Annotated in this window: 40 protein-coding genes, 1 tRNA gene and 1 pseudogene (1 of these 42 running past the window's edge); 25 read left to right on the top strand and 17 right to left on the bottom strand. The window is 62.8% G+C overall.

Annotated features, from left to right (window positions below):
- The 4 genes and pseudogenes from ABWI03_RS21790 to ABWI03_RS21775 form a co-directional block, all read right to left on the bottom strand.
- Positions 1-185: pseudogene (locus ABWI03_RS21790) on the bottom strand (MspA family porin); the annotation flags it as partial.
- A 693-nt stretch (positions 186-878) separates the two neighbouring features.
- Positions 879-968 (bottom strand) — tRNA-Ser (locus ABWI03_RS21785).
- 50 nt (positions 969-1,018) lie between these two features.
- Positions 1,019-1,444, bottom strand: coding sequence for a MarR family winged helix-turn-helix transcriptional regulator (locus tag ABWI03_RS21780; protein ID WP_020968140.1), 426 nt, complete (start codon positions 1,442-1,444; stop codon positions 1,019-1,021).
- 128 nt (positions 1,445-1,572) lie between these two features.
- Positions 1,573-2,811 (bottom strand): alpha-hydroxy-acid oxidizing protein, encoded by a 1,239-nt coding sequence (locus tag ABWI03_RS21775; protein ID WP_298776638.1) that lies wholly within the window; start codon positions 2,809-2,811, stop codon positions 1,573-1,575.
- Here ABWI03_RS21775 and ABWI03_RS21770 point away from each other — a divergent pair.
- Positions 2,810-3,799 (top strand): NAD(P)H-quinone oxidoreductase, encoded by a 990-nt coding sequence (locus ABWI03_RS21770; RefSeq protein WP_298776640.1) that lies wholly within the window; start codon positions 2,810-2,812, stop codon positions 3,797-3,799. The two genes, ABWI03_RS21775 and ABWI03_RS21770, sit on opposite strands and share 2 nt — an antisense overlap.
- Before the next feature lie 15 nt (positions 3,800-3,814).
- Here the strand turns inward: ABWI03_RS21770 and ABWI03_RS21765 are convergent, their stop codons facing one another.
- A complete protein-coding gene (locus ABWI03_RS21765; RefSeq protein ID WP_124566822.1) occupies positions 3,815-5,017 on the bottom strand; it encodes a cysteine desulfurase-like protein in 1,203 nt (400 codons plus the stop codon).
- A 132-nt stretch (positions 5,018-5,149) separates the two neighbouring features.
- On the opposite strand from ABWI03_RS21765, the gene ABWI03_RS21760 reads away from it, so the two are divergent.
- The 6 genes from ABWI03_RS21760 (at position 5,150) to ABWI03_RS21735 (ending at position 10,508) form a co-directional block, all read left to right on the top strand.
- Positions 5,150-5,719 (top strand): bacterial proteasome activator family protein, encoded by a 570-nt coding sequence (locus ABWI03_RS21760; protein ID WP_095969514.1) that lies wholly within the window; start codon positions 5,150-5,152, stop codon positions 5,717-5,719.
- 64 nt (positions 5,720-5,783) lie between these two features.
- Positions 5,784-6,656, top strand: coding sequence for a galactan export ABC transporter permease subunit Wzm/RfbD (gene wzm, locus ABWI03_RS21755; protein ID WP_296553182.1), 873 nt, complete (start codon positions 5,784-5,786; stop codon positions 6,654-6,656).
- 10 nt (positions 6,657-6,666) lie between these two features.
- Positions 6,667-7,473 (top strand): galactan export ABC transporter ATP-binding subunit Wzt/RfbE, encoded by an 807-nt coding sequence (gene wzt / locus ABWI03_RS21750; RefSeq protein WP_296553180.1) that lies wholly within the window; start codon positions 6,667-6,669, stop codon positions 7,471-7,473.
- Positions 7,470-8,366, top strand: a complete 897-nt coding sequence (gene glfT1 / locus ABWI03_RS21745) for a galactofuranosyltransferase GlfT1 (RefSeq protein WP_021342493.1) — start codon at positions 7,470-7,472, stop codon at positions 8,364-8,366. Before wzt ends, glfT1 begins: the two co-directional genes overlap by 4 nt.
- A gap of 197 nt (positions 8,367-8,563) precedes the next feature.
- Positions 8,564-9,634: a ribosome small subunit-dependent GTPase A gene (gene rsgA, locus ABWI03_RS21740; protein ID WP_298776647.1), complete on the top strand. Its 1,071-nt coding sequence runs from the start codon at positions 8,564-8,566 to the stop codon at positions 9,632-9,634.
- 46 nt (positions 9,635-9,680) lie between these two features.
- Positions 9,681-10,508: a TylF/MycF/NovP-related O-methyltransferase gene (locus ABWI03_RS21735; protein ID WP_296553174.1), complete on the top strand. Its 828-nt coding sequence runs from the start codon at positions 9,681-9,683 to the stop codon at positions 10,506-10,508.
- 3 nt (positions 10,509-10,511) lie between these two features.
- On the opposite strand, the gene ABWI03_RS21730 is transcribed toward ABWI03_RS21735, so the two are convergent.
- Complete coding sequence (locus tag ABWI03_RS21730) at positions 10,512-12,365, bottom strand: glycosyltransferase (RefSeq protein ID WP_298776650.1); 1,854 nt, start codon at positions 12,363-12,365, stop codon at positions 10,512-10,514.
- Between the two features lie 136 nt (positions 12,366-12,501).
- On the opposite strand from ABWI03_RS21730, the gene ABWI03_RS21725 reads away from it, so the two are divergent.
- Positions 12,502-14,721 (top strand): hypothetical protein, encoded by a 2,220-nt coding sequence (locus ABWI03_RS21725; RefSeq protein ID WP_298776653.1) that lies wholly within the window; start codon positions 12,502-12,504, stop codon positions 14,719-14,721.
- On the opposite strand, the gene ABWI03_RS21720 is transcribed toward ABWI03_RS21725, so the two are convergent.
- Positions 14,676-15,356, bottom strand: coding sequence for a class I SAM-dependent methyltransferase (locus ABWI03_RS21720; protein ID WP_296553169.1), 681 nt, complete (start codon positions 15,354-15,356; stop codon positions 14,676-14,678). The genes ABWI03_RS21725 and ABWI03_RS21720 overlap by 46 nt on opposite strands.
- 108 nt (positions 15,357-15,464) lie before the next feature.
- Here ABWI03_RS21720 and ABWI03_RS21715 point away from each other — a divergent pair, with 108 nt between their 5' ends.
- A complete protein-coding gene (locus ABWI03_RS21715) occupies positions 15,465-16,493 on the top strand; it encodes a glycosyltransferase (RefSeq protein ID WP_296553167.1) in 1,029 nt (342 codons plus the stop codon).
- A 2-nt stretch (positions 16,494-16,495) separates the two neighbouring features.
- Entirely contained in the window at positions 16,496-17,422 is a 927-nt protein-coding gene (locus ABWI03_RS21710) for an NAD-dependent epimerase/dehydratase family protein (protein WP_296553165.1), read from the top strand.
- Here the strand turns inward: ABWI03_RS21710 and rfbB are convergent.
- Positions 17,419-18,426, bottom strand: coding sequence for a dTDP-glucose 4,6-dehydratase (rfbB, locus tag ABWI03_RS21705; protein WP_296553163.1), 1,008 nt, complete (start codon positions 18,424-18,426; stop codon positions 17,419-17,421). The genes ABWI03_RS21710 and rfbB overlap by 4 nt on opposite strands.
- Positions 18,427-18,533: 107 nt before the next feature.
- Between rfbB and rfbA the strand changes: the two genes are divergently transcribed.
- From rfbA to ABWI03_RS21675, 6 genes are all read left to right on the top strand, one after another.
- A complete protein-coding gene (gene rfbA, locus ABWI03_RS21700) occupies positions 18,534-19,409 on the top strand; it encodes a glucose-1-phosphate thymidylyltransferase RfbA (RefSeq protein WP_020905793.1) in 876 nt (291 codons plus the stop codon).
- A gap of 1 nt (position 19,410) precedes the next feature.
- On the top strand, positions 19,411-20,022 hold the full coding sequence (locus ABWI03_RS21695) for a dTDP-4-dehydrorhamnose 3,5-epimerase family protein (protein WP_296553159.1): 612 nt from the start codon (positions 19,411-19,413) through the stop codon (positions 20,020-20,022).
- Positions 20,022-20,492 carry a GtrA family protein gene (locus ABWI03_RS21690; RefSeq protein WP_296553157.1) on the top strand — a complete coding sequence of 157 codons (471 nt, stop codon included), beginning with the start codon at positions 20,022-20,024 and terminating at the stop codon, positions 20,490-20,492. Before ABWI03_RS21695 ends, ABWI03_RS21690 begins: the two co-directional genes overlap by 1 nt.
- Entirely contained in the window at positions 20,489-21,319 is an 831-nt protein-coding gene (locus ABWI03_RS21685; RefSeq protein ID WP_296553156.1) for a glycosyltransferase family 2 protein, read from the top strand. The genes ABWI03_RS21690 and ABWI03_RS21685 overlap by 4 nt, the downstream gene beginning before the upstream one ends.
- Positions 21,320-21,388: 69 nt before the next feature.
- Positions 21,389-22,480: a S1C family serine protease gene (locus ABWI03_RS21680; protein ID WP_095969684.1), complete on the top strand. Its 1,092-nt coding sequence runs from the start codon at positions 21,389-21,391 to the stop codon at positions 22,478-22,480.
- Between the two features lie 34 nt (positions 22,481-22,514).
- The gene (locus tag ABWI03_RS21675) at positions 22,515-23,375 is read left to right on the top strand and encodes an ATP-grasp domain-containing protein (RefSeq protein WP_298776659.1); all 861 of its coding nucleotides are present in this window, start codon (positions 22,515-22,517) and stop codon (positions 23,373-23,375) included.
- Here ABWI03_RS21675 and ABWI03_RS21670 read toward each other — a convergent pair.
- From ABWI03_RS21670 to ABWI03_RS21655, 4 genes are read right to left on the bottom strand one after another with little or no spacing between them, the layout of a single operon-like run.
- Positions 23,364-24,911: an AMP-binding protein gene (locus tag ABWI03_RS21670; protein ID WP_298776662.1), complete on the bottom strand. Its 1,548-nt coding sequence runs from the start codon at positions 24,909-24,911 to the stop codon at positions 23,364-23,366. The two genes, ABWI03_RS21675 and ABWI03_RS21670, sit on opposite strands and share 12 nt — an antisense overlap.
- Positions 24,908-26,146, bottom strand: a complete 1,239-nt coding sequence (locus ABWI03_RS21665; protein ID WP_296553150.1) for a thiolase family protein — start codon at positions 26,144-26,146, stop codon at positions 24,908-24,910. The genes ABWI03_RS21670 and ABWI03_RS21665 overlap by 4 nt, the downstream gene beginning before the upstream one ends.
- Positions 26,143-27,075, bottom strand: a complete 933-nt coding sequence (locus tag ABWI03_RS21660; RefSeq protein WP_298776664.1) for a fumarylacetoacetate hydrolase family protein — start codon at positions 27,073-27,075, stop codon at positions 26,143-26,145. The genes ABWI03_RS21665 and ABWI03_RS21660 overlap by 4 nt, the downstream gene beginning before the upstream one ends.
- 53 nt (positions 27,076-27,128) lie before the next feature.
- The gene (locus ABWI03_RS21655) at positions 27,129-27,920 is read right to left on the bottom strand and encodes a cyclase family protein (protein WP_298776666.1); all 792 of its coding nucleotides are present in this window, start codon (positions 27,918-27,920) and stop codon (positions 27,129-27,131) included.
- A gap of 211 nt (positions 27,921-28,131) precedes the next feature.
- Here ABWI03_RS21655 and ABWI03_RS21650 point away from each other — a divergent pair, with 211 nt between their 5' ends.
- The gene (locus tag ABWI03_RS21650; RefSeq protein WP_124566830.1) at positions 28,132-28,758 is read left to right on the top strand and encodes a TetR/AcrR family transcriptional regulator; all 627 of its coding nucleotides are present in this window, start codon (positions 28,132-28,134) and stop codon (positions 28,756-28,758) included.
- Between the two features lie 13 nt (positions 28,759-28,771).
- Here ABWI03_RS21650 and ABWI03_RS21645 read toward each other — a convergent pair whose 3' ends face one another.
- Genes ABWI03_RS21645 through ABWI03_RS21635 form a run of 3 tightly spaced genes read right to left on the bottom strand, consistent with a single transcriptional unit; the run spans position 28,772 to position 31,232 of the window.
- A complete protein-coding gene (locus ABWI03_RS21645) occupies positions 28,772-29,755 on the bottom strand; it encodes an alpha/beta hydrolase (RefSeq protein WP_296553141.1) in 984 nt (327 codons plus the stop codon).
- A gap of 19 nt (positions 29,756-29,774) precedes the next feature.
- On the bottom strand, positions 29,775-30,701 hold the full coding sequence (locus tag ABWI03_RS21640; RefSeq protein WP_296553139.1) for a PIN domain-containing protein: 927 nt from the start codon (positions 30,699-30,701) through the stop codon (positions 29,775-29,777).
- Between the two features lie 54 nt (positions 30,702-30,755).
- Positions 30,756-31,232, bottom strand: coding sequence for a GtrA family protein (locus tag ABWI03_RS21635; RefSeq protein WP_200317428.1), 477 nt, complete (start codon positions 31,230-31,232; stop codon positions 30,756-30,758).
- Positions 31,233-31,295: 63 nt separating this feature from the next.
- Here ABWI03_RS21635 and dprE1 point away from each other — a divergent pair, with 63 nt between their 5' ends.
- The 5 genes from dprE1 to ABWI03_RS21610 all read left to right on the top strand — a co-directional run bounded on the left by dprE1 (position 31,296) and on the right by ABWI03_RS21610 (position 36,845).
- The gene (dprE1, locus tag ABWI03_RS21630) at positions 31,296-32,729 is read left to right on the top strand and encodes a decaprenylphosphoryl-beta-D-ribose oxidase (RefSeq protein ID WP_124566833.1); all 1,434 of its coding nucleotides are present in this window, start codon (positions 31,296-31,298) and stop codon (positions 32,727-32,729) included.
- Positions 32,726-33,487, top strand: coding sequence for a decaprenylphospho-beta-D-erythro-pentofuranosid-2-ulose 2-reductase (dprE2, locus tag ABWI03_RS21625; RefSeq protein ID WP_019746424.1), 762 nt, complete (start codon positions 32,726-32,728; stop codon positions 33,485-33,487). Before dprE1 ends, dprE2 begins: the two co-directional genes overlap by 4 nt.
- Positions 33,488-33,577: 90 nt before the next feature.
- On the top strand, positions 33,578-35,431 hold the full coding sequence (locus ABWI03_RS21620; RefSeq protein ID WP_353798871.1) for a galactan 5-O-arabinofuranosyltransferase: 1,854 nt from the start codon (positions 33,578-33,580) through the stop codon (positions 35,429-35,431).
- A 73-nt stretch (positions 35,432-35,504) separates the two neighbouring features.
- Entirely contained in the window at positions 35,505-36,113 is a 609-nt protein-coding gene (locus tag ABWI03_RS21615; protein ID WP_124566834.1) for a TetR family transcriptional regulator, read from the top strand.
- 99 nt (positions 36,114-36,212) lie between these two features.
- A complete protein-coding gene (locus ABWI03_RS21610; RefSeq protein WP_206029639.1) occupies positions 36,213-36,845 on the top strand; it encodes a hypothetical protein in 633 nt (210 codons plus the stop codon).
- Positions 36,846-36,867: 22 nt separating this feature from the next.
- On the opposite strand, the gene ABWI03_RS21605 is transcribed toward ABWI03_RS21610, so the two are convergent.
- Positions 36,868-37,539, bottom strand: a complete 672-nt coding sequence (locus tag ABWI03_RS21605) for an MspA family porin (RefSeq protein ID WP_020968119.1) — start codon at positions 37,537-37,539, stop codon at positions 36,868-36,870.
- Between the two features lie 335 nt (positions 37,540-37,874).
- On the opposite strand from ABWI03_RS21605, the gene ABWI03_RS21600 reads away from it, so the two are divergent.
- Positions 37,875-39,707, top strand: a complete 1,833-nt coding sequence (locus ABWI03_RS21600; RefSeq protein WP_019746419.1) for a glycosyl transferase — start codon at positions 37,875-37,877, stop codon at positions 39,705-39,707.
- Between the two features lie 16 nt (positions 39,708-39,723).
- On the opposite strand, the gene map is transcribed toward ABWI03_RS21600, so the two are convergent.
- On the bottom strand, positions 39,724-40,488 hold the full coding sequence (gene map, locus ABWI03_RS21595) for a type I methionyl aminopeptidase (RefSeq protein ID WP_095969680.1): 765 nt from the start codon (positions 40,486-40,488) through the stop codon (positions 39,724-39,726).
- A gap of 49 nt (positions 40,489-40,537) precedes the next feature.
- On the opposite strand from map, the gene ABWI03_RS21590 reads away from it, so the two are divergent.
- Both ABWI03_RS21590 and ABWI03_RS21585 read left to right on the top strand, forming a co-directional pair.
- Positions 40,538-40,807 carry a helix-turn-helix domain-containing protein gene (locus ABWI03_RS21590; protein WP_298776681.1) on the top strand — a complete coding sequence of 90 codons (270 nt, stop codon included), beginning with the start codon at positions 40,538-40,540 and terminating at the stop codon, positions 40,805-40,807.
- An 82-nt stretch (positions 40,808-40,889) separates the two neighbouring features.
- Positions 40,890-43,437, top strand: the 5' portion of a protein-coding gene (locus tag ABWI03_RS21585; RefSeq protein ID WP_298776791.1) for an arabinosyltransferase domain-containing protein. It continues 728 nt past the right edge of the window; only the first 2,548 of its 3,276 coding nucleotides appear in the window; the start codon lies at positions 40,890-40,892; the stop codon falls past the right edge of the window.

The raw sequence follows: 43,437 nt of genomic DNA, 5'->3' as shown, positions 1-43,437 counted from the left end.
AGATCCAACGACCAGCCGTCATCGGTGACCGTACTCGCGAATTTGTCCGCCAACGCCGTCGGCGTTGCCGATGCGCTCCCTGCGAAGACCACACCCGACGACAGCGCGGCAACCGCACACGCCGCGAGCCCTACCGCGGCCCTCGATCGACGATGGGATACGCCGTTTTGCGATTCGATCGACATGAACTGCTCCTCCACGTGACACAGCAACCAGAGCGGTAGCCGACAACTAACTGAATTAGTTACCGGACGGTACCAATCGTCCTGTTTGCCCGCCAGCGCGCCATCTCCCCCATCTTGGATTTAGGGTGAACTTCCGGTAACAGATACATATCGACATGGCTCAGAGCAGGGAATGGGACTTAGGTCCCAATGTGGCGAACGACACCAAACTTGGACCATCCGCCCATTGGTGACAGTCGAGCAAATGTGCAAACAAGGCACGATCCGGAGCATTTCAGCAGATTGAATGCACCGTGGTCTCTGGCGATATGGCCACGCAAACTTATTGAACGGTCAACAGTTAATTGGTGGCGCGCAGCTCATTCGGACACCAAGCGCAAGGAGGCCGCGTAAACCACGAGCCCATCTAGCCAAGGAGGGAATCGAATTGACCACCAGCCGCACGATGCGATCACCTGGAACTCTCGTCGCCGAGCGCCGCAATGGCTGATCGTTCACCACAGCACAACGAGAACCGGCAGATTGCCGCAACATCGGACGTAGCACCGAAGTGGCGAAGCCATTGCTTCACCCGGCGACCCCAGGGCGGCAAAGATTGCTACACATCCGACTCCTCGACGCTCCTGCGCTTCGTAGGGCACGAAAAAACCCAGCCCACGCTTTCGCGCGGGCTGGGTTTGAACAACGAACATTTGGCGGAAGCGGAGGGATTTGAACCCCCGGTGGGTTTAACGCCACGCTCGCTTTCAAGGCGAGTGCATTCGGCCGCTCTGCCACGCTTCCGTGGGCGATCCTATCGGGTGTTCCCGCGGACCGCGAAAACGGCTCCAGAGTCAGCGCTCGCCGATGGCTTTGTCGACCTTCTCGAAGACGTCTGCCAGCACGTCCAGTTCCTGGGGAGTCAGCAGATCGACCAGATTGTTCCGAACCCCGGCCACGTGAGTAGGTGCCGCCTCGGCGAGGCGACGCCTACCCTCTTCCGTGATCCGCGCGAGCACGCCGCGACCATCTTCGACGCAAGTGTCGCGCACGACGATGCCCTGAGATTCCATCCGCCTGATCTGGTGCGTCAGGCGGCTCCGCGAAGACAGCACGCCGTCTGCCAGGTCACTCATCCGCAACGACCCGTCAGCTGACTCCGAGAGCATGACCAAAATGCGGTAATCGGCCAACGACAGGTCGTGTGAATCCTGCAGTTCGCGGTTGAGAACCTCCATGAGGCGCTGATTACCGTCCATGTAACCGCGCCATGCACGCATCTCGCATGGCGTCAGCCACGGTGTCTCACCGTGCGCCGCCTGCGATGTCTCCTCGGTTGTCGCTTCAGCTGTCACAGGTTCCAAGTTTAGACCTGTGTCCGCCCGTCACAGTAAGACTCACCCTAAAGTCACGAATTGGACATGAGGATCGAGGAATCGATTTCGGCGACCGATGCCAGCCCCGCCAGCCCCATGGTGAGATCCAGGTCTGCCAGGAAACTGCGCAATGCATGACGCACTCCGTCCGCTCCGGCCAATCCCAACCCGTACACCCACGGCCGCCCGTACAGCACTGCATCGGCACCCAAGGCCAGAGCCTTGATTACGTCTGCGCCACAACGAATTCCGGAGTCCATCAGGATGTCCACCTCATGCCCCACCGCATCAGCGACGGGACCGAGAGCGTCGAGTGCCGAAATCGACCCGTCGACCTGACGCCCACCATGGTTGCTCACGACAATGCCGTTGGCGCCGGCCGCAACGGCCTCACGTGCGTCGTCGGGATGGACAATTCCCTTCACCGCGATCGGAAGTGTCGTCCACTGGCGAAGTTTCGCGATATCCGCGATCCGCACCGCGTGATTGCCGAACAACGACACCCACGTCAGAACCGCGATCTGCAGGGCTTCTGCACACTCCTCGGGAGGTGTGGCCAGTTTTGCGCGGAACACCGGATCCGACAGATAGTTGGCAATACCCTTCGCCTGCAGGAACGGGAGGTGACCGAGTTCGAGATCCCTTGGACGCCAACCCATACCGGGAGTGTCGGCAGTCAGGACGATTGCCTTCGCGCCCGCCGTCTCGGCCCGACGGACAAACGACTCGGCAAGCTCGTCGTCGGCCGGCCAGTACAGCTGGTACCACCAGTTATCGCCCGAGGCCGCCGCTACGTCTTCGATGGTCGAAGACGCCGCCGTCGAGAGAATCGATCCGATCCCCAACTCGGCAGTGACCGAACCGACCGCAACCTCGGCGTCGTCGTGGACCAAGCCGAGCACGCCCACCGGAGCCGTCAGGATCGGTGCAGCCAACCGCGTCCCCAACACCTCGACGCTCAGATCGCGCGCGTCGGGCGCCGCAGTCCCCCGCAACATCCGCGGCACGATCGCATGCTTGTCGAACGCCCGCAGATTCGACACCGCGGTCCGTTCGGTCGACGCGCTACCGGCGATGTACCCGAAAGCCTCCGGTGAGAGTTGCTCGCGCGCGGCATCTTCCAAGCCCGCCGCAGTCATCGGCAAAGCCGGCTTCGCGCCGCTCAGTCCCGTCAGATAGATCTCGTTCTGCATGTTCCCGAAGTAAGTCACGTCCGCGACGGTAGCGGCAAAACACGCGTCAGCGGGGAGATTCGCTAGCGTCGTATCCATGTACGCCATAACGATCGATCAGCCCGGCGGTCCCGAGGTCATGAAATGGGCGCAGCAGCCCGATCCCGAACTGCCTCGCGGGCACGTACTCGTCGAGGTCGCCGCGACGGCGGTCAACCGCGCCGACCTGCTCCAACGCCAAGGCTTCTACCCGCCGCCGCCCGGCGCGAGTGACATCCTCGGCCTCGAATGCTCGGGCGTGATCGTCGAACTCGGCGAAGACGTCACCGGTTGGTCCGTCGGCGACGAAGTCTGCGCATTGCTGGCCGGCGGCGGTTACGCCGAGAAGGTTGCGGTCCCGGCAACACAACTTCTCCCCGTTCCCGCGGGCGTCGATCTCCGAGTCGCAGCGTCACTGCCGGAAGTTGCGTGCACGGTGTGGTCCAACGTCGTGATGCGGGGCGGCCTACGACGCGGACAGGTCCTCCTCGTCCATGGCGGTGGCGGCGGAATCGGCACCCACGCCATCCAGGTTGGCAAAGCCCTCGGCGCCCGCGTCGCAGTTACCGCGGGTTCGGAGGAAAAATTGAACCGCTGCCGCGAATTGGGCGCGGATATTCTCATCAACTATCGCGACAGCGACTTCGTAGCATCACTCGCCGAAGCCACCGACAACCACGGTGCGGACGTAGTTCTGGACAACATGGGAGCGTCGTACCTCGGGCGCAACGTCGACGCACTCGCCATGGACGGCCACGTCGTGATCATCGGAATGCAGGGTGGCCGCAAGGGCGAAGTCGATATCGCCAAGCTGATGGGAAAGCGCGGAAACATCACGTCGACGGGACTGCGCGGGCGTCCGCTCACCGGACCCGGCGGTAAAGCGGACATCGTCGCCGACGTCCGTGCGAAGTTGTGGCCGTTGATCGCCGACGGATCGGTTCAACCGATCGTGTCGACCGAACTTCCGATCGCCGAGGCACCATTAGCCCATCAATTGCTGGATTCGCCGGAAACCGTAGGCAAGGTCATCCTCACCGTCAAGTGAGCCGAGCGGGGTCGATCAGCCCAGGGCGCCGAGTTCGGCGACCAGCTGATTGATCTCGTACCGAGTCGTGTACGGCGCGAGGCCGACGGTGACGGCACCGCCTTCGTCGTTGACACCGAGTGCGTCGAGCAGCCTGGAACCACCGTGCGTGCCGCTGACCGTCGCGATGCGCTTGTCGGCCAGGTGCGCCGCGACCTTGTCTGCCGCCATCCCCTCGAGCGTGAAGCTGAGCGTCGGCACCCGCGTGGGTGCGCCGCCGATCACCATCACGTTGGGCAGGGCTGCGAGAGAACGCATGAGGTGATCGAACAGACCGTCCTGGTAGTCCTGCAGCGAGCTGATCGAGGTTTCGAGGCGCTCACGCCTGGTTCCCGTTGCCGATTCGTCCAAGCCCGCGAGGAAATCGATCGACGACGTGAGACCGGACAGCAGCGCGAACTGATGACCGCCCACCTCGAGTCGCTCGGCGCCACGTGCATACGGATTGAGCGACACGGCCGGAATTCGGTCGAGCAGTCCGGGATCACGGAAGACGAGCGCGCCCACCTGCGGACCGCCCCACGACGGTGCACTGACGGCAACGATGTCCGCTCCGAGATCAGCCATGTTCACATGCGCATATGGCGCTGCTCCGACGGCGTCGACCACCATCAGCCCACCGAATTCGTGCAGACGATCAGCTGCGGCACGGACGTTCGGAGCCGAACCGACGATCGGCGACGCGGCCGTCAGGGCCACCAAGCGAGTAGTCGAGGTGATGAGATCGTTGAACTGCCAACTCGGGAGCTCGCACGTTTCGATTTCGACTTCGGCCCATCGCACCTGAGCGCCGTAACGACTGGCCACACGGAGCCAGGGCGCGACGTTCGCCTCTTCGTCGAGGCGCGAGAGCACCAGACCGGTTCCGAGGCCCAACCGCGAACTCAGCGACTCGGCGAGCCAAGCCAACAACACCGCTCGGTCTGATCCGAGAACGACTCCCGCAGGATCTCCGCCGACCAGATCGGCGACAGCGGTGCGCGCACTCTCGAGAATGGCAGCACTACGACGGTTCGAGACGTGGCGACCGGAGGAAGAAGATGCAGAGGCACGGAACGCGGTGGAGACCGTCCGCGAGACGGCGTCCGGGATCTGCATTCCGGCCTGCGGATCGAGGTGGATCCAGCCGTCACCGAGTGAGGGAATCAACCCCCGTACGCGGGCAACGTCGTAAGCCATGCTCGACACTCTAGGTGCAGACGCCCGCTTAGTCGAAGGCAGTCACCCAATTACCCGCCAGTACAGTTATTCGATAGCTAACTTTTTGGGGGTTAAGCGGCGTTTGTCGCCCACACACGACAAGATGGAAGCATGACGAACCCCGACAAAGAGCAGGTACTCGTTATCGGACCAGACGGTCGACCCGTCGCGATGCCGACTGCCGAGGCAGAAGCCGCCACCTCCGGCACCACCGAAGGCGCGGAAACAGAAGCCGAGTCCGTCGCCGAGATGGTCGAGCAGCCGGCCAAGGTCATGCGAATCGGCACGATGATCAAACAACTCTTGGAAGAAGTGCGCGCCGCACCGCTCGACGACGCCAGCCGTAAGCGCCTCAAGGACATCCACACGTCGTCCATCCGAGAACTGGAACAGGGCCTGGCACCCGAACTCCGTGAAGAACTCGAGCGACTGAGCCTCCCGTTCACCGACGACTCCATTCCCTCCGACGCCGAACTGCGCATCGCGCAGGCCCAACTCGTCGGCTGGCTCGAAGGACTTTTCCACGGAATTCAGACCGCACTGTTCGCCCAGCAGATGGCAGCACGCGCTCAGCTCGAACAAATGCGTCAAGGCGCGCTGCCTCCCGGCATGAGCATCGGGGCTCCGCATTCGCCTGCGCATCCGGACCAACAGAGCCCGGGAACCGGCCAGTATCTGTAACCCGGACCACCACGAAGTCCGCGGGAAATCCGGCGCCGACGCCAGGCCGGTAGGCTCGACCTCCGTGTCAGCATCCGCAATCGAATCCGAGACGCCGGACGCACCTGCGCCCGTGTCCGACTCCCAGACGTTCCGTCGTGCGTTCAAAGACCTTCGCGACGGTCTGAATCAGCGTGAGTTGTGGCTCAGCCTCGGCTGGCAGGACATCAAACAGCGCTACCGCCGGTCGGTGATCGGACCGTTCTGGATCACGATCGCCACCGGCGTTCAGGCCACCGCCATCGGCATTCTGTACGCGGCCCTGCTGGACATGCCACTCCAGGAGTTCCTGCCGTACGTGACGGTGGGCCTGATCGTCTGGAACCTCATCAATGCCTCGATCATCGAGGGCTCCGAAGTCTTCGTCGCCAACGAAGGCCTGATCAAACAGCTGCCGTCGGCCTTGAGCGTGCACATCTATCGACTGGTGTGGCGGCAGATGTTGTTCTTCGCGCACAACCTCCTGATCTACGTGATCATGGTGGTGGCGTTCGGGGTCTGGCGGAACCTGAGTTGGGCGTCGTTGGCTGCGATCCCGGCGCTGGGACTGATCGTGCTCAACGCACTGTGGGTCTCGATCGTGTTCGGAATCTTCGCCACTCGATACCGTGACATCGCACCGATTCTGTCTTCGCTGACGCTGCTGCTTTTCGTGCTGACACCGATCATGTGGACAACACAAAGCCTCGAGGCTCAGGGCGGCGCAGTCCGAGATCGTGCAAAGATCGCCGAGCTCAATCCGCTGTTCCACTACCTGGACATCGTCCGCGCACCGATGATCGGGCAGCCACAAGAGCTTTACCACTGGTACATCGTCATCACGATCACGGTGGTCGGCTGGGTCGTCGCATTGCTGGCGCTTCGCAAATACCGGGCCCGCGTGCCCTACTGGGTTTAGGGACATCGCAATGACCGAACATGTGAACATCTCAACGCACAACGCCTGCGTCGATTTCCCGATCTTCGACGCGAAGTCCCGGTCGATGAAGAAGGCATTCCTCGGCAAAGCAGGTGGCGCCATCGGCCGTAACAGTTCTGACGTCGTGGTCGTGGAAGCTCTGAAAGACATCACGATGACGCTCAAAGAGGGCGACCGTGTAGGGCTGGTCGGCCACAACGGCGCCGGAAAGTCCACCCTGCTGCGCTTGCTCTCCGGGATCTACGAACCCACCCGAGGATCCGCCAGCATTCGCGGACGTGTCGCACCTGTTTTCGACCTCGGCGTCGGCATGGATCCCGAGATCTCCGGCTACGAGAACATCATCATCCGCGGCCTGTTCCTCGGTCAGACCCGCAAGCAGATGCTCGCGAAGATGGAAGAAATCGCCGACTTCACAGAACTCGGTGACTATCTCGACATGCCGTTGCGCACGTACTCCACCGGCATGCGCGTTCGCATCGCTATGGGCGTGGTCACCAGTATCGATCCCGAGATCCTGCTACTCGACGAAGGCATCGGTGCCGTCGACGCCGAATTCATGAAGAAGGCCAGAGTTCGGCTGCAAAAACTGGTCGAGCGGTCAGGCATCCTGGTGTTCGCCAGCCACTCCAACGAATTCCTCGCCCAGCTGTGCAACAGCGCGATGTGGATCGACCACGGACAGATCCGCATGCAAGGCGACATCGAAGACGTCGTGCGCGCTTACGAAGGTGACGATGCCGCCGAACACGTCCGCCACGTCATCAAGGAAATGGAACGGGAGAACACCCCGTGAGCGCACCCGAGAAAATCATCGGGGTGGTTGTCACGCACAAGCGCCGTGAACTGCTGGCCGAATCCTTGAAGGTCCTCAGCACTCAGTCGCGGCCGCTCGATCATCTGGTTGTCGTCGACAATGCCGACGAAGCCGATGTGAAACAGCTCGTCGACAACGCTCCACTGCCGACCAGTTACATCGGTTCTCAGCACAACCTCGGCGGTGCCGGAGGATTTGCTCTGGGCATTCTCTACGCACTTTCGCTCGGTGCCGACCGCGTCTGGCTCGCCGACGACGACGGCCGCCCGGAGGGACCCGAAGTCCTGGAAACACTGCTCGACTGTGCAATTCGGAACGACCTGGCCGAGGTCTCCCCCGTCGTCTGCGACATCGACAACCCTGACCGCCTCGCGTTCCCACTGCGCCGCGGCACGTCGTGGCGCCGGTTGCGTTCCGAGCTCGGCGACGAGGATCTCCTGCCAGGCATCGCGTCTCTCTTCAACGGCGCACTGTTCACAGCCGACGCGATCGATGCCGTCGGAGTTCCGGATCTACGCCTGTTCGTCCGCGGCGACGAGGTCGAGGTACACCGTCGCCTCGTCCGCTCCGGCCTGAAGTTCGGTACCTGCCTGCAAACTGCTTACGTCCACCCCAACGGCGCGGACGAGTTCAAGCCGATCCTCGGCGGTCGCATGCACACGCAGTACCCCGACAACGACACGAAGCGCTACTTCACGTACCGCAACCGTGGATACATCCTCTCCCAGCCGGGAATGCGGAAACTGCTTCCGCAGGAATGGGTTCGGTTCGGCTGGTACTTCCTGATCACCCGTCGCGATCCGGCAGGACTGCGCGAGTGGATGCGACTGCGCAAACTCGGCCGGGAAGAGAAGTTCGCACGCCCGAGTTGAGTCAGTCGTCCTGAGTTGAATCAGTTGGCCGATCTCTTTTAAATCAGTTGCACAGTCGCGACCGCGACTGAGACGATTCTGATCCGACGCATGGTGCGTCCCGAGATGTACGAGGAGTGAGTATTGATGACTGTCGTGTTCCGCAGTTTCAGCGCCGTCAACATTCACACTTCTTCGTACTCGAGGACACAATCACCATGTCGGAAAACAACACGCGCCTGACCGAATACGGTTGGAACGCAACACTCTCGAACACATTCACTACCCTCGCCCCACCGGACTCCGCACCCGGGCGCGTTCTTCGTGTCGACCGCGGCCGGTGCGACGTGGCCGTCGCCGGAGGCACAGTTCGCGCGCTCAGCGGCGGCGATCCGCTCTGCACGGGTGACTGGGTGACCGTCGCTGAGATACCGGACTCCCGCGAACCCGAGATGCACACGGTCACTTCGATACTCCCCCGAACGAGCAGCATCGTCCGCTCCTCGTCATCCGGAAAATCAGAAGGCCAGATTCTGGCTGCGAACGTAGACACAGTCGTCATCGCCACGGCTTCGGACGGCGACGTAGACCTCGGCCGCATCGAGCGGCTACTCGCACTCACCTGGGAGAGCGGCGCAACACCTATCGTCGCACTCACCAAATCCGATGCAGCTCACTATATCTCCGACACTCTCACCCAAGTCTGCGCCATCGCGCCCGGCGCAACAGTGCTGGCCGTCAGTGCCGAGACCAACGAAGGAATGGATGTACTCGATGCAGTTCTGGACGGCACCGTGGCGATACTCGGTCCATCCGGCGCCGGTAAGTCGACGCTCGCGAACGCACTCCTCGCGGACACCACAGGTGCCGATCGACTCGAGACCGGCCGCGTTAGAACCGGCGACGGAAAGGGACGCCACACCACCGTCACACGAGAACTGATCCCCTTCTCCGGCGGCCGGACGTTGATCGACACACCTGGCCTGCGAGGGGTTGGCATGTGGAACGCGGCGGAGGGAATCGACAAGACGTTCCCCGAGATCGAGGAGCTGATTGCAGAGTGCCGGTTCTCCGACTGTGCACACAACTCCGAGCCGGGATGCGCGGTCCTGAGCGCACTCGGGCGCGGTGATATCGACGAGCGGAGACTCGCGAGCTACCGGAAACTACAGCGAGAGAATGCGTGGAACGCCGCGCGAAGCGATGCTCGTCTGCAGGCAGAGAGGACGCGAGAGATCAAGGTGATCTCCCGACAGCTCAAGAGTCACTACCGCGGTCGGGACCGGTAGCGTAGAAAGCCTGGCAGCATGGGAGTGATCCCGACGAGAGGTTGCCATGTTCGAGCAGTTCCGTTCCAGCGCCAGGACCAAGCTTCAGCGTGCGGTATCCGAGGTGGTCGAGGCCGCCGACCGGCACAACGCAGACCGCACGCAACAGATCCTCGACGCGCTGGCTCTCTCACGTGACGAACTGGCCGAGGCCCGCGGTGACATCGCGGGCCTCCGGTCCAGGATCGACGAGCTGGAATTTCGTCAGCGTCGGGATCTGGCCTACGCCGTGGACCTGGAAGCGACGGCGTCGACGGCCGAGTTCATCCTCGAGCACCTTCGAGTCGCGGAGACATTCGGCCACCCGCACGACACGCTGCGCCATGCACTGGGCTTGATCGAAATCCCCGGCATGGCACTCGAATTCGGCGTTGCCAGCGGAACCACACTCAGGATCGTCGCGGAAGCATTCACCGAACGTGAAGGGACCGTCGCAGGTTTCGACGTCTTCTCCGGCCTTCCGGAAACGTGGCGCACCGGGTTCCCGGTGGGCGAGTTCGCTCAGGAATCCGTCCCCGAAGTGCCTGGAGCGCAATTGGTTCCGGGCCTATTCGAGGACACTTTGCCCTCGTTCCTGAACGACGAATCCGGCCCCGTTGCCTTCTTGCACCTCGACGCGGATCTCTACTCGTCCACCAAGACGGTGCTCGACCTCCTCGGCGACCGACTGGTACCCGGGTCGATCGTCGTCTTCGACGAGTTCTTCAACTATCCCGGGTGGCAGCAGCACGAGTACCGGGCGTGGACGGAGTTCGTCACACGCACCGGCATCTCGTTCGAATACCTCGGGTACACCGTCGACAACGAGCAGGTCGTCGTCAAGATAGTGCGCTGAGGCTCACTTCTCGTACAGTCGAGCCCAGTTCTCCCGGCTCGTGAGTTCCGGCATCGCAGCACGGTACTTCGCCGACACGGCAGGGGCTTCCTTCTGGAATCGACGCAGTAGCTTCACCGTTCGGATCACGAGAGCGCGCGCCGTTGCCTTGTTTCGCTGCCGGATACGTACCCCCGATTGCGAAGCATCCGTGACGACAACATGGTCGAACCGCGAGATATGCCACCAATGCGCGTCTTCGCGCGGAATATTGATCAGTCCGCCTCGGGTGCGCCCCAACCACTGGTCCACCGCACGCTTGACCAGGATCACTCGCATCAGGCTCGGTTCGCCGCCGGCGCGCTCGGTGTGGAGTTCGTTCGAGGGAACCGGCGCCGTGGCAGCGTCGTGTTTGATCGTCTCCGCATATTGCGCTCGACCGGCGCGGATACTTGCCATCGCCTCGATGCCACCGTCCCGCAACGCCTCCGGGCCATCGAGGTAGTCCTCGATGCCCTTCAGCGTCGTGAAGGCCAGGCCGTATTGCATTCCGACGAGGAATTCGGAGATCTGGCGGAAAAACTGACGTGAGAGCCCCTTGGTGTCGAGGTCGCTGTGCAAAGAGCCGACGACGAGCGAGTTGCGCGTACTGAAGTAGCGCGCCCAGTCGTCGAAGTCCTTCCAGTAGAAGTCGGCATGCCACACAGCAGCGTTGGGCAACGTGACGGTGACGAATCCTGCTTTCCGAGCTCGGATTCCGTACTCCACGTCATCCCATTGAAAGAAGATCGGGACAGGCAAACCGATGGCTTCGACGACCTCGGCTGGGATCAGGCATGTCCACCAGGCGTTATATCCCGCATCGACTCGACGCTCTTGTCGTTTCTTGAGCATGCTCGTGTTGATGAGGGCCTTGGGCACTCGCTGCCCGTGATGGAGAGTCTTCAGATCTACGTCTTCGGCACCGACATTGAGGAAATCGGGATTGAGCAGATACATCATCTGTGCACCCACCAGCGTCGGCTCCACCGTCATATTCGCAAAAGCGTTGAGGCGCAACACTGTCTCTGGTTCACAGAGAATATCGTCGTCCATCAGGATGACGTCGGCGAGATCTGTTCCGTTAGATGTGGCCTCGAACAATCCACGCGAAAAACCACCAGCTCCACCGAGATTCGGCTGCTGCAGGTATTTCAGCTTATCACCCAGCTTGTCTGCCGCCTCGGTGAAGCGCGCCCGATCCTTCACCAGGTCGTTGCCCTGATCGACGACATATACCGAGCTGAGGAGGTCACGCACCGTGGCGTCGGAAGCAAGTGCAGCAACGGTCTCGGCGCAATCGTCGGCCCGGTTGAAGGTGCAGATCGCCACCGAGACCGGGCGAACCGTCTCCGGAGCCGCCACGGTCCATTCCAAGTGGTCGATCGTCATCGGAGCGTCGAGAGAATCCACCTCGATCCAGAGGGCGCCACCGTCGACGAACTTGTCCAACGGTGACGTCAACGTGACCTCCGAGGACCCCGATCCGTCGCGGGTTTCGAGAATGCGGCGATGCCCGGCGATATCCGAAGCAACCATCCGGACGCGGAATCGGCCCTCGCTCTCGATTCGCAGCGATGCCTCGACCTCGGTAACAGTCGTCCACCGCTGCCAGTAGCTGGCGGCGAAACGCCCGAAGTAGGTGTTGGTGCTGATCCGCGCGCCCTTGTCGAGAGCAACTCGGTGCCGGGTCCGCTCACCGGAGCCCTTCCGGAACTCGACGTACAGGTCGTCGTTGACTATCGGCGACATCCCGACGAACACGCCGCGCTGGACCACCAAACGGTGAGCCTTGACCTGCCCGTTCTCCGGCACCCCCACCTTTACCTGCTCGGGCATATGACTCCTACCGTGAATCCTGAAAAAGCTGTACCTGTCACTCGCAGGGTATCCGAGGTGGAATTACCCCCGAAACTCGAAAACACAGCCTCGGCTACTGTCTCTGGTGCATCCACCCGTGCGACCTGGAGATCCCTTGACACTCGAACTACCCGCTCCCACCCGTCGGGAACGCTGGAGCTGGGGCGCTGTGATCCCAGCAGTCGTGTGCCTCGCATTCTTCGCGATCGTCACGGTGGACCCTCGCTACTTCTATGTCGACGACACCGAATCCGGTGCGGTGGGCAACTGGGTTCAGCTGGGTCATCTGATGCGAGAGGGCCAATTCCCTTCGCTGGTCCTGGATCAGTGGATGGCCGGAAACTATCCGGTCGAAGGCCAGGGTGGGCTGTGGAACCCGGTCCAGATCTTCATCAACTACATCGCACCGTCCGTCGACAATCTTGCATTGCTGGCCACGCTGGTGAAGTTGGCATTCGCGATCATCCTCGGATGGGGCGTCTATCGAGTCTGCCTTGAATACGGCGCGCGCCCCTACTGGGCGGCCGTCGCCGGAAGCGCAGTGCCCTTTGCCGGGTTCACCCTGTACTTCGAGTACCCGTCGTGGGTTACGTCGGTGATCGGAATGGCGTGGGTAGTGCAGGCATGGGCCAGCGGAATTCGCTACGCCCGCGGCCGGTCGGGGCCGGTACCCGTGTTCGTCTTCCTCTATCTCGCGATCAGCGTCGGATACGTCCATGCGGCGTTGATGGCCGGAGTGACCGTCGGGGCAGTGATGGTGGGCGAATACATCCGCAGTCCGCAATGGCGGACGACGGTGAAGCTCGGGATTGTCGGAATCTCGGCGGCCGCCTGCGGCGCGATCACCTTTCTTCCCGGTCTGCTCTCCTCGGCCGTCACCTGGCGCACCGGCGAAGAAGGCACATTCAACGACAACTTCCTGACCGCTCCGTGGTCGGAAACACTCACGGCGAGCATTCCTTCGTCGGTCTCGAGCATCGAGTCCTGGACAGGTGAGACCACCTACGCACCGATCACCTACATCGCTTGGTTCGCGATACCGGCACTGGCATTCATCGGCTGGAGGAAAGCACAAGGGTCACTGCGAGATTTGGTAACCCCGCTGCTTCTGCTGGCGTTCATTCTGCTGTTCACCGCAGGTCCCAGCGACATCGGCCAGATTCGGTGGCCGGCGCGACTACTTCCCTTCGTCGCGGTGTTCTCCCTGGTACTACTCGGTGTGCTGCTGAGCCGATTCGGGACTTTGGACAAACTGCGATCACGCGTCATCGCTGCATCGTTGATCGTGTTCGTCTTGATGATCCGCGCCAGTTCTTCGGGTCCGCAGTACTTCATCCGACATCTCACATGGGCTGTCGTGATCATCGCCGTCGGAGCACTTGCCATCTATCTCGGTCGTAGATACGGCGCCCCGGCGATCGCAGGTCTACTGATTCTCACCATCGCTCCGGTGACTCTGTATCAAGTGATCGCGTATCCCCAGGCGCTGAACAAGTGGTATCTGCCGACCAGCCAATCCGAAGCCAAGGCGAACTTTCCGGATTTCCCGGGCACGACCCTCCAGCTCGGCAATCGTGCGCTGATCCGAATCGACGCCGAAACGACAGAACTCCCGTGGACTTCGCAGGTATACGGAAACTACGCGAAGGTCCTCGATCTCGACTACGTGAACGCGTACACCCCGGTCGGCCACGCCGACTTCGCATCACTGCTGTGCATGGGATTCGACGGTTCGACGTGCGACGACGCCTACCGAAACGTGTTCAGGCCGGATGAATACACCGGGCGAACCAGCGCAGACCTGATGCTGCTCGACCGCGTCGTCCTTCAACGGAAGCAGTACCCGGGCGCGGACAACGAGCCCGCCCCGCCCGGGTGGCACTGGGCAGAAGTGCCGGAGGTCGCCCAAGACCAGATTTACATCCTCGAACGCGACGCCGGCCCGATCTCCGGTCAACCGGGCCGTGTGTCGGCAACCGTCAATGCCGACGCGCAGTCCGAGTACATGAGCGTCAAGAACGAGCGTGTACGAGTCAGCTCACCGGGCGGTGGCAGCGTGGTCTTCGCACGGTTGGCATGGCCGGGCTACACCGCGACCCTCGACGGCGAACCCATCCCAACCAAGGGCCTCGGCGGAACGTACCTCTACGTCGATCTACCGCCTGGCACCGACAACGCCGAACTGGTGATCAACTTCCGTTCCCCAGGACAGCGGATCGGCTATGTCGGTATGGGCTTCGGGATCGTTCTCCTTGCCGGCCTCTCCGTGATCTACTACCGCGACAGGCGTCAGAGCCGGGACGGAACCTCTGCGATCACCACAGACTCGTTGTAGATGAACGGCTTCCCCATCCACCGCGGAAACGGGAACGACAGCGAGCGCCTGACAACAAGGCCGTTGTCTGCACAGATCTTTTCGAGGTCGACGCCGTCGAGGAAGACGGTGTGCGTGGGATCGCTGGCGAAGCCACGTTCCTGGGGGCAGATCAACATGACCGTCGCGCCCGGTTCCAGGTATGGAAGGTACTCGGCGACGATGCCGGAAGCTTCGCCCGCCGGCAGGTGCTCGAGGAGATGCGCCATCAGCATTCCGTCGAAGGTTCGCTGATCGCTTTCGGAATGAAATTCCGCCGACGAGTACGCCTCGAAACCGAGCGATCGACAGAACTCCACCGAATGGTCGTTGTGGTCCACCCCGACACTGCCAGGGGGAAGATTTCGCAGATTTCGGCCGATCCCGCAGCCGACGTCGAGCACCTTCCGTCCGCCGAGGAAACGTCCGATATTCCACTGATACGGCGCTTGCACGTTCAGAACGCGCTTCCATCGAGCGCCTTGTAGCTCACGCAACCGGGCCGTGTACTCGGTGTCGGTGGTATCACCGCTACCCATATCGGCTCTCCCCGGAACGCCGGTGTTCTCACGATTGTTCTCGCGTCGATCGTTGGTGTGATCTTCGAACTCGGCCACTGAAGACTCACTTTCGTCGAGTGATCCGGATCATAACTTCACGATTCGCCGACATGTACGCCCCCACGCCGAGATGCCGACCCACGGCGACGTATACACTCCCCGCCTGTGAAGACCGATGGCACACCCGAGTCGGTGCAACCGCACCGAATTTCCGTCGTCGTGCCGGTTTACCAGGGCGAACGTACTCTCAACGCACTCATCGACGAGATACTCCCCCTGACGAAAACCCAGATCACTCCCGGCGGGCGGCCGTTGGTCGTCGAAGAAGTCCTTCTCGTCTTCGACCACGGTCCGGACGGATCTGCTGCCGTCATCCGTGAACTGGCGAGACGACACGACTTCATCCGACCCATTTGGCTCTCACGCAACTTCGGCCAACACCCGGCAACACTGGCGGGAATGGCGTCGAGTGGAGGCGAATGGGTCGTCACCATGGATGAAGACGGCCAGCACGACCCGGCTGACATCGGTGGACTCCTCGACACTGCACTCGACCAACAGGCCACCCTCGTCTACGCGCAGCCCGTGAACGCGGCACCCCACGGAGCCCTTCGCAACGCAGCGTCGAAGTCGTCGAAATGGCTGACCACGAAAATTCTCTCGTCCGAGAACTCGGTGAAGTATCAAAGCTTCCGACTCGTCCTAGGAGAGGTCGGACGGTCGGTCGCCGCCTACGCCGGATCAGAGGCGTACCTCGATGTGGCCCTCGGATGGATCGCTGGCGAGGTCACCACCAGCCCGGTTCAATTGCGGGAGGAACGCGGACGCGCATCTGGATATCACCTCAGAAGCTTGCTGTCGCATTTCTGGCGAATGGTTCTCTCCAGCGGCACCAAGGGCCTGCGAATGGTCAGCTTGATCGGCTTCCTGTTCGCTGTCGGCGGTCTCGTCATCGTCCTCTACGTGTTGGCGTCGTACGTGTTCTTCGATGCCGGCGTCGAGGTACGTGGATGGGCGTCGACGATGATCGTAATGCTGTTCGGTTTCGGGGCGGTGCTCTTCTCGTTGGGTGTGATCGCCGAATACATCGGTGTCGCGGTCAAGACGGCAATGGGAAAGCCGCCGTACCTCATCGTCAGCGACCCCGCGTCAGGCCCGTTGGGGCGTCGGAACGCCACCGAGCCACCCGCATAACAATGAATGTCCCCACGTGGGTAGTCGGCAGCGGCGGCCTCCTCGGCAGCTCCGTGGCCCGCGAACTCGAGCGCCGTGGGGCCGACATCCGCACCAGCCGCGTCCCGTGGGGCGAACCCACTCTGGCCAGAGAAATCCTGTTCGCCGATGCCAGGAAACTGGTTACTGACGCCGCCGGCGGCCCGTGGCGAATGGCGTGGTGCGCCGGTGCAGGTGTGAACGGTACGAGCAGTGACGAATTCGCTCGCGAGAACCAACTCATGAAGGACGTTCTCGACGAGCTGGGGACGGCGGACGCAGGCGTCGGGACCGTCTTCCACGCTTCGTCTGCCGGCGGCGTCTACGCCGGAGCTCCCGGAGCACCGCACACCGAAACAAGCGCGACCAATCCACTGGCCGACTACGGGCGAGCAAAGCTCGATGCCGAATCGATTGTTCGCGAATTCGGCTCCGGAAGCGGAACCCGCACTGTCATAGGAAGATTCGCAAATCTCTACGGCCCGGGTCAGAATCTGGCGAAACCCCAAGGCCTGATTTCGCACCTCTGCCGAGGCTATCTGCTGTCGATGCCCATTTCGATCTACGTTCCCATGGACACGCTTCGGGACTACGTCTACGTCTCCGACGCGGCCGAAATGGTGGTCGACAGCTTCACCCGAGCGGAAGCGTCGCAGGAACCGACGGTCACCAAGATCTACGCGTCCGGACGCAGCGTCACCATCGGGGCGATCCTCGGCGCGTGCCACACCGTCTTCAGAAAACGCCCCAACGTTGTGCTCGCCAGTTCTCCACTCGCTTCGGCGCAAGCCCGAGACCTACGGCTACGATCGATCGTGTGGACTGATCTGGACCAGCGCACACATCGCCCGTTGCCTGCCGGGATAGCGTCGACCCTCGACTCCATCCGCCGCAATCTGGCTGCACGCTAGGAAGTGGTCTTCTCGCCGGCTGCCACGTATGCCTGCTCGGTCGCGTCCTTCTGCGGACGCCACCACTGTTCGTTGTCGCGGTACCAGTCGATTGTCGCTTCCAGACCACTACGGAAGTCCTCGTAGCGTGGTGACCAGCCCAGTTCTTCGCGCAGCAGACTCGAGTCGATCGCGTACCTCACGTCGTGCCCCGGGCGGTCGGTGACAAAATCGAACTCGTCGGCGCCACGGCCCAATATCTGCAGAATCGACTCCATGACAGTTCGGTTGTTCACCTCACCATCAGCGCCGATCAAGTAGGTCTGACCGATCCGGCCACCGTCGATGATCGCCCAGACCGCGCTGTTGTGGTCGTCGACATGAATCCAGTCACGGACGTTCAAACCGTCGCCGTACAACTTGGGACGCAATCCGGCGAGAACATTGGTGATCTGCCGTGGGATGAACTTCTCGACATGTTGATAAGGGCCGTAATTGTTCGAGCAGTTCGACAGGGTGGCCCGGACACCGAACGAACGGGTCCACGCGCGCACCAACATGTCGCTCGATGCCTTGGTCGACGAGTAAGGGCTCGACGGGTTGTACGCGGTCGACTCCGTGAAACGGTCCGGATCGCCCAGTTCGAGGTCTCCGTACACCTCGTCGGTGGAAATATGGTGGTACCTGACGTCGTGCTTGCGCACAGCCTGCAGGAGTGTGAACGTTCCCACGATGTTGGTCTGCACGAACGGCCACGGATCAGCGAGCGAATTGTCGTTGTGCGACTCGGCGGCAAAATGAACGACGACGTCGGCGGCGCTCACCAGTTCGTCTACGAGCACTGCGTCGGTGATGTCGCCGTGAACAAACGTGATGCGGTCGGCTATCGAATCGAGCGAAGACTTGTTGCCCGCGTAGGTCAGCGCGTCGAGCACCGTGACCTCGGCATCGGGACGCTCTGCCACCGTCTGATGGACGAAATTGGCGCCGATGAAGCCTGCACCGCCAGTCACGAGAACTCTCACGTTTGCGCCTCCACGATCACCGAATCGAACCGATCTACCTACCGGCCACGCACGATACCGTGCGCCCGAGATTTGTTTCTCCAGCGAACACTGGAACACTTCGAGGCATGCGCGGAATCATTCTGGCGGGCGGCACGGGGTCGAGGTTGCACCCCATCACGCTCGGCGTGAGCAAACAGCTGGTCCCCGTCTACGACAAACCGATGATCTATTACCCGCTCAGTACTCTGATGCTGGCCGGGATTCGCGACATCATGATCATCACCACAGAAGACGACGCACCGCAGTTCCAGCGGTTGCTCGGCGACGGCTCGCAGTTCGGCGTCGACCTGACCTACCAGATCCAGCACGAGCCGAATGGTCTCGCACAAGCATTCGTACTCGGGGCCGGCCACATCGGTTCCGAATCCGCGGCCCTCGTCCTCGGCGACAACATCTTCTACGGCCCAGGTCTGGGTAGTAAGCTCACGCGCTTCGAGAACATCGACGGTGGCGCCGTATTTGCGTACTGGGTTTCGGACCCCACGGCTTACGGAGTCATCGAGTTCGACCGCGAAGGCAAAGCCGTCTCGCTCGAGGAGAAGCCGGCGAACCCGCGCTCCAACTATTCGGTGCCTGGCCTGTATTTCTACGACAACGACGTCGTCGCCATCGCCAAGGACCTCGAACCATCGGCACGCGGCGAATACGAGATCACCGACGTCAACCGTGCGTATCTCGAAGCTGGTCGCCTCCAGGTCGAAGTACTTCCTCGCGGCACCGCGTGGCTCGACACCGGAACTTTCGATTCGCTTCTCGACGCGTCGAACTACGTGCGCACGATCGAGGAGCGCCAGGGACTCAAGATCGGCGCGCCCGAAGAAGTTGCCTGGCGGCACGGATTCATCACCGACGACGAGCTACGCATTCGTGCTGAGAAGCTCCTCAAATCCGGATACGGAAAATACCTTCTCGAACTTCTCGACCGCGGCAAGGACTGGTGACATGGCAGATACTCACGTGATGAGCCAGTATCGCGAACTGAAAGTGCCAGGGGCCTGGGAATTCACACCCAAGCAGTTCGGCGACGACCGCGGAGTCTTCCTCGAATGGTTCCGCGAACCTGGATTCTCCGAGATCACCGGCCGCACGCTCGATCTTCAACAGGCAAATTGCTCGGTCTCCGCTGCCGGTGTCCTACGCGGCATCCATTTTGCCGACGTCCCTCCCGGACAGGCCAAGTACGTCACGTGCGTCAAAGGCGCGATCCTCGATATCGCCGTCGACCTCCGCGTGGGATCGCCGACCTTCGGCGAATGGGATTCGGTCCTTCTCGACGACGTCGACCGCAGAGCGATCTTTCTGTCCGAAGGGCTGGGGCACGCCTTCCTGTCCCTCGAGGACAACTCGACAGTGGTTTACCTGTGCTCGACGGGATACGCCCCCGAACGCGAGCACGAGGTCCATCCCCTCGATCCAGACATCGCGATCGACTGGCCCACAGTGGGCCGTGGCGGCGAGCCCTTGAACATCACGCTGTCCGCAAAGGACACAGCAGCACCGTCGCTTCGAGATGCCGTGTCGGCCGGGCTGCTGCCCACGTTCGGCGAAGGCTGATGGCTTCACCGGATTCGACTGCAACACCCCCCGCCGGAATGACCGGCAGGCCGGGTCCGTTGATGCGCGTCGTCAAGAATCAGGCCCTTGCGTTTCTGCTCGTCGGCGGAGTCAACACAGTTCTCGGAACTGCCTGGTTCATTGCCTGGCAGATCGCGCTCGGCGATCAGTTCGGTTACCACTTCGCGATCGTCGCCGGGTACGTCTGCAACCTGCTGTGTGCTTTTGCGATGTACCGCTACCTGGTCTTCGAAGTTCGCGGTCACTTCCTGCGTGACTTCTGGCGGTTCGTCGTCGTCAACTTCGGCGCCTTCGTGATCAACCTCGCACTGATGACCGTTGCGGTCTCGGTCCTGCACTTTCCGCCTATCCCGTCACAACTCGTCATCACTGCGGTAACCGCAACAGCAAGCTTCTTCGGTTACCGCGATTTCTCGTTCAGTCGAAACAAGAGAACAGGCAACTCATGACTCCGCGTGTTTCCGTCGTCGTCCCGGCTTACAACAATGCCGACTACATTGCCGAGACGATCGACTCGATCCTGAATCAGACCTACCAGGACTTCGAGCTGATCATCTCGGATCATTCGTCGACCGACGACACCGTCAAGGTCCTGGAACGATACGCCGACGATCCGCGAATCGAGATCCTCTCGACCGAGGCCGGAGGCGGAGCGAAGCGAAACTGGGACCGGGTCAGCGAAGCCGCGAACGGGGAGCTCCTGAAACTGGTGTGCGGTGACGACACCATCTACCCCGAGTGCCTGGCGGAACAGGTCGCGGCTTTCGACGAGCACCCCTCGGTGGTACTCGTGGCATCGCAACGCAAACTGGTCGATGCAAACGGAAAGACCATCCTCTCCGCGCGCGGACTTGCAGGGTTGAAGGGACTGGTCACCGGGCGCGACGCGGCCCGAAAAACCGTAACGGCAGGAGCGAACATCTTCGGCGAGCCCGGATGTGTCCTCATGAAGCGATCCGCCTTGAAGGCCATCGGATGGTGGGACGACACCAACCCGTACGTCATCGACGAAGCCACGTACACCGCCGTCGCACTCCAAGGCGACGTCTATGCGATCGCCAAGCCCCTCGCGTCCTTCCGTGTCAACGCCGGACAGTGGAGTGTGCGTCTGGCCAAGGATCAGGCGCGCCAGGCAGCGGCATTCCACAAAGATCTCCGGGAATCGGATCCGACTCTCGTCTCCGCAATGGACGTCCGAATCGGCGACGCACGCGCACTCGCCACCTCGTTCATGCGTCGCGGCGTCTACATGCTGTTGCGCCATCGCATGTCTTGATCGTTGCCGGTTGGGTAATCTTCACCTTTCACACTCGATGGGGTGACGACCGGCGGGACGGACGGCTGGATGACCAAACGCGCGAGCAGACGCGGCCTGTGGACGGCCGTCGTTCTCGCAGCCGGCCTCGGCGGTCTCGCGCTGGTCGCCCCGCCCCTGACTCCAGGCACGATCGAGTCCGCCCCCGTCACGGTCATCACGACCACCCCACCCGCGCCCGTTGTTCCACTCACTCCGGAGGAGCTCTCGGCCCGGGTGGTCCCCACCATCGTCACCATCACGGCGCCGGCCGGATTCACCACCACTGCCGGGACCGGGATCGTGCTCTCCCCTGACGGGGTGGTGCTCACGAATCACCACGTCATCAGCGGAGCCTCGGACGTCACCGCCGTCAGCATGTCCAACGGGTTGATCTACGACGCCGAGATCCTCGGGTACGACAGCGTCAGCGACCTTGCCGTCCTGCGCCTCGCGGGCGCCACCGATCTGCCGGTGGCAGTGGTCGGGAAGTCCGCGGAAGCCGCTCGCGGGGACGCCGTCACCGCAATCGGAAATGCCGAAGGTGGCGGCGTACCCGTCCCAGCTCCCGGCGTCATCACCAACCTCGGTGTCACCGTCAACACCCGCAACGCGTCCGACGGATCGCGAAACCAGTTGAAAGGCCTCATCGAGGTGGACGCGGACATCCGGCCGGGCGATTCCGGTGGCCCGCTGGTCAACGCCGTGGGCGAACTGATCGGCGTCAGCAGCGCGGGCAACGCCGTCACCGACCGCACCGAAACCTCTCCGGCGCCTCAGTCCTACGCGATACCGATCGACACGGCACTACCGATCGTCGATCAGGTACTCGGTGGCCGCTCCTCCGAAACCGTGCGCGTGGGGCCGACGCCCGTGCTCGGTGTCGCGGTGAAGGACCACGCAGACATGCCGGCCGGCGCCGAAGTTGTTGCCGTGAGCTTCGATTCGCCGGCCGAGCGGGTGGGGCTCACCAAAGGTGCGGTCATCACGGAGTTCGGTGGCAGCCGGATCGCGTCGTCGGCCGATCTCAATGCGGCGATGAGCTCGCACCGCCCCGGCGACACCGTCGCAGTGACGTGGGTGGATGCAACGGGGCAACCCGGGACCGGTTCCCTCGTCCTCGACGAGGGACCACCTCGCTAGTCGTGAAAGCCGCCGGCCGTGAAAGCATCGTGACATGACCACGGTTCTCCTGCTCACCTGTGACGGCGCCGCCCGCGAGGCGGATGTCGAAAGCAAACTCGTCATGGAAGCTCTCACCACCTACGGCGTTGCGTCGACAATGGCGCCGTGGTCGAGTCCGTCCCTCCACGACATCGACGCCGACCTGGTTCTGATCCGTTCGACCTGGGACTACACCCAGCGCCTCGACGAATTTCTTGCCGTTCTCGCTCAGCTGACCGCCCCGATCGCCAATCCGCTCTCGATCGTGAAGTGGAACGCCCACAAGGGATACCTGACTGAACTTGCCGCGGCCGGCGTCCCCATCGTCCCCACTGCGGTGATCACCCCCGGAAGGAGCGAAACACTCACCCTCCCTTCGTTCGAGAGTGCCGACGTCATCGTCAAGCCTGCGGTGTCAGCCGGCGCTGTCGGAGTGGGGAAGTTTGCCGCGGGGTCCGCGCAGGCCCGCACTCACCTCAGCTCGATCCTCGACGGCGGTAACGACGCATTGGTTCAGCCCTTCATCTCGGACGTCGTCGACGGTGAGCGCTCGATCATCCACCTCGGTGGGCGTTACTCCCATGCCGTCCGGAAGATCCCGGCCACCAACGATTTCCGTGTGCAGGAGTTCCACGGCGGAACCAACCACGTCCACGAACCGTCCACCGCCGAACTCGCGGTGGCCGACGCGGCGCTGGCCGCAGCCCCCTGCGGTCCCGGCGAATTGCTTTATGCGCGTGTGGACGTCGTGGGGCCGGTGGATCAACCACTACTCATGGAAGTGGAATTGATCGAGCCCGAACTCTTCCTGCCCTTCGCCCCCGGATCTGCCGACGCCCTCGCATGTGCAGTTGTCGCGTCTCTAGGTCTGTGAAGCTCCTCGGAGTGCCTTCTTGTCGACCTTCCCCAAGGCAGTGAGCGGCAACGCTTCCAGAATTGAAATCTCCTTGGGCGCCCAGATCGGGCCCTTGTGTGATCTGACGTGTGCGACGAGCTGCTCGGGCGTGACCGACCATCCCGTCTTCAGTACGACTGCCGCGGTAACCGCTTCTCCCCATTGAGGATCGGGGACACCGAATACTGCACAGGCGGCCACTGCGGGATGACGTCCGAGCGAGTCCTCGACTTCGCGCGGGTAGACGTTGAATCCACCACTGATGATTGTGTCCTTGATGCGGTCGACGATCGAGATGAGCCCAGTTTCGTCGATCCGAGCAACGTCGCCGGTGTGCAACCACCCATTCGCGAGCGCTGCAGCGGTTTGTTCAGGTTTGTTCCAATAGCCGTCCATCACGAGCGGACCTCGCACACAAAGCTCGCCGGGTACGCCCGTCGCGGTCTCGTTTCCCTGCTCGTCGAACAACACCACTTCGACACCTGGCATCGCGCGCCCACAACTCCCCAGAACTGCGGGATCGTCCGTGTGCTCACGTGTATCGAGCACCGTCAACGCATTCGGGGCTTCGGCCTGACCGTAGTGCTGGCTGAGGATCGGCCCGAACACCGCCCCTGCCTGCGCGAGCCTGGTGGGGTCGATGGGTGCAGCACCGTAAAGCATCCAGTTCAGCCCGGACAGATTCGCATCCGACAGACGTGGATGGTCGAGCAAGGCGTAGAGCATCGTAGGAACGACGAATGTAGCTGTGACTCCGTCATTTTCGATTGAATCGACAACCCTGTCCGGGTCGAACGACCGGTGCAACTCGAAGCTTGCACCTCGCAGCAGACCGGGTGCGACGAGCAGACCGGCAGCATGAGACATCGGCGTAGTGAGCAGCATGGTGGTATCAGCCGGCCACTCCCACGTGGTGCAGGCCCAGGCATTGGCGACCAAGGATCGATCCCTGAGCATGACGCCCTTCGGCTCACCGGTAGTTCCACCGGTGTAGAAGAGATACAAAGCTCGACCCTGACCGCCGAAGCCTGAACCTGTTCCCGCCGTAACTAATTCACACGCCGATTCGAGGGCTGACAGTGACATCACTCGAGTCTGCGCCGCTTCGGCGCGCGCCTGGAACTGTCCGTCGGCAACCAACAGGAGATCGGTACCACTGTCTTTCAGCACCATCCTGTCGTTCTCTTCGGTCGCGAGCGGATGGAGTGCCGTGTAGCGCACGCCCGCCAGACACGCCGCGGCCATGACCGTGAATGCTTCAGGACACGGACCCGCCAGCAGGGCTACCCCGCCTCCGTCCGGCAGAGCGAGGCTACCGAGGACACCTGCAATCCGCTCGATCTGTTCCGCGGTCTGCCGATATGTCAGCTCGGCCCGATCACCGTTCCGATCCGTGAATCGAAACGCGATGTGGTCTGGTCGGCGTCGCAGCGCCGACAGAATCAGATCCGCATATCCCGCTTGCTCGTGCAAGCCTGGCGCCATCGGTTCATCGTTCATCATGTCCGCGTTCATCGTGGCCCTCCCAAGATCGTGACCGCGGCGACGGCTTCCTCGATGCCGTAGAGACCTCCGCCGTTCTCTGCGACCGCGATTCGAGCCCCGGGAACCTGTCGCCGCGCTGCTTGTCCACGCAACTGCGTGACAAGCTCGAAGACCTGCGCCAGTCCCGTTGCCGAGACCGGATGACCACGGGATTCGAGCCCACCTGACGGATTGACCGGACGCACGCCTCCCAATGAACTCGCACCGGACGCCGACCATGCGCCGCCCTCACCGATCGGGCAGAACCCCAAATTCTCGACCTGCTGTACTTCACCGAAGGCCGTGGCGTCGTGGACCTCTGCCACATCCACATCGCCTGGCCCGACTCCGGCTTCCTCGTATGCGCTCACTGCCGCTCGGCGACCGATGTGACTCTCCACGTCATCTGCGGCCCGATCCGTGCCTGACACCAAGCTGCAACCGAGTACCCGCGCCGCCCGCCGAGAGGAATCGTGCCTTCGCGCAAAGTCTGCAGTGGTCACAACGACCGCCGCTGCACCGTCACTGACGGGCGAGCACATCGGAACGGTCAGAGGCCACGCGACTCGCCTCGCGGCAAGCACCTCGTCGACAGTGAAGGGTTTGCGAAAGTGCGACCGCGGATTGTGCACGGAATGCGCATGATTTTTGGCTGCTACGGACGCGAGTTCGAATTCGGTCGTTCCGAATCTCTCCATGTGCGCCCGAGCAAGAGAAGCGTAGATCTCCATGAACACCGAACGCTCACCCTGCGATCCGAGTTCACCCGGCACCGGAGCGGAGAGGGAAGCGAGGCCGGCGAGCGTCTCGTCGCGATGCGCAACGTCGAGCGCACCGTCGAACACCTCCAGACTTCGAGCCGGATCCGAGCACACCAGCTTGTCCACCCCGACCGCCAATGCGACCTCGGACAGACCGGCGCGAACGTGGGCGATCGCCAGCCAGAGTGCCGTTGCCCCGCCGGCGCAGGCATTTTCGACATTGACGACCGGGACTCCACCGAAACCGTAAGGCCTCAAGGCAATCTGGCCTGGGATCATGTGCTGCCGGTCGATCGCCTTCTGACTGACGGTCGCGTAGAAGACTGCACCGACGTCACCGCGGGTCAGGCCCGCGTCTTCGACGGCATCGATCGCCGCACGCCCCGCCAATTCCGAGGCCGAGGTATCGGCGTGCCGCCCGAAGGGAGTCGCGCCGACACCGAGAACCATGACTTCGCCGCTCACGCCACCACTCGATTCCTCAATACACCGAGGCCGGCGACCTCGAGTTCGACTACGTCTCCCGGTTCGAGGAACCGCCCGTGTTCCAAGCCGCATCCACTCGGCACGGTGCCGGAACAGAAGACTTCACCCGGGTACAGCCGCGTGGAAGTCGAGGCGAACGAAATCACGTCCTCGAAACGATGGTCCATGTCGGCGCTGGTTCCTCGGCTCACCTCGTCTCCGTTGATTCTCGCGGTCATCTCGAGTTGGTATGGATCACCGACTTCGTCGGCCGTCACGATCCAGGGGCCGAGGACATTCGCGTTCGAAAAGTCCTTGCTCTTACTGAGACCGAGTCCGGTGGAGATCTCCTCGAGCTGAGTATCGCGGGCGCTGAAATCGTTGAAGATGGTGTAACCGAAGATATGCGCAGGGGCATCCGCGCGTGAGATGTCGCTTCCACCGCGCCCCAGCACACAGGCGAATTCGAGTTCGTAATCGCGCAGGCTCGAGTACTCGGGCCACACGACGTCGGATTCGTGTCCGGTCATCGCCAATCGGTTCGCTATGTAATACAGCGGGCGCTCCAACTGGATCTTCGGCAGTTCGACGTCCTCGAGTGCGACCCCTTGAATTCGGGCGCGAGCGTTGCGGAAGTGATCCATGAAGCAGCCGAAGTCTCGGATCTGGACCGGCTGAGGAAGCGGCGACATCCAGCGCACATCATCCGCGTCGACGATTGCACTTGCCGGCTGCTCGTCTGCAAGCCGATCCAGGATCTCCCGTGCCGCCGGACCACCTTCGATGATGGTTTGCATGGTTTCCAGTTCTGGAGCCGGTTTTCCCGTCACATCATGATGAGCTCGCTCGAGTAACAACAGTTGCTCGCCGCTGCCCGTCACCAGAGCCGTCTGCTGGGTCTTTTCGTATTCGACGGTCGCAAGTTTCACTGTGAATCAATACCTTTCACTGAATTGTTCGTTAAGTCAGGCGGGAATTTTGCTCAGACGAACGCGACCACACGAGCCGGGGCAGCGCTGGCTCGCGCAAGCTTGATCGGGAAGAACGCCACGTGAAATCCCGAGGGCGGAAGCGCGGCGAGGTTCGACAGCTGCTGAACGATGAATACTTCACGTTCGCGTCCGGCCCGGTGCCCGTCCCAGAGAACCGAGTTGTCGCCGGTGTCACGAAATTTCTGCGCCATTACTGCAAAGCTCAAGTCCCAGCCGGCAGCGTCGGTGCCCAGCACCTTCGCGCCTTGCTCGGCGAGAAACAGCGTGCCTTCGCGACTCATCCCTGGATACTGAAAGAACCCTGGATCGGCCAAGGTGAAGCTCTCTTGTCCGGTACGGAGCAACACGGCACCACTCTGGGGAACGGACGCACCGTTTTCCGCCAGGGCAGCTTTCAGCGCGTCCACCGAGATCGGCTGATTCGCCTCGCACCGGCCGCGCAGGTCGAGCACCATTGTCTCGCAGAATAATTCATCCAACGCGATGTCTGTGATCGTGCGAGAAGGCTTACCCTCTGAGGTTGATCCGTAGTGCAACGGCGCGTCGACGTGTGTGCCCAGATGGCTGTTGAACTCACTCAACATCTCCGATCCCCACCCCTCACCGTCCGGAAGATCATGAACTCCGCACTGCAGTGCTGCCGCGAACTCGTCGCGTCCGGCACCTGCGGGGTGCGAGTAGGCCACCGAGGGGGCAACGACGGAAGCCAGTGCCTTCAAACCCTCGGGGAGCAGTTCCCGATCGGCCGGATCGAGAGTTCTAGTCAGATCGATGAGTTCCATGTCCGCCCATTTCCGTTAAGTTATTGGACGCTCAGCATAGAACTGGACGATCAACATAGGCAAGAGGGTATCGAGAGAGGAATACGGCCGTCCGATGGCCGGCCTCGTAGCATGAGTGCCGGTGCGCAGGTCTCGGCCCCGACGGGCACGTCGACGTCACCGCGTGCCGGAATTGGCTGCACTCGAGAACGAAAGAAGGCAGGAACACCGAATGGCGTCGACACGCAAGCAGGAGATTTCCGAGGAAACCAGACGGCGACTGGTGAAGGCCGCGGCCGAACTGGCTGCGGAAGGCGGGTCGGCCGCTATGTCCGTACAAGCCGTGGCGGAAAGATCCGGCATCAGCCGAGGGTCTGTGGCCTGGCACTTCGGATCGAAAGACGGGCTTCTACGAGCCGTCGTCGAAGACGCATTCCGGTGGGGCATGGAGAAGTTGCGCGCAGAGTTGGCATCATCCTCGGCGACCGGAATCGAAGCATTGATCGAAGCCAACTTCGTGTTGATGTCGTACCCCGAGGCACGAATCTTCTCGACCATCCTGATCGAAGCCGTGATTCCCGGGTCCACCATCCGCGAGACCTACGCAGAGCAGTACGTCGCAATGCGAACGCTGTACGCGGACTACCTGCGTTCGATCGACACACCGGTCGCCAATCCGGAGTTGGTTGCCGTCACCCTTCTGGCCGGCACTCTCGGAATCAACCTCCAACATCGCCTCGATCCCGACAACGTCGATCGACGTTCGGCGGTAACCGAACTCGAATCGATCTATGCCCGCGCGATGGCATCTACCGCAACGTCAGGGCACGAGAATCCGGCAGCACACGAGAATCCATAGGTGGAACGGAAGTTCAACTTCCCGAACAACTTTCGCCCGCGGCCTGGGGTGGGACCGCATCGAGCCTGGTGCGAATGAACCTGGCAACGTCGCGTAACGCAGCCCGGCTCTCCGGCAAGCCAGGCCACACGGCGGGAAACGCGTGAACCTGACCGTTCCAGATCTGCAGCGAGCACGGCACCCCCGCGGCGGCGAGCCGCTGCGCCATCACCTCCGAATCAACTCTGAGAACCTCGGATTCAGCGGCGATCAGCAACGACGGTGGCAGCGCGGCCAGATCGCCGTCGACAGGTGAGTTCGTCTGTCCGCCAAGCTTTCCGATCGCTATCAATGCCGACACCGGGGCGATGACGTCGCGTCGAGCATTGGCGTGAACCGATTTGGTGGTGCAATCGAGATCGAGGAGCGGCGAGAGTCCGACCAGTCCGGCCGGAACCTCGAGCCCGGCGGAAACAGCTGCAAGCGCCGTCGCGAAAACCAGGAAACCTCCGGCCGAATCACCAACGAAGACAACCTTTTCCGGCAATACTCCCTGTTCGAGGAGCCACCGGTATGCACCCAGACAGTCGTCGACGGACCCACTGATGCTCGTGCTCGGCAACTGCCGATACGCGACGTGCATGACCGGAAGGCCGGTTCGCTTGGCGATGCCGGCAACCACCGGTCGATGCGTGTTGAGCCCGCAACACATGAACCCGCCGCCGTGCAGGTAGAGAACTACACCGTCGCGCAGATCAGCCGTCGAGCCTGCCGTCCGCACGAGCTCACCGTCGAAACCTGGAAAACGAATCGCTTCCCGATCGATCCCGGAGGGAATGCGTACACCCGCGGCCGAGTCCAGCACTGCGGCGCGGCGCATGGCGCCAGGCGTCAGCGGAGCGATCCCGACCACTGGCCGAAGCATCCATCGACACGCGTTGTAGAGGACCTGCGATTCGATACTCGGCCTGCCGTATCGAGTTCCGGTCCTACGACTGACAGTCGGCAACAGAGACATCTGTCCAGATTAGAAGCGATCAGGCACCGAAGAGGTCGACTTCGTCGAGATCGTCGACGATCGTGACCTTTCGTTTCCGCCCGCCGATGACCTTCCCCAGACCGCGCAGTCCACCGGACTGAGCTTTCGGGGCGGGTTCGATGCGCTGCGGCGCAACTCTCGTCCGCGCTGCGCGCTGTACGGGCTTGGGTGCGGGAGCTGATGGCGGTGCCTCCGGAACGACGGGCGCTGCGGGAACCACAGGGGCCGCGGGTTCGGGAATCTCTGCTGGAACGACCGCTTCCGGCTCCACGAAGCCCTGAGCAACCGGGGCCTCGGGTGCGACCTCAGCCACCTGCTCCACCTGCACCGGTCCGTCGATCAGCGGGATGTCCGACGCCCACCGGACCCGATACTCGAGGCCGCGCGCCGCCAGTTCACGCGCGAGATCCGCGTGCCAGACCCCGTCTTCGCCGTCGCCGTACGCCCGTGCGTCGGAGCTGACCCAGATCACGTCGACGCCCGGGTTCCGGTCGGCAAGATCGAGCACGGTCAGCCAGTTCAGGGTCGCCGGATATCCGTCACGTTTCTTCTTGTCGGTGTAGGGCCGACGCAGCGAGATCGCCCTCTCGGCCACCTCGAGATGCGACACGTCGACTGGATCGACCACCTCGACACCGATCGCCACGAGGTCTTCGATCACGTCGTCGACATAGCCGTCGGCCTTGTCGTGAGCTGCGTCGACGAATCTGGTGAGGTCGCGCCGCAATCCCAGTCGGTCGTACATGCGCGCCTGGACGCTCAGGGCCGCGATCATCTCCGCCGATTCCTCGCGATAGCGACTCGCAACTTCGAGAACGACCAATCGCGGCACGACGACGCGGTGTCCGAGTGCGCGAGCGTCGGCGATGGCGGCGTCGAACCGTGCGCCCCTGGTCAGGGCCGAAGAATCGAGAACGATGATCATGGGCTCGATTCTCTCCCACGAAACCGGACGAATGCGCTAATCCACCCCGAACCGTTACTTGATCTTGAAGATCACTGCCCGCTGAACGATGAAGTTGATGACCGTCGCGGTGCCCTGCGCGATGACGAAGGCCAGCGGCATGCGCCACCACTCGTCGGCGAGCACATGCACCATCAGCGCGTTGAGCCCGACCTGAACCGCAAAAGTGATCGCATACAACGCGACGACAGCGATGAAGCGGGCGCGAGAAGGCTCGGCCTTGAACGTCCACCGCCGGTTGATCAGATACGCCGTCGTAGTGCCGGCAATAAAGCTGATCGACTTGGCCACGCTCAGATCGAGGCCGACGACCTTGAACAGGAATGCGTACAGCCCGTAGTCCACGACCGCCGACAACCCACCCGTCGCGACGAACCGGACGATCTGCGTTTTCAGGTCCAACGCGTCGTCGGCGATGTCCGTCGTGACCGGAATCTCGACGGGCAGCGGGACGTGGGGTTCGTGCTGGTGACTTGCAGGTGTTTCGGGCACGACGACGAGAGTAACCACTCGAGTCGGAGCCGTCGGCACTACTCCCAGGTAACCTCTACCTTGATGTCCACGACAGCAGAAGAGACGCCGAAGCCGGCTCTCCACACCCAAGCCCGCACCCTCACCGGTTGGGGACGCACCGCCGCCACCACCGCACAGGTGCTGTCCACCCCCGACGTGGAAGTGATCGCGAACGCGGTCGCCCAGGTTGCAGAACAGAACGATTCCAAGCCCTCACATCTGCGACGCGGCGTCATCGCGCGCGGCCTCGGCCGCTCGTACGGCGACCCGGCGCAGAACGCCGGCGGGCTGGTCGTCGACATGAATGCACTCAGCCGCATTCATCGCATCGATCGCGACACCGCTCTGGTGGATGTCGACGCCGGCGTGAATCTGGACCAGCTGATGAAGGCTGCTCTGCCGTTCGGCCTGTGGGTTCCGGTCCTGCCGGGTACTCGCCAGGTCACGATCGGCGGCGCCATCGGCTCGGATATCCACGGCAAGAACCACCACAGCGCGGGCAGCTTCGGCAACCACGTCGTGTCGTTGGATCTGCTGACGGCCGACGGCAAGGTTCGCACTCTCACCCCCAAGGGCGGGCGCAACGACCCCAAGGCCGCGCTGTTCTGGGCCACGATCGGCGGCATGGGCCTGACGGGCATCATCCTGCGCGCCACCATCAAGATGACACCGACCGAGACGGCGTACTTCATTGCCGACGGCGACGTCACCAACAGCCTCGACGAGACCATCGCGCTGCACAGCGACGGCAGCGAGGCCAACTACGAGTACTCGAGCGCCTGGTTCGACGCGATTTCCGCGCCCCCGAAGCTCGGTCGTGCGGCAGTCTCGCGCGGATCGTTGGCGAAGCTCGATCAGCTTCCGGCCAAGCTGCAGAAGAACCCGCTCGCATTCGATGCACCGCAGTTGCTGACGTTCCCCGACGTCTTCCCGAACGGGCTGGCCAACAAGTTCAACTTCACCGCGATCGGTGAGGTCTGGTTCCGCAAGTCCGGCAAGTATCGCGGCAAGGTCCAGAATCTGACGCAGTTCTACCACCCCCTCGACATGTTCGGTGAGTGGAACCGCGCGTACGGATCCAACGGATTCCTGCAGTACCAGTTCGTGGTTCCGCCCGAGGCCGTCGACGAGTTCAAGAAGATCATCGTCGACATCCAGCGCAGCGGGCACTACTCGTTCCTCAACGTGTTCAAGCTGTTCGGCGAGGGCAACCAGGCGCCGCTGAGCTTCCCGATCCCGGGCTGGAACATCTGCGTCGACTTCCGGATCAAGCCGGGCCTGAACGAGTTCGTCACCGAACTCGACAAGCGTGTCCTCGAATTCGGTGGACGCCTCTACACGGCCAAGGATTCGCGAACGTCCGCGGAAACCTTCCACGCCATGTACCCGCGCATCGACGAGTGGATCGCGACGCGCCGCAAGTACGACCCCACAGGCGTTTTCGCCTCCGATATGTCCAGAAGGCTGGAACTGTGATCAACGCTGTAGGTAACCCGCAAACCGTTTTGCTTCTCGGTGGAACCTCCGAGATCGGCCTCGCCATCTGTGAGGAATACCTGAAGAAGGCGCCGCTCCGCGTCATTCTGGCGGCTCTTCCCGGCGACCCGGGACGCGAAGCTGCGGTCAAGCAGCTCGAAGCGAAGGGCGCCACCTCGGTGGAGCTCATCGACTTCGACGCCGTTGATTTCGAATCGCACCCGAAGGTCATCGACCAGGCGTTCTCCAACGGGGACGTCGACGTCGCCATCGTCGCCTTCGCACTGGACGGTGACTCCGAAGAGCTGTGGCAGAACCAGCGCAAGGCCGTTCTGGTGGCAAACGTCAACTACACCGCGTCCGTCTCGGTCGGCGTTCTTCTCGGCGAGAAGATGAAGGCTCAGGGCTTCGGCAAGATCATCGCGATGTCGTCGGTTGCCGGCGAGCGCGTCAAGCGTGCCAACTTCGTCTACGGCTCCACCAAGGCGGGCCTGGACGGCTTCTACCTCGGACTCGGCGAGGCTCTCGCGGAATTCGGACCGCAGGTAACCGTCGTTCGCCCCGGCATGGTGCGCACCCAGTTCAGCGCCCACGTCAAGGAAGCTCCGCTGACGGTCAACAAGGACATCGTCGCGAAGCTCGCTGTTGCCGCCTCGGACAAGGGCAAGGAAATCGTCTGGACTCCCGGCCCGTGGCGCTTCGTCATGATGGGTCTTCGCCACGTGCCGCGCCCGATCTTCCGGAAGTTGCCGGTTTAAGCTCCTCCCGTGCCAGAAACAACAACTGCTCCGAGTACAGACCTTTCGACCCCGTCGCCGTGGCGTAATGCCACGGCGACGGTGGTGGAAATGGTCCTCGGAGCGCTGGTCGCCGCTGTTGTAGCCGCTGTCGGGCTCTTTGCTTTCGGCCGAGTGCAGTGGCCGGCGTTCACTTCGTCCAACGTCACGCAGGCGGTCACGACGGTCCTGCAGGTGCTCTGCATCGCGGTGATCGGTATCGCGGTTCTGATGTTCCGCGCCCGCAAGGCCGAGCGGGTCGCGAAGCTCCTCTCGTGGGCAGGGCTCTCCGGCTTCGTCACCACGACGCTCGGTCTTCCCCTCGCGGCGACAAGTCTGTATCTGCACGGCGTCTCCGTCGATCAGCAGTTTCGCACCGAATACCTGACCCGGTTGACGGATTCTGCTGCGCTGCAGGACATGACGTACGTGGATCTGCCGCCGTTCTACCCGGCCGGCTGGTTCTGGATCGGTGGACGCGTCGCGAACCTACTGGGCATGGACGGCTGGGAAGCCTTCAAGCCTTATGCGATCGGTTCCCTGGCTGTCGTCGCCGTCGTCGCACTCGTGTTGTGGACCAAGCTGATTCGACGCGATTGGGCCGTCGTCGCAGCACTGGCCGTCACTGCCGTCGTGTTGGCGTACAACTCTCCCGAGGCGTACGGCGCCGTCATCAACCTCCTGATCCCGCCGGTGCTGATCCTGGCGTGGGGGGCTCTCGGTCGCCCGGGTGCCTCTCGATTTGCCGGAGCCGGCGCAATTCTCGGAACGGGCCTGTTCCTCGGTTTCGCCGCAACCGTCTACACGCTGTACCTCGGATTCGCCGCCTTCGCCGTGACTCTGATGGCCGTCGTTGCCGCAGTACTTGCCGCACGCGCCCAGAACACGTGGAAAGCCGCGCTTGGCCCCCTCGTCAGGCTCGCTGTCATCGCCGTGATCTCCGGACTGGTCGCTCTGACCGTCTGGACTCCGTACCTGTTGAAGGCACTCTCCGGTGCCACCGCAGAATCCGGCACGGCAATGCATTACCTCCCCGATTCCGGTGCGGTGCTGCCCTTCCCGATGCTGAGTTTCTCGCTCGTCGGCGGCCTGTGCCTACTCGGCACGGTCTGGCTGATTTCGCGGTTCCTGTTCTCCCGCCGCGCCCGAGCACTCGGTATCGGTGTCATTGCCGTCTATCTGTGGGCGCTGCTGTCCATGACGTTCACCGTTGCCGGCAGCACGCTCCTCGGATTCCGGCTGGAGCCAGTGCTGATCGGACTGCTTGCCGCCGCCGGTGTGTTCGGTTTCTTCGAGTTCGCCGGCTGGATCGTCCTGGCCACCAGCGAAAATCCCCGTGTCAAAGCGGTACTGGTTGCACTCGGTGTCATCGGAGCCATCGCCTTCGCGCAGAACATCCCGCAGGTGCTGGCACCGGATATCGCTGTGGCATACAGCGATACCGACGGCAACGGTGAGCGCGGCGACAAGAGGCCACCCGGGGCCGAAGCCAATTACGCCGACATCGACCGGATCATCCGCGAGCAGTTGGGACGCGATCCCCACGACACAGTGGTGCTCACTGCCGACATCGGCTTCCTGAGCTTCTACCCGTATTTCGGCTTCCAAGGATTGACGTCGCACTACGCGAACCCGCTCGCCGACTTCCGCGCCCGCGCCGCGCTGATCGAGCAGTGGTCGGAACTGAAGACCCCTGACGAACTGATAGCTGCACTGGACTCGGCGCCGTGGCGCAGCCCCGACGCCTTCGTCTTCCGCCAGGGCGCCGACGGGTACACGCTGCGGTTGGCCGAGGACGTCTATCCCAACGACCCGAACGTCCGCCGCTACACGGTCACGTTTCCCAAGGAACTGTTCGACGATCCGCGATTCACAGTCACAGAGCAGGGCCCGTTTGTGGTCGTTACCCGCTCTGACGCGATCTAACCAGGAGATACGTCACAAAAGGCTTACCGCCGGGGTCGTTGACGCGACCCCGGCGCACCCCTAACTTCATACCGTGACCCGAACCGATGCCCGAGCGGCAATGATCGATGCAGCCGAGCGTCTGGTTGCCGAGCGAGGTCTGGCCGCTCTGACGCTTCGAGATGTTCAGACCGAAGCCGGGCAAGCCAACAAGTCGGCTGCGCAGTATCACTTCGGTTCACGCGAGGGTTTGCTGGCGGCGGTCGTCGAGTCCAGAATGCGACCTGCCGGTGACCGTCGGCGTGACTTGCTCGATGCATTGGATCTGGAGTCGGATCCGCCCACGATGCGTGCTCTCGTCGAGGCTCTGGTCCTGCCGTTGGCGGAACAGACCATCTACCGCGAGGGCACTTTGTACGCACGGTTCCTGGTGCAGTCGATCTTCGACCCGGCCATGTCGTCGACCATCCGCGATCACATGCAGGCCGAGAGCTTCCGCGAAGTCCAGCGACGGATCGTCGCTGCGTCCTCGTTGCCGGCAGAAATCGCCGAGCTTCGGGCGGGAACTCTGACCGTGCTCGCCGTCGTCACTTTTGCCACCTGGGAGGGCCGCGTCGACAGCCGAGAACGTGCTCACGTCATCGTGGCCGACCTGATCGAAAGTTGCCTCGGAGCACTCTCGGCCCCGGCTGCGCAAATCTGACACGCCACCCGGCGAGTTTGTTTCCGAAACTGCCGGGGTACTCAGCCCCTCCAAGCGCAGTCGAGCAAACGGCCGCATCAACCACCGGCGGGGTAGGTGATGACAGTGAGCGAACTCGTTGCGCAAAGCCGCGAGCTTGTACCGCATCGTGCAGTTCTCGATTCCGCAGAGCATGTTCTGGTCATTGCTCGCGGCAAACCGTTCGGGCGCGAGCAGGCCTTTCACGAAGTGTTGAGTGTCGCGATTCGCAACCGCATCGAAGTCCTCACTCTGGCAAGGGCTCTCATCGACGTGTCCGAGTCTCGCGACTACCGCGCGATCCCGACCGACACCGCGCACACCGTTGCGGTGCTCGAATGGGGCGAACTGCTCGAGATCCCGACCGAACACCACGAGAAGTCCAGAGCCGAATCGGCTGGGGACGTCGATGAATCCAGCGAACCCGACGACCCGGTCGAACCCGAGTATCTGGTCGAGACCGACGTGGGCGGGCGCGTCGTCTTTGTCGCCCTCGCGTTCACGATCGGCGGGATAGTCGGATTCTTCGCGCACGACTGGGCACTCCTGCTTCTGATCACCGCCGTGTACCTCGTGTGGATCGCGGCACGACTGGTCGCGAAGCTCGTGAGTGTTTCCCGCAGCGCTCATTGGGCGGACGCGGAGCCTATTCGTGGCACCGCGTCAACCACTCACAGCGCGGAACGCTCCCACCACCACGCTGTTGCAGCGTGACGGCGGGAGCGCCGGTACTGCACTACAACCGTTGCGGCACACCGTAAGTAACTACGGTATCGCCATTCGAGGTGACAGCCTTCGCGTACGGCCTGATGGTCACCGGCCCGATTGCTCCCTGAACGTATCCGTGAACTCCGGAAAGCCGAACGGCCGCTTCGGGACCGTCGAATTCCTGATCTTCGAGCAGCGCGACGTCGGTGATACCGCCCGGCGCCAGATCGACGTCCAGTTCCTGTGAAGGAATGATGTCGCCGCCGATGGCGAACCCGTTCGAAATGTCCAGGCCCAGTTCGAAGTCCGGAACCAGACCGATACCGAGGTTGGTTCCACTCTCGACAGCCCAGTCGAGACCGGGGCTGTTGAGAACGACCGTCGCGCCGGTCAACGCGATCGGATAGCCGATCTGATAACCGATCGTCAGCTTCGTGCCGGTGAAACTTGCTGCGTCCGGCCCGTCGATCTTCACGCCGGCAACCCCGTCGTGGAAGAACTCGACGCTCAGCGGTGAGCTGTCGAGAGGCGGAAAGACGTGGATAGCGGTGTCAGCCTGGTAGACCTCTATCCGATTTCCTTTGACGTCGGTGATCGAACTGGTGTTGTCGACGCCTGCCGACGCCGTCCCACCCCCCAGGACAACGGCCAACAGGGCCACTGCTCCCACTGCGCTACTGCGAACTGCTGTCTTCGACATGCACAAGCACCATCCCATCCAGTATAGGCCCCGGACGTAGGTTCCAACTCTTCGTCGAGGATGGGATTCGTCGGGGCTGCCTGAACAAACGCGAGCAAGATCCTTGTTGCGATACCCCGGTCACGAACCCGTCAAACGATGCACGAAAACATTACTTTCCGGACAAGTCGGGCGGACCGGTTTGTCCCGCTGACTACGCCCGCTCGCGGACGCGAACCGTTTTGTTCGTTACTCTGACAGTGGAAGTTATCGAATCGAGACCTAAATAGGCCACCCCGAACTTCTGAGAACTGCCACTTCAGGGATGGGCGCCAGAACCGAAAGGCACCGACTGCATGACCGAGACCTTGCCCGACGTCCAACTGCTCGAAGAAGCACGTCCAGGGCGAGTCCGTTCAGCAGTGCGGCGCTCGGTCGTCCAGCGTGGGCGTCTTGTGGACCTCGCGATCATGGCGACGTTCACCGTCGCAGCGATCTACGTGATGTCGAACCTGTGGAGCGATCTTCAGTCCGGCTACCTCTTCAACGCAGGACGCGATCAGGCGATGTGGGAATGGTTCTTCGCCGACACCGCCCACGCGCTCGCCCAGTTCCGCAGCCCGCTGTTCAGTGACCTGCAGAACTACCCGCTCGGCGTGAACCTGATGGCCAACACCGCGATGTTCGGCATCAGCATCCCGCTGGCCCCGATCACGCTGATCTTCGGACCGACGGCCACGTATGCGATCGGGCTGACCGCCGGACTCGGCGGCACCGCCATCGCTTGGTACTGGGCATTCTCGCGGCACGTACTGACCGGTGTCTCCGTCCGCTCCAAGATCGCCGCCGCCGTCGGAGCGGGGTTCTGCGGATTCGCGCCCGCCATGATCTCGCACGCCAACGGCCATCCGAACTTCGTCGCTTTCTTCGTACTCCCCTTCATCTTCTTGCAGGTAGTACGCATCTCGAACGGCAAACGCCCGGTTCGCGACGGAATCGTTCTCGGCCTACTCGTCGCGTGGCAGATCTTCCTCGGCGAAGAGCCACTCCTCATCTTCACGATGTCAGCCATGGTGTTCGGCGCCGCCTACGCCCTGCCCGACCTGGCCAAGTCCCGCCAGGCGATCAAGCGCGCGATGCCCGGCCTCGTGATCGGCGGCGCAGTCACACTCCTGATCACCGCGGTGCCGCTGTGGTCGCAGTTCTTCGGCCCGGCGAGCTACGACGGCGTCTCACACGGTCAGGCCGGCAACGACACCGCTGCACTCACCACGTTCCCGACCGAATCGGTCGCGGGCGATCCCGAGGGCGCGGAGTTCCGGATGAACCCGACCGAGGAGAACGCGTACTTCGGCTGGCCGTTGGTGCTCCTGCTTCTCGGTGCAACGGTGTGGTTGTGGCGCATCCGCCTGACCCGCGCTGCGGCCGCCGTGATCGTGGTCATGGGTGTGCTCTCACTCGGGTCAGAACTGACCATCGACGGTGACAAGACCGGCATCACCCTGCCGTGGAAACTCCTCGCCGACTTGCCGTTGTTCGAATCGGTGCTCGAATCCCGATTCGCCATGGGCGCGATTCCGGCGATCGGACTGCTGCTCACCCTCGGCACCTACCGCGCTTTCGTCGAACTTCGTGGACCGCGCCGCACGGCGGCCGGTGTCTGGCTGGTGGCGCTCGCCGTCGCGATGATTCCCCTCATCCCGACGCCCATCGACGCCGATCAGCGATCTGCGACCCCAGAATTCATCACCAGCGGCTCGTGGGAGAACTACGTCAGCGACGGCACCTTGGTGACGGTCCCCGTCGCGAGCGCCGAAGACGCCCGCGCACTGAGCTGGCAGGTCGACGCCGACTTCGGCTTCCCCATCGCCGGCGGGTACTTCGTCGGCCCGGATTCGAAGACCCGCGCCGGAATCTACGGCGCCGAGTCCCGGCCCACCTCGACCCTGCTGGTCAATGCCAAACAAACCGGCAAGGTTCCGTTGATCGACGTGGGCACCAGAGCCAACGCGCTGACCGACCTGCGGTACTGGCACGCCGACGTCCTGGTGCTTCCCCGATTCTCCGGCGACGACGCCCTGCGCCACACGGTCGACGAGCTGGTCGGCTTCGACGCCAAGCGCGTCGACGACGTGTGGGTGTGGGACGTACGAGACCTCGTGAGCGGCAAGACCTCGAACCAGAGCTAGCCAACTGCAGGGTTGATCAGCGGGTCATGATCACCGGACCGTCTTCGGTGATCGCGACCGTGTGCTCACTGTGCGCAGCCCTGGCGCCCGAAACGGTACGGAGGGTCCACCCGTCGGCGTCGTGCCGGTAGTCGTCGGTTCCGTCGGCGATGAGCATCGGTTCGATGGCGATGACCAGGCCGGGCCGCAGCCGGAAGCCTTTGCCTGCTCGACCTTCGTTGGGCACGTCCGGCCCTTCGTGCATCTCGCGGCCGATGCCGTGCCCACCGTGATCGGCCAGCATGCCGTACCCGCGGCCGCGCGCGTACTGTCCGATCGCGGCACCGATGTCGCCCAATCGGTTTCCGGGCTGAGCGGCGGCAATGCCACGGGCAAGTGCCTCGTCGGTCGCGTCGATCAGTGCCTGATCCTCACTGCTCCCCTGCCCGACGGTGAAGCTGATGGCGGAGTCACCACACCAACCGTCGAGTCTCGCCCCGCAGTCGATGCTGACCAGGTCACCGTCACGGAGTCGGTACCCATTCGGGATACCGTGCACCACGGCATCGTTCACACTCGCACAAATGGCGCCGGGGAACGGTGTCGGCGCCGTTGCCGGCCGGTAGTTCAAGAACAGTGCCGAGGCACCCGCTGCCGAGATAACCTCCGCGGCAACGGCGTCCAGTTCGAGCAACGTCACCCCGACGCTCGCTGCCGCACGCGCCGCAGCCAGAGCCTGCGCCGTGATTCTTCCCGCCGCCGCCATCGCCTCGATTTCGCCTGCGGTCTTGATTTCGACCATCTCGAACACCTTCCTTGTCGAATAACTATACCGGTATTACTATAAGCACATGGTGCGCGTGCCGCTGACGGCGGAAGAACTCGAACGAGGACTACGACTGGGTGAACTGCTGCGATCAGCGCGGGGGGACCGAAGCATGGTTCAAGTAGCGCTCGACGCCGGGATCTCGGTCGAAACTCTGCGCAAGATCGAAACCGGACGCATCGCGACACCCGCCTTCTTCACCATCAGCGCGGTCGCGGAAGTGTTGGGTATTTCACTCGACACCATCGCCCGAACACTTGAAACACCACAATCCGAACGGGAAGTTGCATCCTGAGTAGTTCTCTCAGGATGTGCGGGCCCGCACTCGCCTAACATCGTTCCTTGTGCCGTCTGAAGTAGTAGTGCCCCCGAAACCCGTGCCCACTGGCCCCGACGCTCCCCGAGAATCGGATTCCCAGAGAGTCCGGACGGCACGACTCATCGCGATAGTCACCGGCCTTCTGGGCTTGCTACTTGCACTCGCGACGCCCTTCCTGCCCGTCAAGCAGGAAGCCGCGAGCATCGACTGGCCGCAGGGTGGGACTGTCAACAGCGTCTCGTCGCCGCTGATCTCCTACTCGCCCACATCGCTGGACATCAGCATCCCGTGTTCGACCTTCGGCCAATTGGGCGAGCGCGGCGGCACACTGCTCTCGACCATGCCGAACGGTGCTCCGGACCGAAACGCTCGCGGCCTCACCGTCCGCACCACGGCCGACCGCCTCGAAGCACTCACCCGCGATTCGGTGTTGATCTCGGCCCCGCTCGATCAACTGAGCGGATGCACCGCGCTCACCATCACGACCAACTCCGAGCAGACCGTCGCGGCCGTCACCGGAATCGACGGCGTCGGCGCCACCTTGACCGGCGACTACCGCCCACAGGTGGTCGGCATCTTCACCGACCTGCAGGGCGCAGCGCCCGCCGGACTGTCCGCCCACATGGACGTCGACTCCCGGTTCTCGTCCAGCCCCACACTTCTCAAACTGTTCGCGATGATCGTCGCGGCACTCTCGACCATCGTCTCGCTGTACGCACTGCACCGGATCGACGGCGTCGACGGCCGTCGTGCACGGCGGTTCCTACCGGCACGGTGGTGGAAGTTCACCGGCATCGACGCCCTGGTTATCGGCACGCTGGCGCTCTGGCATGTGTTCGGCGCCAACACTTCCGACGACGGCTACCTGCTCGGCATGGCAAGAGTCTCGGAGCACTCCGGGTACATGGCGAACTACTTCCGTTGGTTCGGCGTCCCCGAAGCGCCCTTCGGTTGGTATTACGACGTGCTGGCTCTGTTCGCGAAGGTCAGCACCGCGAGCATGTGGATGCGCCTGCCCGCGTTGATCGCCGGCATTCTGTGCTGGATGGTCATCAGCCGCGAGGTGATACCGCGACTCGGTGTTGCGGTGCGCCGCAACAAGGTTGCCATCTGGACCGGCGGGCTCGTGTTCCTCGCCTTCTGGTTGCCGTACAACAACGGCCTGCGTCCCGAGCCCATCATCGCCCTCGGCGCTCTGCTCACGTGGTGCTCCATCGAACGCGCCATCGCCACCGGACGTCTGTTGCCCGCCGCGATGGCGGTGCTGATCGCCGCATTCTCGTTGGCCGCCGGGCCTTCGGGTCTGATCGCGATCGGCGCGTTGATCGCCGGCGCCCGGCCGATCCTGCAGATCCTGATCGCCCGCGGCAAGCGCGTCGGCTTCCTGTCCCAGATCATGCCGATCCTCGCGGCCGGAACCGTGGTGCTCGTCGCCGTCTTCGCAGATCAAACCCTCGCGACAGTTCTCGAATCCACCAGGGTGCGAACCGCCGTCGGACCGAACGTTCCGTGGTTCGAGGAACGGTTGCGGTGGGACGCACTGATGACCATTTCCCCCGACGGTTCACTGGCGCGCCGCTTCGGCATGTTCGTCATGATCGTCGGACTCGTCTTCTGCGTGATGATGATTTTGCGCAAGGGCCGGATCCCCGGCACCGCGATCGGACCGTCGCGCCGAATCCTCGGCATCGTGTTCGCATCGCTGCTCCTGATGCAGTTCACCCCGACGAAGTGGACTCACCACTTCGGCGTGTACGCCGGGCTGGCCGCCACGGTGGCCGTGCTCGCTGCCGTCGGCGTGAGTGCGTCGAGCATGCGTTCCAAACGAAACCGCGCGCTGTTCGCCGCCGGCATCCTGTTCATCCTCGCTGTGGCGTTCACGAGTTCCAACGGCTGGTGGTACGTCTCGAGTTACGGCGTCCCGTGGTGGGACAAGCCGCCGTCAATCGCCGGCAAGGGATTCTCGACGGCCTTCCTCGGCCTCACCATCCTCGCGCTGCTGCTGGCAGCCTGGTACCACGTCATGGAGCCGCGCGAGCGAAACGGCACAGAAGACGGCGTCGAGAAGACGGACAGCGTCGAGAAGACAAGGCGCCTTCGCCTCCTCGCCCCGTCACCGTTGACCATCGCAGCGGGAGCTGTCGTGCTCTTCGAGGTGCTGTCCCTACTCAAGGGAGCAGTCGCGCAGTACCCGGCGTATTCGATCGGCAAGTCCAACATCGAATCGGTCTTCGGTGGCAGCTGCGGTCTCGCAGGCGAGGTACTCGTCGAGTCCGATCCGAACGCCGGCGTTCTGCAATTGGTCGACAGGCCCACCGATCTCGCCGGCGCCGGTGCATTCGGCGCGAGCGAATCGACCGGATTCTCCCCGGACGGGGTCGCAGGCGATCTCACGGCCGATGCCGAAGACTCGACGGCAGGTAGTGCAAACAGCCTCGACACGACCACATCTCAGTCCGGCACCACCACCACGCCCGGAACCGGATCCGGAACTGCCGGCGGCTCGCAGTCCACGGCGGGCGTCAACGGCAGCAACGTCGCGCTCCCGTTCGGGCTCGATCCCGCAAAGACGCCGGTGCTCGGCAGCTACGGAGCACCCCAGAACG

It is taken from the genome of Rhodococcus baikonurensis (assembly GCF_040489275.1).
In the GTDB taxonomy this organism is placed as follows: Bacteria; Actinomycetota; Actinomycetes; order Mycobacteriales; family Mycobacteriaceae; genus Rhodococcus_F; species Rhodococcus_F baikonurensis.
This window is presented reverse-complemented; position numbering and strand designations above follow the sequence as displayed.

What these genes read in the sequence shown, in the direction of transcription:
- rfbA (WP_020905793.1), top strand. Translation starts at nt 18,534, where the DNA reads ATGCGCGGAATCATTCTGGCGGGCGGCACGGGGTCGAGGTTGCACCCC.
- ABWI03_RS21770 (WP_298776640.1), top strand. Translation starts at nt 2,810, where the DNA reads ATGTACGCCATAACGATCGATCAGCCCGGCGGTCCCGAGGTCATGAAA.
- ABWI03_RS21735 (WP_296553174.1), top strand. Translation starts at nt 9,681, where the DNA reads ATGTTCGAGCAGTTCCGTTCCAGCGCCAGGACCAAGCTTCAGCGTGCG.
- ABWI03_RS21645 (WP_296553141.1), bottom strand. Translation starts at nt 29,755, where the DNA reads ATGTCTCTGTTGCCGACTGTCAGTCGTAGGACCGGAACTCGATACGGC.
- wzt (WP_296553180.1), top strand. Translation starts at nt 6,667, where the DNA reads ATGACCGAACATGTGAACATCTCAACGCACAACGCCTGCGTCGATTTC.
- ABWI03_RS21655 (WP_298776666.1), bottom strand. Translation starts at nt 27,920, where the DNA reads ATGGAACTCATCGATCTGACTAGAACTCTCGATCCGGCCGATCGGGAA.
- ABWI03_RS21600 (WP_019746419.1), top strand. Translation starts at nt 37,875, where the DNA reads ATGACCGAGACCTTGCCCGACGTCCAACTGCTCGAAGAAGCACGTCCA.
- ABWI03_RS21775 (WP_298776638.1), bottom strand. Translation starts at nt 2,811, where the DNA reads ATGGATACGACGCTAGCGAATCTCCCCGCTGACGCGTGTTTTGCCGCT.
- rsgA (WP_298776647.1), top strand. Translation starts at nt 8,564, where the DNA reads ATGTCGGAAAACAACACGCGCCTGACCGAATACGGTTGGAACGCAACA.
- ABWI03_RS21780 (WP_020968140.1), bottom strand. Translation starts at nt 1,444, where the DNA reads ATGCGTGCATGGCGCGGTTACATGGACGGTAATCAGCGCCTCATGGAG.
- ABWI03_RS21590 (WP_298776681.1), top strand. Translation starts at nt 40,538, where the DNA reads ATGGTGCGCGTGCCGCTGACGGCGGAAGAACTCGAACGAGGACTACGA.
- ABWI03_RS21610 (WP_206029639.1), top strand. Translation starts at nt 36,213, where the DNA reads ATGACAGTGAGCGAACTCGTTGCGCAAAGCCGCGAGCTTGTACCGCAT.
- ABWI03_RS21685 (WP_296553156.1), top strand. Translation starts at nt 20,489, where the DNA reads ATGACTCCGCGTGTTTCCGTCGTCGTCCCGGCTTACAACAATGCCGAC.
- ABWI03_RS21690 (WP_296553157.1), top strand. Translation starts at nt 20,022, where the DNA reads ATGGCTTCACCGGATTCGACTGCAACACCCCCCGCCGGAATGACCGGC.
- ABWI03_RS21695 (WP_296553159.1), top strand. Translation starts at nt 19,411, where the DNA reads ATGGCAGATACTCACGTGATGAGCCAGTATCGCGAACTGAAAGTGCCA.
- ABWI03_RS21760 (WP_095969514.1), top strand. Translation starts at nt 5,150, where the DNA reads ATGACGAACCCCGACAAAGAGCAGGTACTCGTTATCGGACCAGACGGT.
- ABWI03_RS21730 (WP_298776650.1), bottom strand. Translation starts at nt 12,365, where the DNA reads ATGCCCGAGCAGGTAAAGGTGGGGGTGCCGGAGAACGGGCAGGTCAAG.
- ABWI03_RS21650 (WP_124566830.1), top strand. Translation starts at nt 28,132, where the DNA reads ATGGCGTCGACACGCAAGCAGGAGATTTCCGAGGAAACCAGACGGCGA.
- dprE1 (WP_124566833.1), top strand. Translation starts at nt 31,296, where the DNA reads ATGTCCACGACAGCAGAAGAGACGCCGAAGCCGGCTCTCCACACCCAA.
- map (WP_095969680.1), bottom strand. Translation starts at nt 40,488, where the DNA reads ATGGTCGAAATCAAGACCGCAGGCGAAATCGAGGCGATGGCGGCGGCG.
- ABWI03_RS21640 (WP_296553139.1), bottom strand. Translation starts at nt 30,701, where the DNA reads ATGATCATCGTTCTCGATTCTTCGGCCCTGACCAGGGGCGCACGGTTC.
- ABWI03_RS21670 (WP_298776662.1), bottom strand. Translation starts at nt 24,911, where the DNA reads ATGAACGCGGACATGATGAACGATGAACCGATGGCGCCAGGCTTGCAC.
- ABWI03_RS21765 (WP_124566822.1), bottom strand. Translation starts at nt 5,017, where the DNA reads ATGGCTTACGACGTTGCCCGCGTACGGGGGTTGATTCCCTCACTCGGT.
- ABWI03_RS21710 (WP_296553165.1), top strand. Translation starts at nt 16,496, where the DNA reads ATGAATGTCCCCACGTGGGTAGTCGGCAGCGGCGGCCTCCTCGGCAGC.
- ABWI03_RS21675 (WP_298776659.1), top strand. Translation starts at nt 22,515, where the DNA reads ATGACCACGGTTCTCCTGCTCACCTGTGACGGCGCCGCCCGCGAGGCG.
- ABWI03_RS21680 (WP_095969684.1), top strand. Translation starts at nt 21,389, where the DNA reads ATGACCAAACGCGCGAGCAGACGCGGCCTGTGGACGGCCGTCGTTCTC.
- ABWI03_RS21620 (WP_353798871.1), top strand. Translation starts at nt 33,578, where the DNA reads ATGGTCCTCGGAGCGCTGGTCGCCGCTGTTGTAGCCGCTGTCGGGCTC.
- ABWI03_RS21605 (WP_020968119.1), bottom strand. Translation starts at nt 37,539, where the DNA reads ATGTCGAAGACAGCAGTTCGCAGTAGCGCAGTGGGAGCAGTGGCCCTG.